Source organism: Mucilaginibacter terrae (assembly GCF_042679325.1).
In the GTDB taxonomy this organism is placed as follows: Bacteria; Bacteroidota; Bacteroidia; order Sphingobacteriales; family Sphingobacteriaceae; genus Mucilaginibacter; species Mucilaginibacter terrae.
In genome coordinates this window covers 1-57,033 of record NZ_JBHTMJ010000008.1, presented here as the reverse complement: position 1 = coordinate 57,033, position 57,033 = coordinate 1, and the positions used below count along the sequence as shown (strand labels likewise).

The window sequence follows — 57,033 nt, the reverse complement described above, 5'->3', positions numbered from 1 at the left end:
GAATTTGATAATTATAAACGCCGTACTACCAAAGAACGTGTTGACCTTTTGCAAACTGCCGGTAAGGAAGTAATTGTATCGATGCTGACCGTGCTGGATGATTTTGAACGTGCTGCTAAAGCCATGGAAACTTCTACCGATGTTAACGCGGTTAAAGAAGGTGTGGCGCTGGTACAATCGAAACTTAAAAGTATTTTAACTCAAAAAGGTTTAAAAGAAATGGAAACCAAAGGCACCACCTTTGATGCCGATATACACGAGGCTATCACCAGCATACCCGCACCTACCACTGACCTTAAAGGCAAAGTGGTTGACGAGTTGGAAAAAGGTTACTACCTGAACGATAAGGTGGTACGTTTTGCAAAAGTGATTGTTGGAGCTTAAATTTTGGTGATTAGTTGATTAGTAAGTTGTTGATTAGTTTTATAATGTTGATATATACTGCGGGAGAACCAGTTAACCAATCAACTACTTAAATTAATCAATTACTTGCACACAATACAAGAAAATGGCAAAAAGAGATTATTACGATATACTGGGTGTGTCGCGCGGTGCGAGTGAAGATGAGATCAAGAAAGCTTACCGCAAAATGGCGATCAAGTATCACCCGGATAAAAACCCTGGTGACGCGGCTGCTGAAGAAAGCTTTAAAGAAGCAGCTGAAGCCTACGAGGTTTTAAGTAAGCCCGATAAACGTCAGCGTTACGACCAGTTTGGTCATGCTGCTAACGCTTCTTCACCTAATGGTGGTGGCGGTTACGGCGGTCAGGGTATGAATATGGACGATATATTCAGCCAGTTTGGCGATATTTTCGGCGGTGCAGGCGGCGGTAGTCCGTTTGAAGGTTTCTTTGGCGGCGGCGGCGGCCGTCAGCAAGGTGGTGGCCGCAGGGTAGCCCGCGGCAGCAACCTGCGCATTAAAGTGCGTTTAACCTTAGAAGAAATTGCTAACGGTGTTGAAAAAAAGATCAAGGTAAATAAACAGGTATTATGCGGTACTTGCGATGGTACCGGTGCTAAAGATAAATCGTCTTTCAGTACTTGTAAAACCTGCGGTGGCTCGGGTGCGGTGCGCAGGGTAACCAATACTATACTGGGCCAGATGCAAACTACCAGCACCTGCCCTACCTGTAACGGTGAAGGCAGTACCATTACCGCTAAATGTACGGTTTGCCACGGCGATGGTGTAGTGCGTGGCGAAGAAACCATTAGCATTAATATACCAGCCGGTGTAAGTGAAGGTATGCAATTGAGCATGAGCGGAAAAGGTAACGCAGCCCCTCGTGGTGGCATGCCGGGCGACCTGATCATCCTGATTGAAGAGATACCACACGAAACCTTAAAGCGCGATGGTAACAATGTGATCTACGATATGCACGTAAACTTTGTGGATGCCGCTTTAGGTACCAGTATTGAAGTACCTACCATTGATGGCAAAGCCAAAATAAAAATTGAGCCGGGTACCCAGGGCGGTAAAATATTACGCCTGAAAGGTAAAGGTGTGCCAGAGGTTAATTCATATCATCGTGGTGACCAATTGGTTCACATTAATATCTGGACACCAAAAGCCTTGAGTCGCGAAGAACGCGACATGCTGGAGAAACTGCAAAGCTCTCCTAACTTTAAACCAAGTCCGGGTAAAAACGAAAAAAGTTTCTTTGAACGGATGAAGGAATACTTTGAATAAGTAAGTTGATTATATTGATTAGAGCCTGGAAGCGTGATGTTTTCAGGCTTTTTTGCGTTATTATATATACTTTTACAATCCCAAAAAAATCAGTTAAATGAAATTGCCTTCAAGCTCTGCCATTGTTATGCTTATATGCGGTATTATGTTATTTAATATCAGTATGGCAATTGCTGCATTAAACTTTTTTGGTTTTAATCAATACTACTTTTTAATTCAGCCGCTTTACACTTTTTCTACAGTATTATATTTCGTTGAGTTAGTACTAATGTCTTACTTGTTGTTGCTGACCAACGATCCGATCAGAGCATTCTCCTATTTTTTTTATACGATCATAGGTATAGTAAGCACTTTGGTTTTTACCCTTTTCCCTAATAAAACATCGCTGTTTCCTATTATGGGTGCTATAAATATGATTAGCCTGGTCAACATTGTTGTCCAGTCGTTTTTGATCAGGAACACGCATTTATCTACACCGTACATCATATTTACCTTTACTACAGCAATAATTGTGGGCTTTAAAATGATGATGCCTTATTTGGCGCATACATTATATCTACCCATAGCTGAAATTGGAAAGTACACCTCAGTTACAGACCTGATATCATCTGGCGTTATGCTATACCTGGTGATCAAAATTTATATGTTGTCTAAATATGAAGCGAAGGTGGGATAGTATGGGTATTGTGGTTTGTTCTGTAACGGATCGAAATAGCTTAAAACATTATGGTTGTTCCTTATTTTCACTTAAAATTATCATTAATTGAATCCTTAAGTCCTTTTATAATACTCTTCAGTACTTTATCTTGATCAGTTAGAGAAATATTCTCATTATAAAATTTATACACCTCGACGTCATTGACATCGGTGATAGAATATTCTTGTTCCTCAAAATCTATAGATAGGTTATGCGACACATTAAACACATTATCTGGATTTTTAAACAAAGATAAACTGATGGTAACGTATATTGATAAAATTTTAACTCCTGACGATATTTGCTCTCTAATATTTTCATAAATTTTTATTTCATTATGTTGCATAATATTATAGTATCCATGTCCTGACCAGATTGATGGCGTAGGCTCACAGTACATTGTTACAACATCAAAAAATTCAGTAAAAACTGTCAACTTGCTTACAAGCCTATCAAAAAATGGGAATATATTATTTAACAAAACGTGATTAATCTCCTCTGCGGTAACCTTCTTTTTAGGAACCACCTTGGACTTCAATTCCATTCTAAATAATGCGATTTCTTTATCAATATCTTCAGCCTCATCAATATCACCTCCATCAATTACTTTAATATAAAGCTGTAATGAACGCTCCACCCGCTCAATAATATATTCAACAAAAGGCCATAGCTCTCCTACATCTGCCCTGCTCAACAAAGCATAGTACTCTTCCTTGTTATCAGATTTAATAACCGCCACCGGATAGCCGCTTCGCATCAATATCAAGTTTATCAATATTCTCGACATGCGACCGTTTCCATCGTCAAACGGGTGAATAGCCACAAAACGATGATGAAATAAGGCAGCCGTAACTATAGGGTGAATCTCCGGGTTATTCGTGGCTTCATTATACCAATCCATTAGCTCCTGCATTTTAGCCGGTGTTTCTTCGGGCAATGCGTAGTAATGAATTGTACCTGTAATCGTTTGTACATGGTTTGGAGAGGTTTTATACTCACCTACGGTTATCATTTTGGTTGTTGGTGTACCATCAGCAGTTTGAGCGGGTGCTTTGTGTGGCTCTCCCAATATCACCTTATGCAATCCTCTAATGTCTGCCTCGTTTAATGGCCGTTCATCCTGAACCATAGTCAACAGAAAATCAATGGCTTGGTTGTGTCCCTGTATGTCTAAATGATCTTTTAGGGGTTTGCCTTTGGCGGTAATGCCATGCATTAACAGTGCCGTGGTTTCGCCATAACTTAGCTTATTACCTTCAATGGCATTCGAGTTATAGTTCCAGTCTAAACGTAGCTTTTGCATCACCCTGCCCTCAATATCTGGAGGTAAAGGGCGCATGTCGTCTATCTTTTTTTTCAGGGCATCAACCTGTTTAAAAGCATCTGCCTTGCTAAACTCCAGTTCCAGTTTCAGGTTCATGTTTTAAAGATATAAATTAACTTGCTGTTGTAATAAAATCGTCTTTTTATTATCTAAAAATAAAACACTAAATTATGGCACTTAAACTCCCCAACCTATGCTTAGTATCCGCAACATTGTAAAGCAATACGCCGGTCATACGGCGTTGAGCGATGTGAGCCTGGAAGTTAGCAGCGGACAGATATTTGGCCTCTTAGGTCCAAATGGTGCCGGCAAAACTTCGCTCATTCGTATCATCAACCAAATTACCGCCCCCGATTCGGGCGAGATCTATTTCGACGGTACCAAGCTCAACCAATCGCACATTGAGCGCATTGGCTATATGCCCGAAGAACGAGGTTTGTACAAAAAGATGGCTATTGGCGAACAGATCGTTTACCTGGCCCGTCTGAAAGGGCTAAGCCATGCCGAAGCTACCAAACGTATTAAATACTGGTTCGAAAAATTGCAGATTCAGGATTGGTGGGACAAAAAGGTTGAAGAACTCTCAAAAGGGATGCAGCAAAAAGCCCAATTTGTGGCCACTGTACTGCATGAACCTGATCTGATCATCCTTGATGAACCTTTCAGCGGTTTCGACCCTGTTAACGCTGAACTAATTAAAGACGAGATCCTGGAACTTAACCGCAAAGGTGCTACAATCCTGTTTTCTACCCACCGCATGGAGTCGGTTGAGGAATTGTGTAATTCTATCGCACTCATCCATAAATCGCATAAAATATTAGATGGCAGGGTGAAAGATATTCGCAATTCATACCGTGATCATACTTATTTAATAGAATACACCGGCGCCAAGCTTAACTTTAATGGCTCGCAGCCTTTTATCCTGCTTAATGAAACAGCCAGCGATGAGGGTTACACCATCCGCCTTAAATTAAATGAGGGAGGTACCACCAACGAGGTGCTGCAATACCTTATTCCGCAGGTAAGTATAAGTAACCTGCAAGAGGTTATTCCAAGCGTTAACGAAATTTTTATTCAGAAAGTAAATCAAATCGGCTAAACCATCATGAACAAAGTTTTACTTATTATACAAAGAGAGTACCTATCGCGGGTACGTAAAAAGGCATTTTTAGTTACCGTTTTCCTGGTGCCAACATTGCTGCTGGGCATGTACGCCGTCATGTACCTCATTTATAAAAACAGCAGCGAGCTTAACGCCACGCACGTAGTGAAAGTAATTGATGAAAGCGGAAAGTTTGCAGGTAAATTTCACGATAAAAAGAAAATTCATTTCCAAAGCCTTAACCAGCCATTACCTTTAGCTAAAAAAGACCTGAAAAAGCATGAAGATGATATTTTGCTATTTATCCCAAAAGTGTATTCATCGGCCAAATCTGTACAGGTATTTTCTGAAAAGAAACCTAACATTACGCTTTCTATGGAAATAGAACGGCAAATGAACGAGATAGCTACCAATAATAATATGGTAGCCCGTGGAATAGATACGGCGCAACTACGTAACATACGCAGCGACATATCGATCAGTTCTAAAGAAGTGACGGATAGTGGCGACAAGGAATCGAACGTGGGGGCATTATATGCCGTTGGCGTGGCCGGTGCAGTACTCATTTATTTGTCGTTGTTTATATACGGGGCACAAGTAATGCGTGGCGTAATTGAAGAAAAAACCAATCGTATTATCGAAGTAATTGTATCATCGGTTAAGCCTTTTCAACTAATGCTGGGCAAAATTATTGGTGTGGCACTGGTTAGTTTAACCCAATTTATGGCCTGGATCATACTATCGGTAGCGGTTAGTTTTATTGCCAACAAATACTTCAACGCCCCTCAAAGCCCCATTTTAGGTATGCTGGATGGTTTAAAGAATGTACCGTTCGCTTATATTATCAGCTGTTTCCTGTTCTACTTCTTAACCGGTTTTTTACTATACAGTGCATTATTTGCGGCGGTAGGTTCGGCAGTTGATAGTGAGAGCGAAACACAGCAGTTTATGTTTCCTATCACCATGCCATTACTATTTACATACTTGATTTCGGTAAGTTTTCTGGCTCAAAACCCAGATAGTTCACTGGCGTTCTGGTTATCGGTAGTTCCGTTTACGGCGCCTGTAGCTATGATGGTTCGTTTACCGTTCGATCCACCGGGCTGGCAACTGGCCATATCCATGTGTATGATGGTAATCGGCTTTATTTTTACTACCTGGGTAGCCTCGCGTATATACCGTGTGGGTATATTAATGTACGGCAAAAAAGCCAGCTATAGCGAGTTGGTTAAATGGTTTTTTTATAAAGAGTAAACACCGCTCCAGCCCCCTAAAGGGTGAGCATTAAAACAAATTATATTAAGCCTTCCCTAAAAAAGAAGGCTTAAAACATTTTAACCGTTTTGTGCCTTTAAGCAATATGTTATCAACCAGTACTACTCCCCTTTTAGGGGGCCGGGGGCCTGTAGCTCGTGTTGCCGTTATGGATCTTGGCACAAACACCTTCCATTTATTAATTGCCGAACCCGATAGCGAAAACTTTTTTAAAGAAATATTGCACGAGCACGTAGGCGTAAAATTGGGTGAAGGCGGCATTAATGAGGGAACTATTAAGCCTGACGCTTATAAAAGAGGCATGGATACGCTGGTTAACTTTAGCCAGTTTATAGATCAGCACCAGGTTACAAAGGTGAAAGCCATTGCTACATCGGCTATGCGCAGCGCATCCAACGGACAACAATTTATAAACGAGGTAAAACAACGTACTGGCATAACTATTGAAACTATCAGCGGCTCTATGGAAGCCGGATATATCTATAAAGGTGTAAAAGAATCGGGTTGCCTGCAACAAGCCAATAGCCTGATTATTGATATTGGCGGCGGTAGTGTGGAATTTATTTTAGGTAATCAAGAGCAGATCATATACAAGCGCAGCTTTGAGATTGGTGCCGCACGATTAATGCAAAAATTTCATCAAACAGATCCTATTACGGTTGATAAGGTAGCGGAACTTAAACTCCACCTTGAAGATAGCCTGAACCCGTTGTTTAAAGCTATTCAAAACCAGCCCATACAAAACATGATAGGCTCATCGGGTGCGTTTGAAACTTTTGCCGAACTGGTAGAATTAAATAAGGGTAATATGTTTAATTTAAAGCAAACCAAAACATACCAGTTTGATAAACAAGAACTAATGGATATTACCAACATGCTTATCCACTCCAACCATGAGGAAAGGGCTTTTACTAAAGGAATTATCCCGGTACGGGTAGATATGATCGTGGTGGCCTCGCTACTCACCCAATACCTGGTACATCAGCTTAAAATTAACAGCGTACTTATGTCATCCTATTCGTTAAAGGAAGGGGTGCTGGCGGACTTGTTAAGCCCCTCCCCAGCCCTCCCCGGGAGGGAGGGAGCTATATAAGAGTTCTGTCAAAGGCCTCCCTCCCTGGCAGGATTTAGGACAGGCTTTTTAACCTTAACAACTGCTGGTAAACCTTTTCAGTTGGTAACCCTACCACATTGGTATAAGAACCTTCAATACGTTGAATAGCGGTTATGCCTACCCACTCCTGGATGCCATAAGACCCGGCTTTGTCCATAGGCTGGTATTTTTCTACGTAAGTAGTAATTTCTTCGTCGGTTAGTTTTCGGAAGAATACTTCTGATACATCATGAAACAGGTTATATTCGTGTTTATACAAAATGCATACACCCGTAACCACCTTATGCACTCGCCCTGATAGACGCTTTAACATTTCAATAGCATGAGCCGAGTTTTCGGGTTTGCCTAAGATCAGCCCATCAATACAAACAATCGTATCGGCTGTTAATACAGCTTCGTCGGTCAGGCTGCCATCATAGGCTTTGGCTTTTTTTTCCGCAATATAAACGGCTACTTCCTCGGGCAATAGGTGTTCGGGGTATGATTCATCCACTTCTTTTAGCACTATGCTAAAATCAACATCCATCTGTCGCAAAAGTTCCTGCCTGCGCGGCGATTTGGAAGCAAGGATAATTTTGGGGAATTTTGAGTTCATGGTTCGTAGATGATAGTTCATGGTGTTAAAAAAACTGACTACTTAATTGGCAGTTCCCATGAACAATGAACCATCAACTATGAACCAAAAACTACCAGCTATAAGCTTCGGCACCCATCCATTTACCTTGTATCTTCAGGGTTTTTTCAATTACATCGCGGGCGCAGCCACGGCCACCCGGTAAGGGTGATATATATTCGCAAAGTTCTTTGATCTCTTCAGCAGCATCGGCAGGGCAAACCGGCATGCCTACCTGGCGCATTACTTCCAGATCGGGTATATCATCGCCCATGTACAATACATTCATGGGGCTAATGCCACGTTCGTTGATATATACTTTAAAAGTTTCGGTTTTAACACCCGAACCCAAAAATATATCTTTAATACCCAAACTGTTTAACCGGTGCATGGCAATTTTAGAACGACTGCCCGATATGGCACAAACATTATAGCCACACTTAACAGCCAGCTGTAAAGCATAACCATCTTTGATGTTGAATAACCGGGTTTGTTCGCCCGAATCGTTAACAAACACCGATCCGTCTGTCAATACACCATCCACATCAAAAATAAACGTGGTAATATCTTTAAATTTAGTTAGCAAGGTTTTATAATTATTTTATCAAATTAAACAATTTTAAGAAAATTATTCAACAAATCCTACTAATAACTATTGATTATCACGCCATTCGTACACCCAGGCCGATTGAATCTGTTCCAGGTGACCTTCATTGGCTTCTTCGCGTGTACCTTTAAAATCAGGAATGGATAAAACCCACTCTAACAGGTCGGTAAAGCGGATGCGGTAGATCTTTGATTCGTCAAAATCATCACCAAATTTTTCGTAAAGCCCCATCGCAATGTCTTCGTGGTCGTTCCAGTGAATGGGTAAGGAGAATTTATTGTCGCTCATGTTGTGTTGCGTGTTTTGTGTTTCGAATTACGTGTTCTTATCAATTGCATGAAAACGGGAATTTGATTTTACGAATGCTCTCGTTACTGGTAACCCCGCTCCCCGCAACTTTTAGTGCCCCATAAATTGCGACTGATCGGGTATGGTAACCTCAATGTCGCCGTCAATAATTACACACTGGCAGCCCAGGCGCGAGGTTATACGCGGGTTTACAGCCCGGTCTATAAAATCTTCTTCCTTTTCTGATATTTCCTGGATGTTATCCATTCCTTTGTTTACGTAAACATGGCAGGTACTGCAGCCGCAAACGCCGCCGCAGTTATGCTGCAATTCAATGCCGTTTTCCAGGCAAACATCCAGTACCGATTCGCCTTCAGCTATCGCCAGTTCTACCGGAGCGTGATCCGGTTCCTCAAAGGTTATTTTAACTTTAAAAATGTCCATTTTGGCAAAAGTAACAAAATTACTCAACCCTGTGTTTACCTTTGCCCCATTTTGATGATAGCCTGACTTAACAGCACGTAAATCTCTTTTAAATCCGGCTCGTTTTGCAACAAGTTCAAATGCGCAGCCATCGTTTTTTCATCACCACGTGTAGCCGGTCCGGTTTGCACATCGGCAGGCATTCGGTGTTCTACCTTTTGGGCGGTTTCGGCTATCAGCGGACGAAGTAGGTTGAAATCGAGGTTATGTTGGGCCAAAAGCTGCTGCGCAGCATGGTATAAGTAATTAGGGAAGTTACAGGCAAACACCCCCGAAAGATGCAATATTTTGCGTTGATCCGAATTAACTATGCTTACCTTATTGCTGATGGTTTGCGCCAGTTGTATCAATTCGATAGTTAGGTCTTCATACGCACCTTCTATACACAGCGGTACCTTTCTGAAATAAATTTCCTTATTTTTGCTGAAGGTTTGTAACGGATAGAAAACTCCTGCCTGATCAGTATATTTTAATAGTACCTGTAATGCTGCAGCACCCGAAGTATGCACTATAGGTTTTTGATGAACGGCTAATGCAGCTGCCATACTATCAATGGCATCATCATTTACGCTGATGATGAACAAATCCGTATCGGGCGTAATTTGCCACAAGTCAGCAGTAGGTTCGGCCTTAATATGATAAGCCAGCAAAGCGGCGTTTTGCGCACCGCGACTATAAACCTGAACAATTTGATGGCCTGCATTTTTAAGGGCTGCCCCTAAATGAGTAGCTACATTGCCCGAACCGATGAGTGTGATACGCATGTATAATTAAAACCTTAAAAATACGAGTTAGTTTGGTGATTAATTTATACTTTGATAAACTCGATCTACTATATCAAACATTCAAATCAATAGCTTCCTTTTCCGACCATTGTAAAGACTCGGGCAATTCGGCTTTACTAAACTCAATATGTAATACCCTCCTGCGTTTATTGCCCGTGCTGCGGTTTGAGGCATGTAATAGTAATGGCCGCATGATCATGACACCACCTTGCGGTACAACACATACATCTTCCTGTTCTACCCGCCAGTCAATGTTTTCGGCACGATACATACCTTTGACATTTGAGCCAGGTATAACCTTTAAGGCACCGTTCGTTTCATTCGTATCATCTAAATGAATACGGATGGTGAAATTATTTTGCAGGATATTGATTGGCGGTTGCACGGCAAACTGATTTTGTTTAACCGTCCACGGGCCAAAACCGGGCAGATCGATTTTCCGGTCGACCGATACAGTCAGATCCTGGTGATAAGCTACAAACCAGTTCGACTTTTCAGGTTTATCAAAGTAAATAGATTTTACTACGAAATATTTGTTACCAAGCAATTCAGTAACAATCAGCTTTAGTTTCTTCGTAAATATTAGCAGCTTTAGTTCAGGTAATTCTTAAAAAAACTGCCTTATGGCAAATAAGTCATCCGTTTTACGAAAGGTGGCTTTTGAGGTATCGGCTTTATTAATAGCATCAATTATGGCTTCCACCTCTGCCCCATCATAAATATGGCTGATAACGGTATAACCTTTATCAGCCATGTTTTGTAAATGGAGCGCCTTATTCACTAAACCAGGTTTTTGTTTTTTCCTTTAAGTACGGGTGCATTAACACGTTGTGTACTGATCTGCAATTCTTTATTCCGTCTAAATATCGACATTAGGAAACCGATCACCATAATAATGGTACCCGACCAAAAGAAGTTGATATAAGGGAAATTAATAGCACGCATTACAATATATGCCTTTTTACTTTCGGGCTGCTGATATACGGTGATCTCAAACTTGTTTTTATCGGGAATTATTTTGGAGAAACGCAGTTTTAAACCGGCATCGTTAACCTTGCGGGCAAAATCGAAACTGTTACCATCTTTGATCATAAACACGGGCTCAGCCTTATATTTAATATCGTGCGATACGATTTCAAGTTCGGCACCTACGGCCACATCATTTTTGTTTAATGGAATGTTCTGCAGCTTAGGCTCCTTGTTCAAGCCTCGTAAGATGATGTAGCCCTCACGATAACGGATGGTATCGCCTAAGCCAACCTCATATAAAATAGGTGGTTCGTAGTTCTTATCGTCACCGCTGCCCTCGTGATCATGACCTGCCTCGGTAGATCCAGCTTCCAGGTTTTCTTCTTCCTTTATAGGCGCAGCTGTAATGTGGGTATAAAGGTCATGCAACAAGTAATGTTTAGTATCGGGCGATGAAACCAGCCCCATTTTAGCATTGGCCTGCGAATTAGGCTTTAATACGAACTGCTCGGTAATTTTACCGGCAGCATCATATTTCTTGTAATCAACCTTAAAGTAATGGTTAGGTGCAACCAGCGAATCGCCTATGTAGGTCACCTTATAATCGCCCATTTGCACCGGCTGATTTTTATACAACATGATATTCTCGCGGGCATCAGCAGCTTTTTCAAACCCTTTAACCTCAATAATACCTTTATCGTTTTGCGATACTACTTTACTGGTACCGGCCGCAATTAAAGCGCCAACCAACAGCAGGGCAAAACCTATATGTGCTACCGCCGATCCGGCCAGTTTTAATTTACCTTTAAGCGCATCGGCTAATACTTTAGCATTAGCCAAAATACCGTAAATAGCACCGAACATAGCCAGCGTAAATACCAGTTTGAGTTTGTATAAACCGGTTGTATAAACCACAATGCCGGTAAGCAAAGCAGCAAATACCAGGTATAATACGGTGGTGATGAAAAAACGGGTAGTATCGGTTTTTTTATATTTTAAAAATTGGGTAAAACCTAAAAACAGGGTTACCACAAAGGCAAAACCAGCCTGGAAAATATTATACAGCGTAACCGGGTTGGTTGGTGGCGCCACATTGGTTTTAAACATGGCGTTCCAAACCGGCAAGGATGTAACCACCACTAACTGAAGGCACGATAAAGCCAGGAATGCCGACCCTACGAACATCCAGAATTCACGGGAATAGGTTTCTTCTTCTTTTTTATTAATCGGCAATTCTTTCCAGCGCCATACCAGTAAGCCTATGGTGATAGCTAAAAACACCAATACATCTATCACCAGGTGCCAAAACATACCCAAATCGGTGAAGGCATGCACCGATGTTTCGCCCAGGATACCGCTACGGGTCATGAAGGATGCGTAGAGCACCAGCACAAAGCTTAGCAGCGTTAGCAGCGTAGCAGTAAAGTAGGAATGACCGGAGTTCTTGTACACAATCATTACGTGTACTGCGGCAATCAGTACCAGCCAGGGAATAAGTGAGGCATTTTCTACTGGGTCCCAGTTCCAGAAACCACCGAAGTTTAACGACTCATAAGCCCAAAACGAACCCATGATAATACCGGTGCCCAATATCATTACGGCAAACAGCGCGTAAGGTATGGCCGCGGCTATCCATTCTTTATAACGGCGCTGCCACAAGCCGGCCACCGCGTAAGCAAACGGAATGATCATAGAGGCGAAGCCCAGGAATAAGGTTGGCGGGTGAATTACCATCCAGTAGTTTTGTAATAGTGGGTTAAGGCCGTTGCCGTCCTTCACATAATCCATATAATTAGCCTGCTGGAAAATAGGTCCCTCTATAGCATCGCGCAGAAAAATAAACGGTGAACTACCTAAACGAGCACTCAGAATATTCACTCCAATAAGCATAGAGCTTAATAATACCTGCGATAAACTGATGACCACCATTACCGGGCGTTCCCACGATTTGGCTTTCCAGATGAGTATATTGCCTAATACGGCCTGCCAGAAAGTCCATAACCAAAAACTACCCTCCTGCCCCTCCCAATAACTGGAAATAATATAATATACCGGCAATGTGCGCGATGAGTGTGCCCAGGCATAATGGTATTCAAACAGGTGATTGTAAATAATATAAAAAAGGCAGCAACCAATAGCAACAACCGAAAACGTATTTACAAAAAAGCTCAGCCTTCCTAAACGAAACCACGACTTATCGAGCTTATTGGTTTGGGTGGTAGCAAAGTAATAACTGATGGTAGAAAGCAACGCCGAACCAAAGGAAAGTATAACAAAAAACTGTCCCAGGTGCCCCGGCATAAGGTGCTCCCCTTTAAAAACTGTATCCATTAAAAGATTTATATGTTGGCCTGCTTGTTTGCAGTAACCTCGGTTGTTTCTAATTTATCCTGCGTGTATTTCGACGGGCATTTCATCAGTATTTTCGATGCATGAAACTCTTTGCCACGCATTTGGCCGGTTAACACAATTTGTTCCGACCGTTCAAAATCCTGCGGTTTAGTGCCGGTGAAAACCACTTTACATTCTTCGCCCTTGTTATCGAGCATGTAAAATGAAAAGTAATTGGCATCCTTGGTCGGCTCGTAGTAAAGCGCCTTCCCCTTGTTTAAATGACCAACTATGTGCAACTCGCTTTCGGTTTGCTCGGCATCGTTAAAAGAGCCGTAAGTACTTGTAGTTGAGTAGGTGCTGATAATAACCGCTATGGCAATAGCAATTACGATTATACCTAATATAGAGCTTTTTTTCATGAAGAAATTACCTGCTGTAAATCAATTTACAAAAATACAAAACGTAGAGCTAATACACTTTATTACAACAGATATATGTTATTTAGAATTGTTCTTAACGAAAGTGAAGGGATAAAGGTGAAAGGTTAAAGGATTAAGATAAAACACGTTTATACACTTTAAACAGTATGTAACCGATAAAAAGTTATATTTGATAGCACCATTTACAACCTGACTGCTTTGAAATATAGTTTACTTATAGTCTTTGTTACCACTTTATTTTCTGCCGCATGGGCCAAACCGCAAGCGGCCGAGGTTCCCGATACCGTGCGGACAGGTATTTACATCAATAGCGTACACGATATTAATTTTAAAGACAAGGAATATACGTTAAGTGTGTGGCTTTGGCTGAAATATAAAAACAAGGATTTCGACTTTGTAAAAAACCTGGAAGTACCGCAAGCCAAATCAGTAGACAAATCTTTTTCCACCATTGATACCAGCGATGGTAAAGTGTACCTGCTCATGAAGCTGCAATGTGTAATGAAAGATACCTGGGCAATTGATAACTTCCCTTTCGATAGGCAAAAGCTGCGGTTCTCCATAGAGAATTCGCAATTCGATTCCAAATCGTTAGTGTTTGTGGCCGATACGCTGGGCAAACATTTTGATCCGCGTTTTACCCTGCGGGGATGGCGTATTGATAGCCTGGATATTACTACCGGCATTAAAGCGTACGAAACTACTTTTGGCGATGAAAGCCTACAAAAACCTCACACCGAGTACAGCAACTTCAAATTTAAAATGGTAATCAACCGCGATGCCATAGGCTTGTTTTGGAAGATGTTCCTGGGCATGTATGTAGCGTTTTTAATAGCCTACATGTGTTTTTACATCCATACCGATAGTATAGACTCGAGGTTTGGTTTGAGCGTGGGTGCCCTGTTCGCGGTAATTGGTAACAAATACATCATCGATTCTTCCCTGCCCGAATCTACCTCCTTTACATTGGTTGACACGCTGCATGGCATTACATTATTATTTATTTTAACCATTATTGTTTCTACCTCTTATACCCTGCTATTAATTAAGCGCGAAAAATTAGACAAAGCCAAAAGGTTTGATTTTATAAGCGCGCAGGTGCTGCTGGCCTGCTACCTGTTACTGAATGCTTACTTTATTTATACGGCTAATCAGGCTTAAACTTTCGCAAGTGTTCACGATGATAGTGCAGTTTCATGCTCGCAAAACTTAAAAAAGCCTCATTCTTCCACGTTTAATTAGATTTTTTTCGTATTTAAACCTCGAATATTGTCTCAAAATCAACCCAAAAGTGTTCACAAGTAAACGCTTTTGAACGGTTATTAAACACTATTGTGAACGGTTTCAGAGCTTTTAGGCAGACTGAATCTGTGAGTATAGTGGCGCGTGATTTGGAGACTATGATATGAAATTTCTTTCCCAAATCATCCAATTAGCAGCTAACATTGACTTTTCATACAATAAACTTTTATCAATACTATTTTGTAAATTCGTTGTTATGAACCTTTTTAAAAAGGATTTTGAGAGCTACGCATCTAATTGCGTGAACGAAATTTCGATGCTGCAAAATGAATTTATGCAGCTTTACGACATCAATAGTTATGGCGAATGGTATTATGACCACGATATTGGCGCATTTCAGTTTAAAGCAGACCATGGTAAAAATCTCTATTTTAGATACATAGATGTAGGTTCTTTCTCAACTAATACCAATACATGGAACTGGTCTTGGGATAATAGCACCACTCCCCGATTAGTAAAAGCAGGTCTTGAAAAAGTAAGAATATTTGGCGCAACAAATGATTTTGGGCAACTGACCACAGGTTTGATTGAAGGAGACGAATACACCGGCTGGGAAATGACTTCTATATCAGCGAAGTTATTAAGTGCAATAGGAATGTATCGCATTCAGCGAGATCATCTTTTCATCTATTTTATATTTACCCATGAACTTACCCAGGAGCAATACGATGCACTTGAGAATAAGTCTGTTGAGTGTGATGTGCACGAAAAGGGTCAAATAGCGTTTGTTTGCAAGCACTTAATAAGCAAAGAATATCCTGGTTTCCATGAAGCGTTTGAATCCGGTCTCTGTATGGAGGAAAATGATGATTATCAGGCCTGGTGCGACGAATGTGAGAAAGTCAGAATAAACGAGGGTAAGTGGAATGAGGAATCTATGGCTTTTGCGGAAATTAAGATTGTTTGTGACCAATGTTACTTTGAGATCAAGTATAGACAAACTCTGTAGTACTTGGCACCCTTATATATAGTTTGTTGTCAGTATATAACCGTATCAATTAGCCAGCGTGTTACGCGGTTGCTACGTTGCAATCGCTAATAACATGATTTCATATAAAAAATGCCATTCCGTTTTTCGGAATGGCATTCAAATATCAAGTCGTAAATCTTTATTCTTGACTCTATACTCTAAAACCTACGGCCAGATACCTAAGTTTTGGTAGCTCACCGCTATTTTGTTGATAGCGCCTACAAAAGCAGCGGTACGCAGGGTATCAATACCAGGATTGTTCTTGTACGTTTCGCGGATCTCGTGGTAGGAACGGATCATGGTGTCTTCTAAACCAGAATTTACCAGTTCAAGCTCAGATGCGCCTTTAATAATAGTGGAGCGTTGCAGCGGACTTAAAGCCACACCGGTAATGCCTTCTACCATGTTTACCAAGTTCAGGTTAGAGTTTTCCTCAAAACGACGGTTCATACGGCCGAATGATACGTGCGACAGGTTTTTTAACCATTCGAAATAAGATACGGTTACGCCACCGGCGTTGGCATACATATCGGGGATAATCATACCACCGTTGGCGTAAAATGCAGATTCAGCTTCGGGCGTAGTTGGTCCGTTAGCACCTTCGGCAATAATTTTTGCCTGAATGCGGCCTACATTTTCAATAGTGATCTGGTTTTCCAGCGCGGCCGGTACCAGGATGTCGCATGGTTGCTCCAAACCTTCGCCCGAGTTGCTGAACTCTTTAGTAGCACCGGCATAACCTAATATAGAGCCGGTTGCTTTACGGTGCTGAAACACGGCATCAAAATCCAAACCGTCTTCGTTATAAATAGCACCTTCAAATTCGCATAAGCCAACAATGATAGCACCGAACTCTGATAAAAATTTAGCCGAATAGTAACCTACGTTACCTAAGCCCTGTACAATTACCTTTTTACCGCTCAGGCCCGGAGTTAAACCTACACGTTGCATATCCTCAGCCACGCCAACACACTCGCGTACGGCAATAGCCACACCACGTCCGGTAGCTTCTCTACGGCCGGCAATACCGTGCAAAGCAATTGGCTTACCGGTAACGCAACCTAAGGCATCACCCTGGCCAGGGTTCATGGTAGCATAAGTATCGGCAATCCAGCTCATTTCACGTTCGCCCGATCCATAATCAGGAGCAGGTACGTCTATGCTTGGGCCAATAAAGTTTTTTTTAATTAATTCTACCGTGTAACGACGGGTTATGTTCTCTAACTCTTGTACCGTATAGTTTTTAGGGTTAATTTTGATACCGCCTTTAGCACCACCAAACGGAACGTTTACAATAGCACATTTGTACGTCATTAATGCGGCTAAGGCCATCACCTCATCCTCGTTAACCATTTCGCTGTAACGAATACCACCTTTGGTGGGCGACTGGTGATGAGAATGTTCTACGCGCCAGGCATCTATCACTTCAAAGCCATTACCTTTACGTATAGGGAAACGGAAACGGTAAACACTGTTACACGATTTGATCTGATCTAACAAACCGGCATCGTGCTTGGTAAATTGTGCAGCAAAGTCAAAGTTGGTACATACATCGTTAAAGAAATGTGTGTCTTGATCAGCTATGATTATGTTATCCATAATTTATATATTGAGTAAATAATTGGTAAATGTGTACGCTTCAGCTATAGGCGTTCGGTTATTAAGTTGTTGTGTTTATTCGTTATTTTCGCTGCAACAGTTTGCTTTACGTAATTACTGCTAAAACAATGTTATCTAACGATAAATGTTTTAATCCTTGTACTTTTCCAGGCGGGTTAAGCGCCTGTCAATTGTAAATAAATAAATAACCAGGCCTATAAAAACAATAGCTATAGTACCTACCACCACGTAAATTTTACCGGAGCTGCGCATGGTATCGGCCATTTCCACATCCTGGGCAAAAACCGAAATGTAACCAATGAGGAATACCGCCAGGCAAATGAGTCTTTTTATCATCTGTTTACAGGGAATTATTTTTATTTTCTATTAAACGGATACGATAGCGTAAGGTTGCGATCCAAAGCGCAATTAACATCCAGCCAATAAAAGCAGGGTATAATACGGCTCGCATTTCGCTGGTCATATCGTATTTACCAAAGGCCGGATTGCCGCCGTTACCGGGGTGCAAGGAATCGGTCATGCGAGGTAAAATAAACAACAGCACAATCATGATAGGGAAAGCAAAAATATTGTATATGGCCGAGATACGTGCACGTTTTTGCTCTTCATCAATAGCGTTGCGCAATACCAGGTAGGCGCAGTATAACAAAAAAGCTATGGCTGCACTGTTTTGTTTTGGATCGTTGCTCCAGTATTGTCCCCAGGTATAACGTGCCCAAAGCATACCGCTTAGCAGGCCTAAAATGTAGAATATTATACCAGTGTTCACACATTCAATGGCAATGAGGTCATATTCTTCTTTATTGGTGCCTAAATACCTGATGCTATAAAATACCGATACACCAAATACCAGGAACATGGCCATCCACATGGGTACGTGGAAATAAACATTACGGATGGTTTCGTGTAAAATGGGAAGTTCGGGAACGGTGAACAAAAAACCTGCTATCATGGTGTATCCCACCAATAAAACTGCTAAAATTTTCCACCAGGCCTGATATATAAATCTCATACTTATTTTGACGCGCAAAGGTATAACAAATAAATTTTAAATACTATGCATACATAGCATTTGTAAAATTGGCTCTATACTAAAATACCCAATCATCCCGAACTTGTTTCGGGACTCCACAATATATTTAATTGCCATGCTAATATTTGTATTGCGTTTACTTAGCACATGAGATGCCGATATTCATCGGCATGAGGGTACCTTTTTAATAGTTAATTAAAACTCCCCTATTTCAAATAAGGCGGCGTATAACCTGCCGATGGCACATAATCAACAGGCAACAATTCGGCAATCTTATCTTTTGACCACGAACCCTCATAGAGCATACTTTGCGATGATACCACCGCTCCATTACCATCAAAAAGTGCATACGGTTTATACAAAGTAATAACGCTTGTTTCAAAGTTCTCCATATCCAACGGACGGTAAATATCTTTAAATTCCTGTGTTTCCCGCTTTTTGGTGTAAGTAACATACAAATAATCGGGAAAGGTAATGGCGTGTAAACCGGGTTTATCGGTTTGGCGTAAAACTATATCGGCAATAAGGGGCTGCCTGTACAAGTATTGTTTATAGCGCTGCATGTTGTAAAGCTCCATCCAATGTCTTGCCGAATCGCCGTTCATGCCGGTAAACTTATCCAGTTTTCGTTGTATTATTGCTTCATCAGGTCTTTCGGGGTTTAGTTTACGCTCCAGCCGCCTGATCATAAAACCTTCACTATCCATTTTACCATTTGCGAGGGAACGGAAAAAGTGCAGGTTTGAGCCGTAAAATATATCCTGACGGCGCATTTCCCACTTCTTTTTTTGGCTTTCGCTGCCGGGTAGTTCTTCGTACAATAACCTTCCCTGCCATGATATTAAATTATTCAGCTTATCACTTTTAAAGTCTTTCAGCAAAAATTTAATGCGGTACCCTAAAGCTTTATTGTCGATGTTTATAAAATCGTACGAATAGGCCTCCAACAGCTTTTTTGATTTGCGGTAGATTACCGTCAGATCGTGCGGGTTGGCTATCTTACATTGTTTGGCATAAGGCGAAGTACCGAAAAATTCTGTTAAAAACATTTCGTAATTGCGTTTCCAATCGGCCGGGGTCATTACAACCACATCTCTTAACTGTTGTACAGCGGGTTTTAATTCGGCATTAACTACTATAGGCTGGCTGCCCACCAAAACCTGCTGCATAAAATCTTCGTAACCTACCGAGGTAACTATTAGATCGTACTGCCCGGGCCGTACACCTTTCAGGCTATACGTACCATCTTCGGCGGTTGTAGTACCAAAGGTAGCGTTACTTAAAAACACACTCACTTTAGCCAGCGGGGCTTTAGAGTTGGCGTGTATAACCTTACCTGTTATGGTTCCTGTTTGGGCAAGTATTAGCCCCGGAACCACCATGCTCAGTAATAAAATTATAAATAAACGCATGTAAAAATTAACGGGCTTAGTTAATAAATCAGGGTTAATCAAATATAATCATATTGGTGCAATAAAATCAATCGCGCCATAAATAAGGGAACAGGATCAGTGAAACGGCGATAACGATAATGTTTATAGCAGCCAATACACCAAAATTACTGTAGGTTAAGCTGCGGTCTACGCCGTCCATAGCACTTTTGCTAATTTTTATCAAAAGCATTATAACCGGTATAATAACCGGAAAACTAAGTATGGCCATTAAAGTACCGTTATTGCCAGCCTTAGCCGCAATAGCCGATACCATAGTAAATACAGTAGAAAAAGTAACACTGCCGGTTAATACCACCAAAAAATACCATACGGCATCGCCCACGGTGTTGGTGAAAAACAAGGCATAAACTACCAGTGCCAATGTGCTCAGCAAACTCATGAGCAACGCATTATAAATTGTTTTAGAGAGTATGATGGCATGCGGGCTGGCAATGGTATAGTAGTACAACAAACGGCTACGGCTTTCCTGTAAAAAGCTTTTAGCTATGGCATTAACCGATGCAAACAAAATAATGATCCAAAAAAGCACATTCCATACCACGGTGTAACCCTGGCTGCCCGTAAAACCGGGTGTTAAGTTAAAGGAGATGTAACATACAAATACGGTTGATACGATATAGAGTAATACCCCGTTAAATGCATACTTTGAACGCCATTCCAGCAGTATTTCTTTTTTTAACAAGTACCCTGTTTGGCGCAATAATTCCATTAGTGCAAATATAGAATTATTAAGTTTGTGGATTTGTTACAAGTATGTTAAAAGGCAAGGTAATGGCTCCGTTTGGAAGATTAAAAAACATGGTTTCCCAGGGTCATATTTTAGTGTTTACTTAGCTAAAACAGCTGGGGTATTTAACAGGCGTTTCATTTTCTCGTGTAGCTGGTAAGGCTGAAAAGGTTTGGCCAACACATCGTTCATGCCCGACGACAGTGCTTGTTGCTGCTCATGCTCGAAAGTAGCCGCCGATAAGGAAATAATAGGAATACTCCTTTTAGGTTCGGCAAAATTTACCCGTATGTTTTTAGCGGCCTGGTAGCCATTCATTTCGGGCATGTGGGTGTCCATTAATATAATATCGTAATCCTTCGTCTGCAATTTATCAAGTACTTTCTGACCATTATCCACAATTTCCACTATAATGTTCCAGTCTTTAAGCATTTTCGATAACATAAACTGGTTTACCAGGTTATCTTCTGCTACCAGCACATGTATATTTGCAAACGGCTCCAATAAGCGTTGTGTACCGCCATCGGCCGGAGTTATTTCTTTAGGTTTTTCGGCAATGGTGTACCAATTAATAAAGTTAAAAACGCTGCCGGTACCTACCTGGCTGCTCACGGTAAGTTCGCCGCCTTTAAGTTCAATTAATTTTTTAACAATGGTTAAACCCAGGCCGGTACCACCAAATTTAGCTTCGGTATCGTTTTCGGCCTGTTCAAATGAATCAAATATCTTATTCAAACGATCTGGCGCTATTCCTATACCGCTGTCAAGTACACTAAATTTAATTTTTACGTTTTCATTAAGTTTTTGTAATACTGAGAGTTGTAATTTTACATAACCACGTTCGGTAAACTTAATAGCGTTGCTCAATAAGTTCATCAATATTTGGTTAACGCGCAATGAGTCGAATTGTAAAATTTCGGGAACATCGCCATCAATATCAAGTAGCAGCTCAATATCTTTTTCATCGGCTTTATACTTCAGCAAATCGAAAACAGATTTAACCACCCTGCGAATATCATGAGGTTTACGAATGATACTAAATTTACCTGCCTCTATTTTCGATATATCAAGCACATCATTAATTACACCTAATAACGATTGTGACGACACTTCCAACAAGTCAATCACGTTTTTCTGCTGTTCATCTAACGGGCTTTTACGCAACATGCTGGTTAAGCCTATTATCCCGTTTACAGGTGTGCGCAGTTCGTGGCTCATGTTTGCCAAAAAGTTTTCTTTTATTTTGCGCGAATAATCAGATGCTTCTTTTGATTTGATCAATTCTTGTTGATAACTTTTTTGCGGAGATACATCGCTGATATTTAAAAACAGCATTTTATTGTTGTAGGTAATACGGCATTCAACCCATATCATCCGTTTGTCAAAGGTTTCAAACTGGTACTCGGCTACAGCATAATTTAAATTACTATTTACAATATCCGAAAGTTTTTTTCGGAATTTATTTTGGTTTACCGGCGCGGCCAGTTCAACAATACTTTTTTGAATGAGCTCTACAGGCTGATGACCTAATATTTTATATACAGCCTGATTAATTGATTGTATCCGAAAAGCCTGGGCGTCGATCGTGGTAATAATATCCGCCGAATTTTTAACCATAATGGCAAAATTCTGCAATTCATCATTTTTGGCTTTTATATCTCTCTGGTGCTGAGCAAGCTGGATGAAGGAATCGACCTTGGCCGAGGTTATATATGGATCGAGCGGTTTGTACAGGTAATCAACGGCGCCAGTACCAAAGCCCTTAACTGCGTATTTGGCTTCTTTGGAAATTGCGGTAACAAAAATAATAAGAATATCTTTGGTTCGAGGGTTCGCCTTTAGCATTTCCACCAACTCAAAACCATCTATTTCCGGCATTTGTACATCAACCATTGCTATGCTAATGGGGTTTTCCCATGCTATGCGTAAAGCTTCATTAGGCGATGTGGTAGACAGGATATTAATATCATCGCGCTTAAGCAATGCTTCAAGCGCAATGATGTTTTCTTCCCTATCATCAACAACCAATATATTAACAATACTCATATTAAACGGTTAAAGTTATAAAAAGCAACAGCTAAATTTGCAATAATTCAAATATTTCATCAATATTTAATATATAATCGGCTGCATTTGCCTGTATTGCTGCATTAGGCATATCGGCCATTTCGGCATCGGCCGGGTTTTGTACGATAGTAAGCGAGCCCTTGTTACGTAGCTTTAATAAACCGTTGGCACCATCTTGGTTAGCACCAGATAGTAAAATAGCAGTACAGTTGTTTTTAAATACCTCTGCAGCACTTTCAAAAGTTACATCAATGGAGGGTTTGGAATACCATACCGAATCAGATACATCCAGGCTAAACTGCTTTTCGTTTTCTACCAGCGTGTGGTAATTAGCAGGGGCAATATAAATAGTATTATTTTCAATATGATCCTTATCTCCTACTTCGCGCAGGTACATACGACTGTTTTCGCCGAATAGTTTTTCTATTTCACTAAAATAATTCTTTTTCCGGTGAATAATAATAATTACGGTTTTACCTAAATTAGGCGGCAGGTATTTAACGGCGCGAAAAATTATCTTGAATGATCCGGCCGAACCACCAAGCAACAGCACCTTTGAATTACGCCAGCGCTCAATTATATCTTTGCTAAGTGCCAATTTTCTGATAAATGTTTTCTTTTGAATTGATTGTTTTAAAACGCTTTTTAAACGCGTCGGACCGTATAGCTTCCTTACTACCCAGGCATAAAAAACCAAGCGGGCAAAGACTGTGGTAAAACAAATCTAATATCTTTTCCTGCAAATGCGATTCAAAATAGATGAATACATTACGGCAGCTAATCATTTGAAATTCGTTAAAATCGTTATCAGAGATCAGGTTATGTACCGAAAACAAGGTATTCTGTTTCAGTTCGGTATGAATAGTTGCCGCGTCATACAAAATGGTAAAATGATCGGTAATGGTTCCAGGTAAGCCTGTGTATTGATAATTTTCGGCATACGATTTAATTTTACGCAAACTGTAAATACCTTTTTTGGCTTCTTTTAATACTTCGGTGTTAATATCGGTGCCGTATATAAAAGATTTTTTACGTAAACCGGCTTCCTGTAACAATATGGCCATGGAATACACTTCCTCACCCGATGAGCAACCCGCACTCCAGATTTTAATTTGCTGAAAAGTAGTTAAATACGGTAATACCTCACTGTTAATAGCCTTATAAAACAATGGATCACGAAACATTTCGGTAACGTTGACGGTAACTTCTTCTAAAAAATGCTGGAAAAATTCTGCGTCATTGATCAGTAAGTGTTTCAGATCATAGTATTCCAGCCTTTTTAGCTGCATGATACGCGCAAGCCTTCTTTTTAAAGATGCTTTAGAGTAACCCGAAAAATCAAATCCATGAATCTTTTTTATCAGGTTAATAAGGTCGTTTATTTCTGTTGGTGTTAGTCCTTTTTCTTCAATATCATTACTCATACACTTAACCCTCTAACCACAATTGCATCAGCGATATTAGCCTGTCCAGATCAATTGGCTTGGTAATGTAATCATTTGCGCCGGCTGCCAAACACTTCTCGCGATCTTCTTTCATGGCTTTAGCTGTTAACGCTATTACGGGTAACTTGTTCCATTTGTTTTGCTTTCTGATGTGGCGTGTGGCTTCATAACCATCCATTTTAGGCATCATAATGTCCATCAGTACAATATCAATACCTTCGGTATTTTCCAGCTTCTCTAAAGCTTCGTCTCCATCGTTGGCAATTTCCACTATAAAGTCATATTGTTGTAAGGCACTGCTTAGCGCAAATATATTACGCATATCATCATCAACAATTAGTACTTTTTTACCTTTCAGCATATCTTTACCCTTGGGTGATGTGTAGCTTTTGGCAGCTGCCGGTGCTGGTGCATTGCTTACCTTATGTAAAAACAGGTTCACCTCATCAATCAGCCTATCGGCCGATTTGTTGGTTTTAATTACCATGGCATTGGCATATTGCATTAAACGGTTAACCGATGTTTTATCAAGTTCCATAGCCGTATTCACAATAACCGGTAGCTCGGTAAACCGGTCGATAGCCTTAATATCATCCAGCAAGTCAAGCCCCGAAATATCGGGCAGGTTCAGGTCCAGAATAACACACTGGTATTCATTATGCTGCAACATGTTAAATGCCTGTTCGCCGGTAAAGGCCTGGTCTACGGCAATACCTTGTTTCTGCATCAGGTCTTTCAGCGCCTGGCTTTGAGCCTCATGGTCTTCCACCAGCAATATCTGTTTAAACTGCACACCGCTCTGGTTCATCATATCGTTAAACAACTTGTCCAGCGTTTCGGTGTTAATAGGCTTTTTCATAAAGCTTATTGCGCCCTCGCGCCTAACCTTGTTAGCGGCGGCTTCACCTGCCGACATTAAATGCACCGGTATATCGCGGGTATCTACATCGGTTTTAACTTCACGCAGTATTTGCCAACCATCTTTACCGGGCAACATAATATCAAGTATAACCGCGTCGGGCATTTTATCTTTAATAATTTGAACCGCGTGGGTGCCTTCATTTACCATAATAGCATCATAGCCGTGCTCTTTTGCATAGTCATGCAATATGTCGGCAAAGTTCTTATCGTCCTCAACAATAACAACCAATGGCTTACTGCGCCCTGTTGCCAAGGTTTGCAATTTGGCCGGCTGCAGAAAATCTTTTAGCGGTTTAAAGCTTTCTACAGTTGGCAGCATTTGCTCATCATCGGGTTTAGATGGAGCTTGTTTGGCTTGTAACGGTATAGTTAAGGTAAATTCGCTTCCCTCTCCCACACTGCTACTCAGCGTAATGGCACCACCCAATAAAAACGCTAATTCTCGGCTTATTGATAGCCCTAAACCTGTACCGCCGTATTTGCGGCTGGTTGACCCATCGGCCTGTTGAAAAGCCTCAAAAATAACCCGCTGTTTTTCGGGGGCTATACCAATGCCACTATCTTTAACGGTAAAGCTAATGGTGTTTTCTTGTTTACCAGGTGCCGCGTTAATGGAGATGTGGCCGTTTTCGGATGTAAATTTAAATGCGTTAGACAGCAGGTTTTTTATCACCTGTTCTACCCGTATCTTATCGGTAAATATAAACCCTGGCACGTTAACCGCGCTTTGGGTAAAGGTTATTTTTTTATTGCGTGCCACTTCGGCAAACAGCATGTCCATATCCTTCAGTATCTCCGATACGCGCACATTATCGTTCTGCATATCCATCTTGCCCGATTCAATTTTAGACAGGTCGAGGATATCGTTTATGAGCGTTAAGAGGTCGTTTCCGGCGTTGAAAATTACACTGGCATATTTGATCTGATCTTCGCTCAGGTTATCGGTTTTGTTATCTTTAAGGATACGGGCCAGTACCAGAATACTGTTTAGCGGGGTGCGTAACTCGTGGCTCATATTGGCCAAAAACTCCGATTTGTATTTACCGGTAGTTTCCAGCTCATTAACTTTAATATTAATAGCGGCACGGGCTTCTTCAATAGCTTGGTTCTTTTCTTCGAGCAGGCTGGCTTTTTCTTCCAATTCGGCATTAATGGTGCGCAGTTCTTCTTGTTGAACACGAAGTTCTTCTTCAGATGCCTGCAGCATTTCGGTTTTATTGAGCAACTCCTCGTTGGTTACCCGCATTTCTTCCTGCTGTGCTTCCAGCTCTTCGGCCTGTTGCTGAGTTTCCTCAAACAGGTCGTGCATAATGGTACGCGCCTGTGCGGTGTTTACGGCAATACCAATATCATCGGCAGCCGCTATAATATAATCGCGGTCGGTAGCTTTAAGTTCCAATTGAAAGGCAACCTCCATAACCCCCTTCAATTTTTTATCAAAGAAGAACGGCACGATCATTATCTCGGCCAGTTCCTGGCTAATTATGGAAGTTTGCAGCTGTAGCTTATCGTTCAGGTAACCTTTAATGGTAGCCGCTTTTTGGTCTTGAGCTACCTGCCCCAACCATCCTTCTGATAACTTAATCGTATTTTTAACCGCGCCCAGGTCATGAAAAGCGTAATAGGCATAAAGGTTAAGCTCCGCCTTTTCTTCGTTGAACAAGTAAAAAGTACCGCTTAGCGCATTGGTATATTTACACACCTCGGTCAATACGTTTTCGGCCAGTTCTTTTTCGTTCAGCTGACCCTGCATTTTTTCGTTTAAAGCGCCAACGCCGGTCAATAGCCAGTTCTTGTTCTCGTTTTCGGCTAATACATCCGCCAGTTCTACATTCGCCTCTTTAATTTCGGCCTCAATCTTTTTTTGCTGATCGAAAGTTTTTTGAATGTAAAAGAAGAGTATAACAATAATGATCAGAAATATTAATGAGCCTATACCTATGGTTAAAATTGTTTTAGTAGCGGCTTCAGCGGTTTTTTCCTTACCTACTTTTAGCAATTGGTTTTCGGTATTGGTAATAGCGGTGATCTTGTTACGGATCCTATCCATGATCGCCTTACCGTTGATTAGCATGTTATGCGCTACCATGTACTCCAGTCCTAATTCGTCCCGCTTATCAACATTGTTTTTAAGTAGTGCTAACTGGCTGCTGGTTAATGCCGCCAATTCTATAGCATTGTTTTGCTGAATAACATTGTCTTCAACCAGTGATTCCAGCTTGTTAAGATTTTGCGTAACCTTTGGAACGGCAGCATTGTAAGGTTCTAAAAATTTGGGCTTGGCAGTAGCCACATATCCACGCATACCTGTTTCGGCATCGGTTAAATGCTGTAAAACGTTACGTGCCGCTGTAATTACTTGCTGACTGTGGTCTACCTCTGCCTGGTTTTGCTGCAGCTGGTTAATGCTTCGGTACGAAAATATACCTACTATAAAAACCAGGACAATTGAAAAAGCAAACCCGGTTAAAACCTGTGTGCGAAAGTCTAATTTTAACATGTGAAGGTATAATATGGTGGCATTGGCCAATAATTATTGTGTTTTATATAGCGTCTCAAATCTATAATAAAATTTTATTAAACAAAAGCAAGAGGGTTATACTACCATTTTTTAAATACAACTAAAACAGCTAATAGTATTAATACAAAGCCCGCTAAATGGTTCCAGGCCAGCTTTTAGGTTTTAAATAAAATGGTAGTAAACACCATGAAGATGGTAATACTGAGGGCCTCTTGCAATACCTTTAACTGCACCAGGCTAAACGGGCCACCCTCGGCGTTAAAGCCGGCTTTGTTAGCAGGCACCTGAAATAAGTACTCAAAAAAAGCCAGGCCCCAGCTAATTAAATTATAGCCATAAGAGGCAAATTTTTGCCCCAATGGTACTCTTTAAACCTTAGATGCCCGTACCAGGCAAACGTCATAAATATGTTTGATATGGTGAGAAATACAACAGTTTTTAAGCCGCGCATAATAGTATTATTTCAATGATACAACCGGTTTATTACCTTCTGTGTATTTGGGATTAAACAGAACGCTTAAAACGGCACCGGCAAACAACGGGTACCACCCCCATTGAAACTTAATTAGTTTAGTTAAAAAACCGGCCATGCCTTTAAACGGTATAAAGCTAAAGGTAGTATGCACTTTCATTTGAGCGGCAATGTAAACCAGTGTTACCAAAACCAAACCAATAAAGCCGGCCATACGCGATACTTTGTACTGTTTTAGTACAATACCCGCTATGCCAACTACAGCTATAAGCAGCACCACCATGCCGTAAGGCTTGTTCAAAGCGTACAAATCCCAGGTTAAAATGCCAAACGGTCGTAATAACGGGCACCAGGTGGCGGCCATTAATATTACAAAACCGGCGAAAGAGAGAAAGGCTTTAGGTTGCATCTAAAGGTTAAAGGTTAAAGGTTAAAGGTTAAAGGTTAAAGGTTAAAGGTTAAAGTGGAATGAATAGTTGCTTTGCTTGTTTTAAATAATGCAAGTTTGTTGTATTGCTTTAAACTTTTCAACCAATCAACTACTCACCATTCAACTACTTACTACTTCTTATCCAACTCCATTTTATCGGCGAAGTGGGCGCAGTAATCGCGCAGGTCTTCTACAATGTTGGTTTCGCCTGTGGCGCGTAAAAAGCTATCGCCCATGGTTTGCAGGGTTTCAAAAAAGAAGCGCTTCATTTCATCAACCGGCATATCGTTGGTCCACAAATCAATACGCATGGTGTTTTTGTAATTATGATCCCATAGGGCCAGCATAAATGATTTTACCGGCACGGCGTCCTTATTATTAGAATCGGTTGATTCCCAGGTAATATTTTGTGGAATGTTGTTATCGTCTAAATCGACTATGAGTTTTATTTCGGCTCTTTTCATGTTAATTGTATTGAATTATCTTACCAGTAAATATATAACAGCAGTGAGTACAATAAAGCTTATCTCTATCATCCACAGCAGTTTCATTTGCGAAAAAAAGTTGCGGAATATCATATCCAAAAAGAAGCTCATTACTGCAAAAAGCAAAAATACGAGCGCGATAGTGCCCGACATTTCCGTGTAACGCTCTCCTGTTACAGCAACGGGCTTATAAATCCAGGTAATTATAGCTAATACTATAAAAAACGCGACAGCAAAGTTTAAAGGTGTTAATCGAAGTTTCATTATTTTTTACGGAATGATTTGCCACGGGTAGTTTTAGGTTTACCGTGTTTTTTAGAAAGTTGCTGTTTGTGGTTTAAAGATGCGGTACGCTCCTTGCGTTCTTTTTTCTCGTGAAAGGCCCCCTTAAAGGTAGGATCTTCCTTACGCATCTGCATATCAATTTCACGGGCCTGCTCCTGGTTTTCTTCATAAGGGGTTTCCTCAATAAAAACACCTTCGGGTATGGGCAGCAGTGTAACGGTTTGGCGTATGAGCTTTTGTATTTTGCCCATGTAATACACTTCGGCCGGGTTACAAAAGGTGATGGCTTCGCCGCTTTGCAGGGCACGGCCGGTACGGCCAATACGGTGTACGTAATCTTCGTAAACTACAGGCACATCAAAGTTTATAACGTGGCTCACATCGCTCACATCTATACCACGCGATGCCACATCGGTAGCCACCAGGATTTTAATCTCGTCGTTCTTAAACGCGTTAATAGCGTTTATACGTGTGTTTTGACCTTTGTTGGCATGCAGTACTTTCACCTGCTTATCGTCATACTTACGCAGCAAAAACTTAAAAACATCGTCGGCAGCTACACGGGTTTTGCAAAATATCAGTAGCTTTTTAATGTCCTCGTCGCGGTCTAAAAGCTTTTTAAGGACATTAATTTTAGTTTTTAAATTAGGAACATGGTACAGCACCTGGTTAACCGTTTGTGCCGGCGTGGCCTGTGGTGTAACCTCTATAATGGTTGGAAACTTTAAAAAGTTACCGGCCAGCTCGTGCACCTTATCGCTCATAGTGGCCGAAAACAGCATGTTTTGTCGCTTGCGCGGCACCACTTCAATAATACGGTTGATCTGCGTCATAAAGCCCATGTCCATCATCTTATCGGCTTCATCCAACACCAGCATCTGTAAAGTTTTAGTATTGATGTGACCGGCTATGTACAAGTCGAGGAAACGTCCCGGCGATGCCACAATAATATCGGTGCCTTTACTCAGCGCTTCTATTTGAGTTTTAGGGCCCAGTCCGCCATAAAGAATTACCGTGCGCAAGTCGGTATTTACGGCAAAGCTTTTAATGTTTTCTTCAATTTGCATTGCCAGCTCGCGGGTTGGCGCCAGTATGAGGGCCCGGGCGGTATCGCCCTGTGCATAGTTAAGCTTACGGAGTATTGGCAGCACGTAGGCGGCAGTTTTACCCGTGCCGGTTTGCGCTATACCCATTACATCCTGCCCGTTTATTATCGGCGGAATAGCTTTTTCTTGTATAGGCGTAGCTTCTGTATAACCGGCATCGGCTATAGCATTTAGTATTTGCCGGTTAAAATTAAATTCATCAAAAGATACACCCATAGCGGGCAAAGATACAGTTTAGTTTTTTAGTAGGGAAGCGGGTTGGCAGGTGAGACGCTCAGGGTGATGTAAGTTGTGCTTATAAAGTTATTTCAAAGCTTTTTATATATAACAGGCTTTAATTTTCATTGTTAACGAAACCCATCAAAGTAACATGCAAGCAATCGTGTACAAAAAAAGTTCAAAACATCTCTCATAATTGTTTGAGGATAATAAATTTACTATTTATGATAGCCTCTAAACTAATTTAGCCTAAATTGCTTTAGGCTTTTTAAAACATTTGAATTAAAATTGCATATCGAAATATGAAAGCATTTTATGGCGATTTAAGGCTCGGGATATTAGGAGGCGGACAATTAGGACGCATGCTTATACAACAGGCCATAAATTATAATGTAACAATAAAAGTACTTGACCCCGACCGCGAAGCACCCTGCCGCAAATTATGCGACGAATTTATAGTTGGCTCGCTTAACGATTATGAAACCGTTTACAACTTTGGCAAAAAGGTTGATCTCTTAACTATTGAAATTGAGAAAGTTAATGTTGATGCTTTAGAGCAATTAGAGAAAGAGGGTGTGGTGGTATATCCGCAGCCACGCGTCATCAGGCTTATACAAGACAAAGGTTTGCAAAAACAGTTCTTCAAAGAAAACGATATTCCAACGGCAGCGTTCCAAATCATTTCATCGGCAAATGAGTTGCAACAAACCAATATGCCCTATCCTTACATACAAAAATTACGCAGGGATGGCTACGATGGTAAGGGCGTATATAAAGTGGTTAATGAAAGCTACCTGCAAAAGGCCTTTACCGAACCCAGCCTTATTGAGCGTTGGGTGGACTTTGAAAAAGAGATAGCCGTAATTGTTGCCCGTAATGATAAAGGGGATATGGACACCTTCCCGATGGTAGAAATGGATTTTAATTCGGAAGCCAACCTGGTGGAATTTTTAATATCACCTTCTACCCTGCCGTTTGAGATACAACAGGAAGCCGCCGGTATTGCTAAAAAGATAGCCGAGAGTTTAAAAATTGTAGGCTTATTAGCGGTAGAAATGTTTTTAGATAAAAACGGAAAGATCCTGGTTAACGAACTGGCCCCTCGCCCGCATAACAGCGGCCACCAAACTATTGAAGGTAATGTGGTATCTCAATTTGAGCAGCATCTCCGGGCCATTTTTAATCAGCCGCTGGGTAATACCAACAGCCTGAGCAATGCCATTATGATCAATATATTGGGTGAGGCCGGCTATGAAGGTCCGGCGGTTTACCAGGGAATTGAAAAAGTGTTGAAAATTCCGGGTGTTTATATTCACCTTTATGGTAAGGCACTTACTAAGCCTTTCCGCAAAATGGGACATGTAACCATTGTAGATGCCGACCGTGAAAAAGCTATTGAAAGGGCGCGTTATGTACAGGAAACATTAAAAGTAATTAGTTAACAGTTCTTTGGTTAGTGGTTAACAGTTAGTAGTGACCATATTTTTTTCAATAAAGCAATGAACTATTAATTAACAACCATTAACTACTACTAATTATGAACCAAATTAAAATAGGCATAATTATGGGCAGCAAATCTGATTTGCCCGTTATGCAGGATGCCGCCGATGTATTAACGGAATTAGGCGTTGATTATGAAATTACCGTAGTATCGGCCCATCGTACGCCCGATAGATTGTTCGACTATGCTAAATCGGCAGCGGGTCGTGGTTTAAAAGTAGTTATTGCCGGAGCCGGTGGTGCCGCCCATTTGCCTGGCATGGTGGCATCGTTAACGCATTTACCGGTTATCGGTGTTCCTATCAAATCAAGCAACTCTATTGATGGCTGGGATTCGGTTCTGTCTATTTTACAAATGCCGAATGGTATTCCGGTAGCCACGGTAGCGTTAAACGCAGCTAAAAATGCAGGTTTACTGGCCGCGCAAATTCTATCAACTGCCGATGACCAATTAACGCAAGCACTCATCAATTACAAAACCGAACTGGCAAAAAAGGTGTTAGATTCTGCCGAAAGCATGAAAAATGAGGGTTATCCTTTAGGATATGATGGGTAGTAGCTATCCGGGGTTTTATTAAACTTAAATTTCAACAAATATAGATGTGTATAATAGCTCAGAAAGTACTGCTCCGTTACGCGCATTCCTATTTTTTGGGATGGTATTATCTTAGCGATGGAGTTGTCCAGTCCACCCAGGTAGCTTCATCGTAAGCAAAGCCGCCATCGGTATTCATCATATACGTATTTTCAGTGCCTTTGCCTATCAAAAATTTCTGAATATAAGCGGTGAGTTCAGGTAATTGTGCGTTAGGAAAAGAACAGTGATTATGACCACCTATTTGCGAATATCCCATTCTGTTGGGCACCCCAAGGGCCTGCCAAACCTTGTGCGCAGCATTAGCCGTATTCCAGGAACTAACGGGGCTTAACCAATCGACAGATGTGTTTTCAATAACTAATACAGCCCTCGGTGCACACAACGCCAATATACTATGCTGATCAAATGGTAGCTTATCGGCACGTTGCTAAACTGGGAAAAATTAGCTCTGAACCATACATTCTCCGTAACAATTTGCGATAAGGTTTGAACATTTTTTCCCGCAGCTTTTTGAGCATTTGAAATACGCCAGCTTGCTGCACCACCCGCTCCGGGTTCTTGAGGAATAGTCAATTTAATTCTTTCATCGAACGCGCCAACAACCAAGGCGCCTTTTCCATTTCTGGAACAACCGGTAACACCCAGCCTATACGCGTCGATACCTGCGGCTGAAGTTTTTTCAAGCGCGTCAATTAAACGGCTAACCCCCCATGCCCAGGCCATGGTAGCCGATGCAGAGTGATCATTGCCAAACATATCGTAAAACAGCCCTTTTCCACGCGAACCCCCGTTAGTTTGCTGGGCAACAGTGTTATTAGGAAAATTGATAACCGCAACACCCATATTAAGAAGTGCTGTATTATTAAGGTTCGATGCGCCAATACCTATCATAGCCGGATAAGGCTTGCTACCGGTGGTTGGATAAGTAATAGTGCAGTTAAATGAGATTGTTTTGCCGTTATAGGTAACGTTTACCGTAACAACATTGGCGATGAACGTGCCTATTGTAGCAGTAGCAGGTGTATTGGGCTTATAACCGTATTCAAACTCCTGTGCTAACGTGGCTATTTCGGCTCTGCGGGCTTTCCATTGCTTTTTGGTTGCCACGCGTTTATTATTTAAAAATTTGAACGGATCAGGGAGTTTAGGATTAACGGGCAAATAGGAATAAGACGGGATTCCCGTAACAGAATCACGTTGACCGTTAAACGCACTATTTCCATTGCTCACTGCAATGCATGAGGCAATCATAGCAATAGCCGCTAATAATAAAAGCAGTGATAATATATTTTTCATGACAGCTATTTTGGTTTACAATTGGTTTCATTTAATAAAAGATCTTAATGGCCTTAAAGTTTAAGTGAGTACCATAACTTCAATCCTTACTTAAAACTAATATAATCAAATATCAGATAATTACAATCGATTGCAATTAAAGCACAATTATTTAAATATTATAATTCAATAAATATATTACCAGGTAGTGATATGAAAATCGAACTTAGTATTCGATATATCATGATCAATAGGCATATATTTTGACCAAGTTAACTGCTGCGTTATTATTGCAGTTGGTTAACACACCTTAACACTTGACTTGATGAAGTTTAATTGAGCGTTGGATTCTCTGGAAAGTTAGCAATGTGCGCATAGCGTTGGCCTAAACCTATAACTGCTTGACGCCAAAGGTTTTGCTCATCGTGGGTAAAGGCTATCTCAGGATTAAATGTATTGGCTACGATCCATGTATCTTCCCCTATTTCAACATCCAGCTGACCTGGTGTCCAACCCGAGTATCCTGCAAAAAACTTAATCTCATTTTCGGTGATCTGAAATGTGGCTATCAGTTCCTTTATGGCCTCAAAGCTGCCACCCCAGTAAATGCCATCCCATACTTCAACGCCACCAGCAATTTTTTCGGGACAACGGTGTATAAAGTGCAGGGTATTAGTGGCCACTGGTCCGCCTTTATAAATCGGCATTTCCGAGTAAGCTAAGTCGGGCAATACATCGCTCAGTTTATAGTCACTCAAATGGTTAAGCACGTAGCCGAGTGTGCCCTCTTCCGAATGTTCTGCCAATAATATCACCGAACGCTTAAAATTAGGATCGTTCATAAAAGGTTCGGAGATAAGTAAACGACCGGAAGCAGGGGTAATTGAGCTTAGCATAAATAATTTATTTATTTGATAACAGGAAGAGTTGAATTATGTTCATTTTAAGTAATTGACCGTTAAATGATAGCAGCAATTAGTAAGTTTGCACAAATGGATCCAAAAGATATACAAAACATGAGGCAAGATTATCATGCCAATTCTTTAATAGAAGCGCAGATAAGCCCCAACCCCATAAAACAGTTTGAAACCTGGTTTAATGATGCTATAAAAGCCGAAGTACACGAGCCCAATGCCATGACCTTAGCTACATCAACTATTAACGGACGACCATCGGCCCGTATTGTGTTACTAAAAGGAGTTGATAATAACGGCTTTGCTTTTTACACCAATTACCTAAGTCGTAAAGGTAAAGAAATTGCTAAAAACCCGCATGCGGCAATGGTGTTTTTTTGGGGTAGTATGGAACGCCAGGTCCGTATAGAAGGAACACTCGAAAAGCTGAGCAAGGAACGGTCTGAGCAGTACTTTCATTCGCGACCATTCGGTAGCCAGGTAGGTGCTTTGGTTTCGCCTCAAAGCCAGGAAATTGAAAATCGTGATGCGCTGGAAGCCAAAATGCAGCAACTGGAAGCCGAATTTGAGGGTAAAGAGATACCTAAACCAGCTTATTGGGGTGGTTACATGTTAAAGCCCGAACGTATTGAATTTTGGCAAGGCCGCTCCAACCGATTACACGACCGCATTTTGTATAAAAAAGTTGATAAAAGCACCTGGAAAATGGTAAGACTTGCCCCATGATATTTGAAGATATTAAACAACTGCTTACAGAGCGATTGGGTGCCGATGTGATGGTTGGCGAAGAAAATGCTGGCTTACAACCAGCGCTGCTTATAGCCCCCAACCGCATTGCCGATGTTTGCCTGGAACTACGAAATAACCCGGCAACTTATTTCGATTTTTTGTCATGCCTGACGGGTGTGGATTATGGCATTACCGCTAATAAATTCGGAGTGGTTTATCACCTCGCCTCTATCCCCTATCAAACGCAGCTTACTTTAAAAATTAGTAAAGAGCATGGAAGGGATATGGAAGATTTACCTGTATTTCCAAGTATTTCATCTGTTTACCGCACGGCCGACTGGCATGAACGCGAAACTTTTGACCTGCTGGGGATCTTTTTTGAAGGTCACCCCGATTTGAGGCGTATTTTATTGCCAGATGATTGGGAAGGATACCCTATGCGCAAAGATTATAAAGCAGCGGAATATTATAAGGGTATTAAGATTGATTAGCCCCCCAACCCCCTGAAGGGGGAGCATTAAGACGAAATAATGACTAATATAGCATTACAAAAATATCATCAAAAGATAGCGGAAGCTGCTACGCAGGATATGGTGTTGAACATGGGTCCGCAGCATCCCTCTACCCATGGGGTATTACGGCTGGAGTTGATTACCGATGGCGAGATTGTTAAAGAGGTGATACCGCATGCGGGCTACCTGCACCGCTGCTTTGAAAAGCATGCCGAATCGCTCACCTATCAGCAAACCATTCCCTTTACCGACCGTATGGACTACCTGGCTTCTATGAACAACAGCCATGTGTGGGTAATGGGTGTAGAACGTATGATGGGTATAGATAAAGAAATACCTAAACGTGTGGAATACATCCGTGTGCTGGTTTGTGAATTGAACCGTATTGCCTCACACCTTATTTCTATTGGTACTTACGGCATTGATATAGGAGCCTTCACGCCTTTTTTGTGGTGTTTTCGCGATCGTGAGCATATTATGGGTATGCTGGAGTGGGCATCGGGTTCGCGCATGCTGTATAACTATATTTGGATAGGCGGCTTGTTTTTTGACCTACCTGTAGGTTTTGAAGAACGCTGCCGCGAGTTTATAGACTACTTTAGGCCGAAAATGGTGGAGCTGAATAGCCTGCTAACCGATAACCAGATCTTTATTAGCCGTACCGCTAATGTGGGCATTTTGCCTTTAGATGTAGCCATTAACTATGGCTGCTCAGGACCTATGTTGCGCGCATCGGGTTTAAAGTGGGATTTGAGACGTATCGATCATTACTCGGTTTACCCCGAAATTGATTTTGAAATACCAGTAGGACAAGGATTAATGGGCACCAAAGGCGATTGCTGGGACAGAAACAAGGTTAGGGTTGATGAAATTGCTGAATCGCTCAAAATAATTGAGCAATGTTTAAATCGTTTACAAAAGGAGTTAAAACGCACACCCGATTTTGACCCGAGGGCTAAGCTTCCACGCAAAATAATACCCAAGGCACAAGATTACTATATGCGCGGCGAAGGCTCAAAGGGCGAATTAGGCTTTTACTTTATAACCGATGGTAAATCGGAAATACCTTTCCGTGTTAAGGCGCGGGGCCCGAGCTTTAATAATTTGCACGTGCTTTCCGAAATATCAAAAGGCGTAATGATAGCCGACCTGATAGCCATTGTAGGCTCTATAGACTTTGTTTTAGGCGAGGTTGACCGTTAGTAAACTTCAGTTTACTATCAAACAACAAACCCCTGATGATAATCATCAGAGGTTTGTTGTTATATGATATTTGATTAAGCTTACTATCAATTGTAAACCTTCACCATGAACACATAGTTCTCCAGTTTTTTTATTTGCTGCTGGCGGCTTAAACCCATTAATGAATTCTTACTTTTTAAGCTGATGGTATTGGCAGAGGTATCGGCCGATACACTTTGCACGGCTTTAAATAGATAAAACGATTTAACAGCAAATGCAGCGCTTTCGGTTTGTGATTGCTTGCCACTGATAATCCCAATGATGTTTCCCTTATTATCTAACAGCGGTCCGCCACTGTTACCAGGATACACTGGCAGTGAAACCTGGTATGCAGTTGTATCACCGTTATAGCCGGTTGAAGAGCTCAGATAACCTTTTCCATAATAGAAATCATCGCGCGGGTAGCCTAAGGTATATACATCCTCTCCTACGTCACTCTTTGATTTTTTAAAAGTGTAAGGTATATTGTCTAAACCAGCAAAGGTGCTGTCGTCTATTTTCAGTATAGCAATGTCATAAGCTGGTTCGGTATAAATGAGCCTGGCATGGTACGAGTCGCCACTTGCATTTTGTACATATAAAGAATCGGCATTTTTGATTACATGGTAGTTGGTAACAATATAACCGCTTGAAGTAAGGGCAAAGCCCGATCCACCGAATTTACTTGGTGAAATTACCCTTTTACCTGCTTTAATGTCATGTAATAAAGCTTTATTAGAACGCTCCAGGCTTTCGGTGGTACGCTTAACGCTTTGTATCTCGCGCCGAAGTGCTGTAAAATTTGAAGTAGAACGGTTAAAATTACCGCTTAAATATAGGGTACCCAAAATAGCAAATATGGCAATTGATGCCGCCACCGATATTTTAGAATGGTGGTTACGCCACATTTTTACTACCCAGTTAGGATGAATCATCACCTCTTCGGTAAGGGCGTGTACATCTATCTCCTGATGGATAGCGTTTAGTCGTTTTTCCAGCTCTACACGCTGGCCATACTGTTTTATCAAACCGGTAAAATGTGCATGGTCGCTTACTTTACTTTCTACAGCGGCGTTTTCACGCCGCAGGGCTTCAAAACGCTCTCTTTCCTCGTCGCTAAGTTCGCCGTTAAGGTAACGCTCAATTAATTCGGTTAGTTGTAACTCACTCATCTTTTTCGCTTGGGTTAACATTGCTGAAAAACAGCTTTTTAAGCCTTTGCAGGCATTTATATTTCTGAGTTTTAGCGTTATCGGCATTGGTATATCCAAACCGCTCACATATATCCTGCATAGAGTGGTTATGGATATAAAAATCCTCAATAATAGTTTTACACGGCTCACCTAATAATTTCAAGGCACCTTCCATTTTGGTAAACTGCAACTCACGGCCTTCGTGCATGTCGCTTTCTTCCTCCATGGGCATGTGGTCTTCAAAATCTTTTATATCTCCGCCATAGCGGCTCATTTGGGTTAACCGTTTGAGCCATAACTTACGGCAAACCGAGTATAAAAATGTTTTGAGCTTACTACTTAGCTCAAATTTTCCACTTTTGATCTTATTATAAAGAACAATGATCGCTTCCTGGTATATATCCTTGGCATCATCGGCAGTACCATTATTATTTACAATAAGCTGCAACACCATCGGAAAATAGGCCACATACACTCTTTTAAGTATGTTTTCCGAATCATTAAGGATCCCAAAAACCACTTCACTATCTGTTGGTGCTGAACTGTTTAACGCTTTACTCACTATTTAATACCGTTTATGCGAAATTGTAACCCATTATTCATAAAAAAATTTGAAGCAAATAAAGTTATGGGTTGCCTTTTAACTCATTAACACAAAAACAAATTCACAAACAAAATAAAAAATTTGTTAAAAAACATTGTCACTCTAATTAGTAGTTGCAGTATTTACATTGCACCAAAGCTTACCTCTAACAGTAAATTAAATTCGGTTGCTATAAGCAGTACCCATACCAATAATGCTATCACTGTTGACACCCTTCCTTAAACGCTGGATAGCACCAATACTGATAGTATCATAAAATAATTTTTTAATTATATCTTTCTTATGATTAAACCATCTTAAAAATAGCTTTAGTATTATTTACCGCATCGGGCATGTTGGTAGCCCAGTAATGGTGGCATAAATAAACCTGCCTACCATTCGGTAACTACCAATTCGTCCTCATCGGGTACAATCAACTACATACACCGCTTATACCTAACAAATAAACAAGCAAACACTACTACCTGAAAGATACTGCACAGGCAACTGCTAATACGGTAGGTAAAAGAGTTACCCTAAAACCTTTGTTGAAAAATCGATAACTTAAAAGCAGTAATATCATAGATTTTTCAGTGGTAAATAACTTTTTTAAAAATATTTTTAATTTTAGGGTTACCTTTTAAGGTTACCAGTATTAATAAGAAAACTATTAATCACTTATTAAAAGAAATTAACATGAAAAACGCATTTAAATTTGGCTTTTTAGCTTTAGCTATCTCTGTATCTGTTGTAGCCTGCAAAGGTTCTGGTTCTGGTTCTTCTGCCGATTCAGCTACTGATTCAGTTGCTGTTGACACTACAATGAAAGTTGATAGCGCTGCTATGGATACTACAATGAAAGTTGACAGTGCTGCTATGGATACTACTACAAAAATGTAATATCTGCTTCAAGCAAATAAAAAAGCCTTCCCGGTTTCCGGGAAGGCTTTTTTATTAAGGCCCTATTTTTTAACCGTATCTTTCTTAGCCGTATCCGTTGCAGCCGCAACCGGTGCCGCCTCAACCGGAGCCGCGTTCATCGTTGTACGGGCACTTGGCTTTCCTTTAGGCATTTTTGCACCACCCGATGCTGTATAATCCAGCAAAGTGGCGCCGCCTGTTGTAGTAACTGTTTTTGAAGTATCTTTATTAGAAACCTCGTACAGATTAGGATTTTTTACCGAGTCAACGGCATCTTTACTCGAGCTGCCACTGTTGCAGGCTTCCATTACAGAAACACTGCCGGCAAGCATCATAATTAGAATTAATTTTTTCATTAATACGCTTATTGGTGATTGTTTTACAGCTACAAAAGCTATTTGTTGTTTTTTGTGCCAATATACAAATAAGCCTTTGTTAGTAGCTTATATATCACAAAAAAGCATGCTGAATAATGCTCAGCATGCTTTCAAAATATTGTTTTACTGCAACTTTAAGACTCCAGTCTTTCAGCATCACGCAAGGCCTTAACCTGGTCATGTACCGTTTTTAAGGTGACTTGCTGTTCAATTAATATTTCTTTAATATAGGCCGGTAAGTGCTCTTCTTCCAAAGCCGATTTATAGGCTTTTTGAGTAGCGTCTTCGCCAAACTCACATTCTTCTAACACACTTTTGGAGCTATGACCCGTGAAAAAGGCTTTTACATTGATCCAGGCACGGTGCAGATCGCCACTACTCGAGGTGGTGTTTTCAATGTCTTTAGCATAAGTTTGTACTTCTGTAGCCAAAGCCAGTTTAAATTGGTGGCTATTGCCTATAAAATTGGTAAAAAGCGACTTTAAATCAGTATTTTCTGTTTCGATAGTAGCACGCTCATAACCAGCTATGCGGTCGTTATGAATTTTTATCAGGTCGTTTAGTACCTCTACTGCTTTTTCTGAATGTTCCATAGATATGTATTGTTTTTCATAAAAACGGCTTAAAACAAAATTTGTTTAGCTTTTATATTTAATACTAAAAATCAATACTTTAAGACCGGCCTCTGAACATAGATAAGATCCATAAGATCAAACCAATTACGATTACAACCGCAATAATGCCAACAACAGCACCAGCTTTAAAAATCCCCGCAATAGCATCGCAACTGCTTAGTGTCATTACCAGTGCACTAAGCATCAATAAATTTAATTTTTTCATGGGTAAAATGTTTTATGTAAATAGATGTTTGTTAAATAGCAAACCATTGGTAATTGTTTTGCCGTAATAATAATTATGTGTAATATTTACCTAATATGAAAAAAAGCCCTGCCATTATATAATGGTCAGAGGCTTTAAATGTAACTTATTTTTTTGCGGGATTGGCCGTTACTTTTTAAACGCACTTTTCAACTGGCTTGCAGCATAATCCATAGCATCTTTAGCATCCGGCACTATGGCACCCATACCAAAAAACTCATGTGTTACACCATTGTATAGTTTGTGGTTAACTATTACACCGGCGGCTTTAAGCTTAGTGGCCAGCATTTCACCATCGCTTTGCAACGGATCCAATTCGGCATTAATAATAGTGAACGGTGGCAAACCCTTTAAATTGGCGGCCAGCAAATTTAAACGCGGGTCTTTTACTTCAGCCAAATTATTAGTATAAATTTTAGCGAACCACATCATCATGGCCTTATCTAAAGGTTTAGCGTCAATATACTTGTTGTATGATGGACTAAACATATCAGCACTGGCAATTGGATAAACGCTTAAAACGTGTTTGGGCGCCATTATGCCTTTATCGCGTGCCATAATAGCCATGTTTGCGGCCAAATTACCACCGGCACTTTCTCCAGCTACGGCTATCATTTTAGGATCGCCTTTAATGGATGCTGCATTTTTCACCACCCACTGGTATGCTTCAAACGAATCGTTATGCGCGGTCGGGAATTTCATTTCCGGGGCCATTCGGTAAGCTACCGATACTACCACGGCACCCACTTGGTCGGCCAGGCTTTTCGCCGATGCATCGTACACATCCAGATCGGCAATTACAAAACCACCACCATGATAATATACAATTACCGGAAAAGGACCTTCGCTGCCTTGCGGGGTATAAATACGCAGACGAATATGTCCACCGGTAACCGGTATATCTTTACCCATAGTATCAACCTTTAATACCGGCACAGCAATATTATTTTCTTTCATAATTGCCATTACGGCATCGTTAGGAGTATGGTTTTTACGCGCTTCTGCTGCATTTAGCTGCGGTATAGGCTTATCATGGTAGCTGGCCAGTTTTTCGAGTACGGCCTGCATTTGCGGCTTAATGCTGGGTGCCCAAACCGGCTTTGGCCCGGTTGGTTTAAGGCTATTTGGCGTACCGCCGGTAAGGGTATCGGTAGTTTGGGTTACCGCTGCAGTGCTATCGGTTGTGGTAGTGCTGCCACCGCCTGGTTTACAAGCAGTAAAAGAGGCCGCTGTTATAATCAGCATAGCCATGCCCTGTTTTAAGTGTTTTTTGTTAAATGGGTTATTTGAAGATATCATAGTATAAAAGCTGTTTGTATATTACACCTACTAACCGCCTTTACCTTATTTTGTTGAATTAGTTTTTAAGCATCATTACTATTATTAGTGATATTGTTATACAGCCAGGGTTTAAAAAACTTTTAAGCTTGGTTTTTAGTGTTCATATCAAGTTAATTTTTTTTGCATTAATGTCGGGCTTTTTGCCACGGCCTATGATCCAGCAGGTAAACCTAATAAGGAATACACCTGTTCATTACAAGTTACAAACTTAATTTGGGGTACTTTTTTATACCTCCAATGGTGGGTAATTATAACTTAACTATACACCACTGTTTAATTAACCGCTCACTATCATTCCAAATAATAATGTCTGATCTGGTTCAGCCGGTCATCCAGTTCGTAGATCCAGGGTGTGGCCGTAGGTATATCCAATTTTGCAACCTCTTCGTCGGTTAAATTATCGATGTATTGTACCAGGGCACGTAAACTATTACCATGAGCACAAATAATTACTTTCTGATTTTTGCGCAGGGCGGGCACAATACACTCATGCCAAAAGGGTAAAGCGCGGATCATGGTTTCGCTCAGGTTTTCGGTAAGCGGCAGTTCACGGTAGGTCAGATCGTCATAACGCAGGTAATGCCCGGGGAAACGTTTGTCGTCCTCGGTTATAGCCGGCGGATGTTCTTTAGGGTCGCGGCGCCACTTATGTACCTGCTCCTCGCCATATTGGTTAATCGTCTCCTGCTTGTTTAAACCTTGCAAAGCACCGTAAAAACGTTCGTTCAGCCGCCATGATTTTTGAACCGGTATCCATAGCATATCCAGTTCTTCCAGTACTATATGCAGCGTTTTTATGGAGCGTTTAAGCACGGATGTAAAGCCAACATCGAAGGTAAAACCATGATTTTTAAGCAGTTCACCGGCATGTTTGGCTTGCCTAACCCCCTCTGCAGAGAGGTCGACATCTGTCCAGCCGGTAAAACGATTTTCCTTATTCCAAATACTTTCGCCATGCCTGAGTAGTACCAGTTGCTGTGCCATATTGCAAATTACGCGTTAAGTATTTAGCAGTTTGTCATTTATTTGTAGATTGATATTGAATAGTTTATCTTGCATGCACTAACCAATTATAAATTATAATAAAATATGATTCCAACTACACCTGTGGTGGTTAAGGATGGCATTGCCAATCCGGCACCGCTTGGCCTGTGTGCCTTTGGCATGACCACCGTTCTGCTCAACATTCACAACGCCGGTTTTACCGAAATTAGCTCCATGATATTAGCTATGGGTATATTTTACGGCGGTACCGCCCAGGTAATAGCCGGGGTAATTGAAGCTAAAAAAAACAACACTTTTGGCTTAACCGCCTTTACCTCTTACGGCTTTTTCTGGCTATCGCTGGTTGCCTTAATTGTAATGCCTAAATTAGGATGGATGGAACCGGCAAGTAACGGATCTATGATCGCCTACCTGAGCATCTGGGGATTTTTCACTTTTTGCCTTTTTTTTGGAACCCTACGTTTAAACCGTGCTTTGCAATTCGTATTCGGCTCATTAACCATCCTGTTTGCTTTATTAGTGTGGGGTGATGCAAGCGGCGATGCCGGTATTAAACACCTTGCTGGCTACGAGGGTATCATTTGTGGTGCATCGGCCATATATACTGGCATAGCGGGTGTTTTAAACGAAGTTTACGGTAAAACTGTACTACCTATTGGGGCTGTAGAAGTGAAGTAAGCTGTAAAATTATTAAGTTTGCGGCGTGAAAGATTATAAAAAATACTATTCCATAGGTGCAACGCCCGAAGAAATATATACGGCTTTAACCAACCCGTTAACATTACAGTTATGGACGGGCGAACCCGCCGAAATGTCGACCGAAGTCGGTAGCGAATTTAGTTTGTGGGAAGGTAGCATCACCGGTAAAAACCTGGAGTTTGACCCAAGTAAAAAAATTGTGCAGCAATGGTATTTCGATGGGCAAGATGAGCCATCTATTGTTACTATTAAGCTACATGCCGACCATGATCACACCTCGTGCGAGTTACGACATACTAACATACCCGACGAAGCTTATGAGGATATTGTAAATGGATGGAACGATGAATATTTTGGTGGCATTGCCGACTTTTACGAAGGATTTTAATAACCCGTTAATAAAACAATGCTGAAGAAGATTTAATCCTCTTCCAGCATTTTTTTGATCTCATTTAATTTACCTGCCTCCTCTTCGGGTAATTCAGGATATTTAAGTTTCATGTTTTTAAGGGTTTCTACTATCACATTTGATATAGCGATGCGCGAGAACCATTTCTTATCGGCCGGAATAATATACCATGGGGCTTCTGATGTTGATGTGGCGGCAATAGCATCTTCATAAGCCTCCATATAATTTTTCCATAGTTTGCGTTCCTCTAAATCTGCCGCCGAAAACTTCCAGTTTTTACTGGTATCTTCTATCCTTTTTAAAAAGCGATCTTTTTGCTCATCTTTAGAAAGATGTAAAAAGAATTTGATGATAACCGTGCCGCTGTTAGTTAAATGCTCTTCAAACTTGCGGATGGCTTCATAACGTTTGTTCCAAAAATCCTTATCCAAGTCTTCGGGGCTTTTTATACCGGGTATATTCTCATTCATCACATACTCCGGGTGTACTTTGGTTACCAGTACGTTTTCGTAGTGCGAGCGGTTGTGTACGCCTATGCGACCTCGTTCGGGCAGTGCTTTATTATGCCTCCATAAAAAATCGTGGTCATATTCTTCTGCACTGGGTTGTTTAAAACTATAAACCTGGCACCCCTGGGGGTTAACACCAGACATGGTGTGTTTAATGGCGCTATCTTTACCGGCCGCATCCATTGCCTGAAACAGGATAAGCAAGCTGCCCTGGTTGGCCGCGTAAAGCTGGTTTTGCAGATCGGCGGTTTGGGCTACCAGATCAGCCAGCACAGCCTCGGCATCGTCTTTTTTGTAACCGGCGGTAAAAGAAGTATCATAATCCTTTAATGAAACTTTCTTATTACCAGTAATTTTAAATTTGTTCGTTATATTTTGCATAGATAAAATAGATTTGCAGGAAGTTAACTTAAAATTTACCTGAAAAATATCCGTTATGGTTATTTGCTGGTGAGCTAAAAGCTAACTATATAACTTACAAATACAACCAATGTTTAAACGTGTCCGCAATCCTATTCTGCGTTACCTTCTTATTTTTATATATTTTGTTATTATTTTCTTTTGCTCCATTGAACTTAATTTTTTAAACCTGTTTGGCTATCAACCTGATATGCAGGATATTAAAAGCCCTGTTTTATCAGTTTCATCAGAAGTTTACACCGCCGACGGTAAATTACTGGCTAAATTTTATAAAGAAAACAGGTCGCCAATAGAGTATAAAAATTTATCGCCTAATTTAATAAACGCCCTGGTTGCTACCGAAGATGTGCGCTTTTTTAAGCATCATGGGGTAGATTACTACGGTTTTCTTTCCAGTTTAATATCAACCGCCAAAGGTGACAGGCGCGGTGCCAGTACCATTACACAACAATTAGCTAAAAATTTATTTAAAACCCGTAAACGCAAATCGCAGGGCTTAATAAGCTATGTACCGGTGGTACGTACGGTGGTTTTCAAATTCAAAGAATGGCTTACTGCTTTTAAAATTGAACATGTTTACACCAAACAGCAAATACTGGTAATGTATTTTAATACGGTGCCTTTTGGTAATAACTCGTTCGGTATAAAAACCGCTGCATTAAAATATTTTAATAAAAACCCCGAAGCGCTTAACGTAACCGAAGCCGCTACGCTTATCGGGATGTTAAAGGCTACTTCTACTTATAATCCCATCCGTTACCCGGCTAAAGCCATAGAACGCCGCAATATAGTGCTGGGGCAAATGGAAAAATATGGTTTCTTAAAAAAAGCAGCCTATGTTACCGGCATTAAACAACCGGTTGGCTTAAATTTAAGCTATATAGAAGAAGAAGGCCAGGGTGACTCGTACCTGCGCCGTGCGGTAGAAAAATGGCTGGACAAATGGTTGAAAGCCAATGATTACGATCTTTATGAAGACGGTTTGAAAATCTATACATCCATAGACTCCAAATTACAACAATATGCAGAAGAAGCCGTTTCCGAAAAAATGAAAATGCTGCAAAAGCGGTTCAACAATGTTTGGAAAGGCAAAAATCCCTGGCGCGATTCGAAAGGTAATGAAATTGTAGACTTCATTTTAAAGAACGAACAGCGCCTGCCGATATACAAATTGCTGGAAAATAAATACAAAGGCGATACGGCACAGATACAGGCATATTTTGAAAAGCAAAAGCGTATGAAGGTTTTTACCTGGAAAGGCGATCAGGATACTACTTTTTCCACAATCGATTCTATAAAATACTATGCTAAACTCCTGAACACAGGTATGATGACCATAGAGCCATCATCAGGGAAGATCAAGGTATGGGTTGGCGGTATTGACAACAAGTATTTCAAGTACGATCACGTGAACCAGGCTAAACGCCAGGCGGGGTCAACCTTTAAGCCTTTTGCTTACCTCACCGCGCTCGATAACGGTTACTCGCCTTGCGATAAATTTACCGATAAGCCGGTTTCCATAACTTACAATGAAGACGGTAAACAGGAAGTTTGGTCGCCTAACAACGCCGACTTCAATTTTACATACCGCGAAATGTCGTTACGCTGGGCTATGGGTAAATCCGTAAACTCCATTACCGCTCAAATAACCGAAAAGGTTGGCTGGGACAAAGTGGTGGAATATGCCCACAAATGCGGCATCGAAAGTCCCTTAAAAGCAGTTCCATCGGTATCATTGGGGTCAAATGACGTATCGGTTTATGAAATGGTACGTGCCTATAGTACCTTTTTAAATAAAGGCGAAAAGATAGACCCTTTGCTGGTGACTAAAATTACCGACCATAATGGTAGCATGCTGGCAGAATTTGAATTAAAATCAACCCGGGTAATCAGCGAAGAAACTGCCTGGTTAATGCTTTATATGTTCAGGGGCGGGATGGAAGAACCGGGCGGCACATCGCAGGCTTTATGGGAGTACCCTATCCTGTGGGAGAAAAACAGCAACCAGATAGGCGGTAAAACAGGAACCTCGTCTGACTATGTAGACGGTTGGTACATGGGCATCACTAAAGACCTCATAACAGGTATATGGGTTGGTGCCGATGACCGAAGCGTGCATTTCAACACCTCGGCAACCGGCGAAGGTTCGCATACGGCACTGCCTATTTTTGGCTTATTTATGGAGAAGGTTTATTCTGATCCTAAATCCGGTTATACCTATGGCCCTTTCCCTAAGCCCTGGGTTAAAATTACTAAACCTTACATGTGCGCATCGCCGCGCATAGTAGCAGACACCACATCGGTAACAGACAGTTTACTGGCACCTGCAGATAGTGGATTGATATTACCGACACCAGACACTACTTCTAATAATAATTAACAACTTATTGCAAATTGTAAACGTAAATTAATAATTTTAACCTCAACGTTTTATATATTTATATGAGTAAATTTTACTTGGTTATAAGTAAACTCCACAAAACTTTCATCCTGTTGGCTATCGTTATTAGTGCATGTTTACTAAGCGAAACCACACAGGCCCAGTATTTTGGTCAGAACAAGGTGCGGTATAAAAACCTAAAATTCAAGGTTTACAAAACCCCACATTTCGAGATCTATTATTACATGAAGAACGACAGTTTGCTTAAGCGTTTTGCGCAGGAAAGCGAGCTTTGGTACACACTGCACCAACAGGTTTTTCGTGATACGTTTAAACGGCCTAACCCCATCATATTATATGCCGATCATCCCGATTTTCAGCAAACTACCGCTATTGATGGAGAGATAAGTGTAGGTACAGGTGGTGTTACCGAAGGTTTAAAGAACCGCGTGGTAATGCCCATTATGGAAACCAACCAAACTACCCGGCATGTTTTGGGCCATGAGTTGGTGCATGCTTTTCAGTACCATATTTTGTTAGAAAGCGATACAACCAGCCTGGGTAATTTAAATAACCTGCCTTTATGGATGATAGAGGGTATGGCCGAATACCTCTCCCTGGGTAAAAAAGATGCCTATACGGCCATGTGGATGCGTGATGCCTACTTAAATAAGGACATTCCCAGCATTCGCGATTTAACCGAAAGCGGCAAATATTTCCCTTACCGTTACGGCGAAGCATTTTGGTCGTACCTGGGCTCTACCTATGGCGATACCATTATAGTACCCTTCTTTAAAAATACCGCCCGCTTTGGTTTAGAATATGGCATCAGGCGCACGTTTGGTTACGACGATAAGACCTTATCCAATCTCTGGAAAAATTCCATTGTAAATATGTACAAGCCTTACCTAAAAGATACTTCGCAAGTTCCTACAGGTAAGCGCATTATCGATAATAAAAATTCGGGCGAAATGAATGTGGCACCCGCGGTTAGCCCAGATGGTAAGTATATTGCTTTCCTGTCCGAAAAAGACCTTTTTTCCATCGATCTCTTTTTAGCCGATGCGCAAACCGGAAAGGTGGTACGGCGGCTCACGAGCAAGACCTCTAATACGCACATTGACGAGTTCAACTTTATTGAATCGGCCGGTGCATGGTCGCCCGATGGAAAGAAGTTCGCATTCAGTATTTTTAGTGGCGGGCGTAACCGCATGCTGGTGGTGTCTATCCCCAGCGGTAAAGTGCTGCAAAATATTGCTATGGGCAAAGCCGAACAATTTGGTAACTTAACATGGTCGCCCGATGGTAATAACGTTGCTTTCCAGGCGCTCTCTAACGGTAACAGTGATTTGTACATGTACAACTTTACTACCAAAAAAGTTACCCAGCTTACCGATGACAAGTATTCCGACTACCAGCCCAGCTTTTCACGAGACGGTAAGAAGATTATTTTTTCGAGCGACCGTTCAACTTATGATGTAGCTACTACACATACCATCACCTTCAATTTGGCCGAACTGGATTTAGCTACCGGTAAGGTAACGGATATAAAAGTTTTTGACGGGGCCAATAATATGAACCCGCAATATTCGGCCGATGGTACGCAGATCTATTTTCTGTCCAACAGCGATGGTTTCCGTAACCTCTACCGTTATACCAAAACTACCGGCTCTGTTGAACGCATGACCGAGTTGTTTACCGGAATATCGGGTATTACAGAGTTTTCGCCTGCTTTAAGCGTTTCCGCTAAAGACGATGTGGTTTACTCCTACTACCGTTCGCAAAAGTATGCTTTGTATAATGCCAAAGCATCCGAGTTTAAACCGCAAATGGTTAATGGTGCCGAAACTAATTTTGATGCGGCCATGCTGCCACCGCCTAAAGCTGTGGGTGTAGATCTCATCAATTCTAACCTTAACAACTTCCTGTCGTATCAGCGCATTCCGGTAGATTCAATTCAAAATATCCCTTATCGTCCGCAATTTAAGCTGGATTACCTGGCCAGCAGCGGTGTTGGAGTGGGCGTTGGTATTGGTGCAGGCAGCTATGGTGCGGGCCTTTCAAGCGGTGTGCAAGGCGTATTCAGTGATATTTTAGGACGTAACCAAATCTATGCCGGTGCTTCGGTAAATGGCGAGATTTATGATTTTGGTGCGCAGGTTTTTTATATTAAACAACAAGGGCGCTGGAATTTTGGTGGAGGCTTATCGCACATTCCTTACCAATTGGCTACTTACAACGTGGTGCCGAGCACTTATAATACCGGCAACCAAAGTATCCCGGCAATTGAAGAACGATATGATATCATCCGTATTTTTCAGGATCAGCTATCGGTATTTACTGCTTACCCGTTTTCAAAAGTAACCCGGGCAGAGTTTGGCGGTGGTATATCACATAATTCTTATTTGGTTACCCGTTACAGCACATATTATGATACTGTAGGACGGTATATTGACTTTCAACGAAACCGGGTATCTAACAATGACTACAATAATGATCCGTATAATAATGTAGGAATTCTGAGGCCAATTACTTTGCTACAAGTAAGTGCCGCCTTAGTAGGTGATAATTCTTATTTTGGAATAGCATCGCCATTGAGCGGTTTTCGTTACCGCTTACAGGCTGAGTACGACTTTGGTTCCTACCGTTTCTTTTCACCAACAATCGACGTGCGTAAATACTTACGTGTTAAGCCTGTTACCATTGCCGCCAGGTTTAATACCTTCGGGCGCTTTGGTGAAGACACAGGGCTATATCCGTATTACATAGGTTACCCTTTCCTCATCAGAGGTTACGAAAGTCAGAGTTTTTATGGAAGTGGCAACCAGGTTTCTACCAATGGTTTTACGATTGATCAGCTATCGGGCTCGCGGGTTGCCGTAGCTAATTTTGAGATTAGACTGCCTTTTACCGGCCCCGAAAAACTTTCGGCCATTAAATCAAAATTCTTTTTTAGCGAGTTAAACTTGTTTTTTGATGCGGGTTTGGCCTGGAATAAGGGCGACCAGATAAAATTTCAAAAAAGCCCCGATTTTATTGGCTTTCAGCAACCAAGGGACAATAATGGCAACCCGGCAGTTGATGAAAACGGAACTCCGATTTTGGTAGCTGCATACAACCCAAAACAACGTGTGCCAGCTTTAAGTGCTGGTATATCTTTAAGGGTAAACGTTTTCGGTGCATTAATTTTAGAACCCTATTACGCATTTCCGTTTAACCGTACCGATGTTAAAAAGCCGGTATTTGGTTTAAACTTTACACCAGGGTGGTAGAGCTATCCTAACAAAAAAAGCGACTAATGGTCGCTTTTTTTGTTAGTTGCAAACACAGCTCCCATTTAGTAGTTATATTTGAACTTATGAAAAGTATAATAACAGTACTTTGCCTGCTTTTTTTCATGAATATGGTTTATGCTCAAAATGCCCCACCACGAGGTTCTTCTTACCAGGATTCGGTACGATCTAAAAGTACTGCAGGTAAAATAAATATGGTTGAGGGTACCCCCATGAATTCGGCTATGGATTTTGTAGAAAATTTAACACAATCTAAAAGTCATATACTTTTTTTAACAGCATTGCGGGCTTCCAGTTTGGTGGGTACATTAAAAAGCCGTGGACCACTTACCTTATTTGCACCCAATGATAGTGCCTTTAAAGCGAAATTTGGTGTACGCCTGGATACCTTAATTAAACCTGCGCATAAGTATGAGCTCATTAATATTTTGAGTTACCATATAGTTTCTGGTGAATACAATGCAAAAAGAATTGCTAAGGAAATAAAGGATGGTAAGGGTGAAGCCGTTTTGCTTACCCTGTCGGGAAGTAAGTTATTAGCACGTATTGATAGTAACCGTAATATTGTTTTGATTGACGAAAAAGGTGGACAAAGCGTTATTAGTAAGTTTAATATTGAACAAAGCAACGGTGTTATGCATTTAGCTACACAGGTTTTGATACCAAAAAACAAGGCATTGTAAATAAAATAACCATCAAAACTATACGGGTTATATTTCCGTTTGTATAATTATGAATAAGTTAATGATCATATTATTAGCCACTGCTTTAACCGGGGTATTTGGCTGTGAAAATAGTAACGGACAAAATAAAACAGCTACCGGACCCAAGGGTAAACCTGCTGTAGAGTGGAAAAAGGTATTAACACCTAATCAGTACCATATTATGGTAGAAAAAGGTACCGAGCCCCCTTTTCATAATGCTTATTACAATAACCATGAAAAAGGTGTTTATGTAAGTGCTGCAACCGGTGAAGTATTGTTTACCTCCGATGATAAATTTGAAAGCGGAACAGGTTGGCCGAGCTTCACCAAACCAGTTAGCAATAACAAAGTTACCGTAATAACCGATGCCGATGGAGAACGAATGGAAGTGGTGGAAAAAAGTACCGGTTTGCATTTGGGCCATGTTTTTGATGACGGACCCGAAGATAGGGGCGGTAAACGCTTTTGCATGAATTCGGGTGCGCTAAAATTCATTAAAAAGCAATAGTACGTTTGGCAGTGCCCAATGATGGACGCAAATAAGGCCTCACACGTATATTGCTTTCCAATTTTAAGCCAATGGTCAGATCTATCCAGTCTGGGTTTACAGATCTGATCATTTTTTCTTTTTGGGCACGGGTAAAAGTGCTCATCAATTTAAAACGGTCCATAGCTTGCTCCTCGGTATTCATTTCCTCAAAATATACTAAACGGTTTAGCTGCTGTGCCTTTTCAAAGAACAAAGTAGGCATATCGCAGTAAAACTGAATGGTTTTCATCATATCAGTACAAAGGCCAACATGCAGGTTTGTACGGTTTCTGTCGGTTATTATATAAATAAAGTGTTTCATCTGATAATAAATTTTGCTGAATGAAAATTTGTTACTAATTTTATGAGCATAAACTTACTAACAAATTTAGTAATTCCAAAATTTATGTCAATTATTTCAACAAATATTAAATTCCTCAGAAAAAAGAAAGGTCTTACACAACAGCAGTTTGCCGATGAAATAGGCATTAAACGCTCTTTAGTAGGTGCATACGAGGAAGACCGTGCCGACCCAAAGTACGAATTGCTAAAGAAAATAGCATTGTATTTTGAGATCAGTATAGATGATATTATTAACGAAACTATCAACGAAAAATGGGCGCCGAAGCCTAAGGGTAACCCGGCCAACCTGCGTATACTGAGTATTTCTGTTGATAAGGAAGATAATGAAAATATAGAAATGGTGCCGGTGAAAGCCAGTGCCGGTTACCTGAATGGTTACGCCGACCCGGAATATGTAGCACAGCTGCCTAAATTTTACTTGCCTATGTTTAAACAAGGCACTTACCGGGCTTTTGAAATTAAAGGCGATTCCATGTTGCCCTTAGTTTCTGGAACGGTGATTATTGGTGAGTATGTAGAAAACTGGGGAGATGTTAAAACGGGTGATACCTATGTAGTGCTTTCAAAAAACGAGGGCATAGTGTATAAGCGTATAGGTAACAAATACCGGGACAATAAAAAACTCAAACTATTATCGGATAACCCTGTGTACGACCCTTACGAGGTTAGCGGTGAAGATATTTTAGAAATTTGGAAAGCCAAAGCTTACTTATCTACCCACCTGCCTATGCCTACCCCCGAGCCGAGCATAGAAAATTTAACCAGTATGATGTCGGAAATGCAAAAATCCATTTCGAAGCTGCAAAGCAACAATTAAGTTACATGTTTGTTATTAAACCATTACCCAATATCTTTATCAAAAACTAAACAAAACTTAAAAACATGAAAAAGATTTTAATGGTGTGCTGTTTCGTATTAGGAATAAGCGCGGTTAGCTTTGCCCAAGGTGGTGGTGGCGGCGGCAGAATGGGCGGCAACCCTGCCGATCAGGTAAAAAGAATGCAAACCGCATTAAAGCTTACCGATGATCAGGCTGCTAAAGCATTAGTAATTTATCAGGCTCAAGCTAAATCAATGGACAGTGCCAGAACCGCTGCCGGCGATGATAGACAGGCTTGGATGCAAGCTATGCGCCCAATGCGTGAAGCTACCAATACAAAGATCAAAGCTTTACTTACAGCTGAGCAAGTTACTGCATTTGACAAAATGCAAGCTGAAGCGAGAAACCGTCAAGGTGGTGGCGGCGGTCAAGGTGGTGGTAACCCTCCCCCTCCAAACAAAAAATAATTTTTTAAGAAGCGGCGATGAGCCGCTTTTTTTATTTTAGCAGAAAATTACATCAATTGACCCCGCAACAATTTTTACAACAAAAATTACAGAGCAGGCAATACGCAGGTTCTTACCGGAAATTGCAGGTTCAAAATAATTTGATAGATTTTTGCTCAAATGATTACCTGGGCTTTGCCCGTTCTTTGGAGTTATCAGAAATGATAAATGCAGAGTTACAGAATTATCCAACCATTTTAAACGGTTCTACAGGCTCACGTTTGTTAGCGGGTAATACAATTTATGCCGAAGACCTTGAAAAATTAATAGCCGGGTTTCATGATGCGCAAGCATGTTTATTATTTAACTCGGGTTACGATGCCAATTTAGGCTTATTATCCAGCCTGCCGCAGCGTGGCGATACAGTTATACACGATGAACTGGCTCATGCTTCCATTATTGACGGCATTCGTTTAAGCCATGCCAAACGGCATAGTTTTCTACATAATAATTTGCACAATTTAGAGCAAAAGCTTAAAGCCGCACATGGCAACTGCTACGTGGTGGTTGAAAGTGTGTATTCTATGGACGGAGATTTTGCACCACTTACAGCAATTGCACAATTGGTAAAGCAATATAATGCCGTTTTAATAGTAGATGAAGCACATGCGTTAGGGGTATTTAATAAGGGCCTGGTAAACCAGTTGCAATTACAAAGCGCTGTTTTCGCCAGAATTATAACTTTTGGGAAGGCCTTAGGATGCCATGGTGCCGTAGTTGTGGGCAGCAATGATTTGCGGCAATACCTTATTAACTTTGCCCGATCGTTTATTTATACCACGGCAGCCCCTATTCACCAACTGGCAAGTATAAAAATGGGCTATCATTTATTAGCGCAATCGCAATTGATAATTGATGAACTTCAAATCAAAATTGAATTATATAAAAGTTTGATGGGGGATGTACCTCAATCATCCAAAAGTTCGGGTGCTGTGCAAACTTTAATAATTGGTGGCAACCAGCCTACAAAACATCTCGCAAGCAACCTTCAGCAAGCAGGGTTTGATGTAAGGCCTATTTTGAGTCCTACTGTGGCTGAAGGTACCGAAAGATTAAGAATTTGCCTGCATGCTCATAATAGCACGGAAGAAATAACACAATTAACTAATGTGATAAAAATCAATTTACATGTTAAATAAAGCTCCCTTATTTGTAACGGGCATTGGTACTGATGTCGGCAAAACTGTGGTGTCGGCCATTTTGGTTGAAAAGTTGAAAGCCGATTATTGGAAACCTATACAATCGGGCGATTTAAATAATAGTGATACGATGAAAGTACGTTCGCTTATTTCTAATAAGGAGTCTCAATTTCACCCGGAAGCTTACCGGTTAACACAACCCTTCTCACCACATAAGTCGGCAGCTTTAGACGGCATAACCATTAACCTAAACAACATCACTTTACCTCAAACCAACAACCAACTTATTATAGAAGGTGCTGGTGGCCTAATGGTTCCGTTAAATGACACTCATTTTATAATTGATTTAATAAAAAAGTTTGATGCCGAAGTAGTTTTAGTGGTTAAACATTATTTGGGCAGTATTAACCATACGCTTTTGTCGTTGGAATTGTTGAAACAAAAAAAGATCAAAGTCAGAACTTTGATCTTTAATGGAAATAGGGATGAGTGGTCGGAGAATGTAATTAAAACATTCTTATCTGTTGATTCTCAAAATATTCCCCAAAGCATAGCACCAGCAGATCAAACCTTTACTTTACACCAAGCCTCTCAAATTGAGTTGTAGTAAGTGATCAATTTAGCCAGATCTTCATCGTTTTTGAAATCAGTCTTGTTAACTTTAAGGTAATCTTCAATTTTCTTTTGCTTATCACTTAAAGCGGCTATAAAAGATTTTTTGTCGGGTTTAATCCGTCTTAAAGTAGAGTTAGAAATTAAATAATACTTTTCATTAACGTCAATTTTTTTTACCGGAACCGCAGCATTATATTCACTAACAGAAATTACAACCTTGGTAACACGTTTAATTAATTGAGTATTTCCTTTAAAAAGAACTTGGCAGAAAGCATTATCAGGTAAACCTTTAATCCCCCTTACAAAATAAACAATTTTTGTGTTATTATCATTTACAATACGCAAGGTAAATTCTGAAACTGGTTTCAAGAAATATAAAGCCTCTTTATCTTTTCCCTGAAAATAAACATCATCTTCAATTTGATTAAACTTAAGACGCAAATTACTATATAATGTACCATCCTCGAGTTTAACATTTCCTAGTAACCATTCTGTATTATAATAAGGTTCTCCTTCTATATTATCATAATTTTTTGAAACTATAGGTCTTCCATTAATATCCATTAAAAATTGTGATTTAGCACTTAAAGTACAAACCAAAATCAAAACAAGAAGTGTAAATTTAAATGCTTTCATAAATAAAAATTTAACTGTAAAAAAGCTGTATCTAAAGGATGAGGTTTGAAAACCACTTAAAAGAAAACATTCTCTACATGTATCTCGATAAATTAAAGAAAAAGAGGCTGATCAAGATTTGGTGTGACCCCAAAAAGTTAGACAGTTTACAAAATTAAGTTTTTTGTATCAGAGCTCGGTATACCACC

The 57,033-nt window shown here is 40.8% G+C and carries 62 protein-coding genes and 1 pseudogene (1 of these 63 only partly in view); 24 read left to right on the top strand and 39 right to left on the bottom strand.

The genetic code is table 11. The features are described 5' to 3' along the window. From ACFQ3S_RS07285 to ACFQ3S_RS07275, 3 genes are all read left to right on the top strand, one after another. Positions 1-384: the 3' portion of a nucleotide exchange factor GrpE gene (locus ACFQ3S_RS07285; RefSeq protein WP_377162808.1), read on the top strand. 237 nt of this gene lie to the left of the window's left edge; the window shows 384 of its 621 coding nt (coding positions 238-621); its start codon lies beyond the left edge, outside the window; the stop codon is at positions 382-384. A 124-nt stretch (positions 385-508) separates the two neighbouring features. Then, a complete protein-coding gene (gene dnaJ / locus ACFQ3S_RS07280; protein ID WP_377162806.1) occupies positions 509-1,687 on the top strand; it encodes a molecular chaperone DnaJ in 1,179 nt (392 codons plus the stop codon). Positions 1,688-1,850: 163 nt separating this feature from the next. Next, positions 1,851-2,363, top strand: a complete 513-nt coding sequence (locus ACFQ3S_RS07275) for a hypothetical protein (RefSeq protein WP_377162804.1) — start codon at positions 1,851-1,853, stop codon at positions 2,361-2,363. 67 nt (positions 2,364-2,430) lie between these two features. Here the strand turns inward: ACFQ3S_RS07275 and ACFQ3S_RS07270 are convergent, their stop codons facing one another. Beyond that, positions 2,431-3,804, bottom strand: coding sequence for a Fic family protein (locus ACFQ3S_RS07270; protein ID WP_377162802.1), 1,374 nt, complete (start codon positions 3,802-3,804; stop codon positions 2,431-2,433). A 97-nt stretch (positions 3,805-3,901) separates the two neighbouring features. Between ACFQ3S_RS07270 and ACFQ3S_RS07265 the strand changes: the two genes are divergently transcribed. From ACFQ3S_RS07265 to ACFQ3S_RS07255, 3 genes are all read left to right on the top strand, one after another. Further along, a complete protein-coding gene (locus ACFQ3S_RS07265) occupies positions 3,902-4,807 on the top strand; it encodes an ABC transporter ATP-binding protein (RefSeq protein ID WP_377162800.1) in 906 nt (301 codons plus the stop codon). Between the two features lie 6 nt (positions 4,808-4,813). After that, positions 4,814-6,064, top strand: a complete 1,251-nt coding sequence (locus ACFQ3S_RS07260; protein ID WP_377162798.1) for an ABC transporter permease — start codon at positions 4,814-4,816, stop codon at positions 6,062-6,064. A gap of 106 nt (positions 6,065-6,170) precedes the next feature. Further along, the gene (locus tag ACFQ3S_RS07255) at positions 6,171-7,178 is read left to right on the top strand and encodes a Ppx/GppA phosphatase family protein (RefSeq protein WP_377162796.1); all 1,008 of its coding nucleotides are present in this window, start codon (positions 6,171-6,173) and stop codon (positions 7,176-7,178) included. Positions 7,179-7,212: 34 nt separating this feature from the next. Here ACFQ3S_RS07255 and ACFQ3S_RS07250 read toward each other — a convergent pair whose 3' ends face one another. From ACFQ3S_RS07250 to ACFQ3S_RS07210, 9 genes are all read right to left on the bottom strand, one after another. Continuing rightward, positions 7,213-7,815 carry a Maf family nucleotide pyrophosphatase gene (locus ACFQ3S_RS07250; protein WP_377162794.1) on the bottom strand — a complete coding sequence of 201 codons (603 nt, stop codon included), beginning with the start codon at positions 7,813-7,815 and terminating at the stop codon, positions 7,213-7,215. 70 nt (positions 7,816-7,885) lie between these two features. Further along, positions 7,886-8,398 carry a KdsC family phosphatase gene (locus ACFQ3S_RS07245; protein ID WP_377162792.1) on the bottom strand — a complete coding sequence of 171 codons (513 nt, stop codon included), beginning with the start codon at positions 8,396-8,398 and terminating at the stop codon, positions 7,886-7,888. 66 nt (positions 8,399-8,464) lie between these two features. Further along, the gene (iscX, locus tag ACFQ3S_RS07240; RefSeq protein ID WP_377162790.1) at positions 8,465-8,707 is read right to left on the bottom strand and encodes a Fe-S cluster assembly protein IscX; all 243 of its coding nucleotides are present in this window, start codon (positions 8,705-8,707) and stop codon (positions 8,465-8,467) included. Positions 8,708-8,818: 111 nt separating this feature from the next. After that, positions 8,819-9,151, bottom strand: coding sequence for a 2Fe-2S iron-sulfur cluster-binding protein (locus ACFQ3S_RS07235; protein ID WP_377162788.1), 333 nt, complete (start codon positions 9,149-9,151; stop codon positions 8,819-8,821). Positions 9,152-9,186: 35 nt separating this feature from the next. After that, complete coding sequence (locus ACFQ3S_RS07230) at positions 9,187-9,954, bottom strand: Rossmann-like and DUF2520 domain-containing protein (protein WP_377162786.1); 768 nt, start codon at positions 9,952-9,954, stop codon at positions 9,187-9,189. 73 nt (positions 9,955-10,027) lie between these two features. Next, positions 10,028-10,522 carry a phytanoyl-CoA dioxygenase family protein gene (locus ACFQ3S_RS07225; RefSeq protein ID WP_377162784.1) on the bottom strand — a complete coding sequence of 165 codons (495 nt, stop codon included), beginning with the start codon at positions 10,520-10,522 and terminating at the stop codon, positions 10,028-10,030. 60 nt (positions 10,523-10,582) lie between these two features. Beyond that, entirely contained in the window at positions 10,583-10,729 is a 147-nt protein-coding gene (locus ACFQ3S_RS07220; protein ID WP_377162782.1) for a hypothetical protein, read from the bottom strand. A gap of 26 nt (positions 10,730-10,755) precedes the next feature. After that, the gene (ccsA, locus tag ACFQ3S_RS07215; RefSeq protein WP_377162780.1) at positions 10,756-13,275 is read right to left on the bottom strand and encodes a cytochrome c biogenesis protein CcsA; all 2,520 of its coding nucleotides are present in this window, start codon (positions 13,273-13,275) and stop codon (positions 10,756-10,758) included. An 8-nt stretch (positions 13,276-13,283) separates the two neighbouring features. After that, a complete protein-coding gene (locus ACFQ3S_RS07210) occupies positions 13,284-13,697 on the bottom strand; it encodes a cytochrome c maturation protein CcmE domain-containing protein (RefSeq protein ID WP_377162777.1) in 414 nt (137 codons plus the stop codon). 219 nt (positions 13,698-13,916) lie between these two features. On the opposite strand from ACFQ3S_RS07210, the gene ACFQ3S_RS07205 reads away from it, so the two are divergent. Together ACFQ3S_RS07205 and ACFQ3S_RS07200 are read left to right on the top strand one after the other, a co-directional pair. After that, positions 13,917-14,879 carry a hypothetical protein gene (locus ACFQ3S_RS07205; protein WP_377162775.1) on the top strand — a complete coding sequence of 321 codons (963 nt, stop codon included), beginning with the start codon at positions 13,917-13,919 and terminating at the stop codon, positions 14,877-14,879. A gap of 244 nt (positions 14,880-15,123) precedes the next feature. Further along, positions 15,124-15,969, top strand: a complete 846-nt coding sequence (locus ACFQ3S_RS07200; RefSeq protein WP_377162773.1) for a DUF6882 domain-containing protein — start codon at positions 15,124-15,126, stop codon at positions 15,967-15,969. Between the two features lie 186 nt (positions 15,970-16,155). Here the strand turns inward: ACFQ3S_RS07200 and ACFQ3S_RS07195 are convergent, their stop codons facing one another. The 15 genes from ACFQ3S_RS07195 to ACFQ3S_RS07125 form a co-directional block, all read right to left on the bottom strand. Then, positions 16,156-17,589, bottom strand: coding sequence for a Glu/Leu/Phe/Val family dehydrogenase (locus ACFQ3S_RS07195; protein ID WP_377162771.1), 1,434 nt, complete (start codon positions 17,587-17,589; stop codon positions 16,156-16,158). Between the two features lie 150 nt (positions 17,590-17,739). Further along, positions 17,740-17,946, bottom strand: coding sequence for a CcmD family protein (locus tag ACFQ3S_RS07190; RefSeq protein ID WP_377162769.1), 207 nt, complete (start codon positions 17,944-17,946; stop codon positions 17,740-17,742). Between the two features lie 4 nt (positions 17,947-17,950). Continuing rightward, positions 17,951-18,622: a cytochrome c biogenesis protein CcsA gene (ccsA, locus tag ACFQ3S_RS07185; RefSeq protein WP_377162767.1), complete on the bottom strand. Its 672-nt coding sequence runs from the start codon at positions 18,620-18,622 to the stop codon at positions 17,951-17,953. A 227-nt stretch (positions 18,623-18,849) separates the two neighbouring features. After that, positions 18,850-20,055, bottom strand: a complete 1,206-nt coding sequence (locus ACFQ3S_RS07180) for a carboxypeptidase-like regulatory domain-containing protein (RefSeq protein WP_377162765.1) — start codon at positions 20,053-20,055, stop codon at positions 18,850-18,852. Between the two features lie 67 nt (positions 20,056-20,122). Beyond that, entirely contained in the window at positions 20,123-20,806 is a 684-nt protein-coding gene (locus ACFQ3S_RS07175) for a heme exporter protein CcmB (RefSeq protein WP_377162763.1), read from the bottom strand. Positions 20,807-20,923: 117 nt separating this feature from the next. Next, on the bottom strand, positions 20,924-22,870 hold the full coding sequence (locus ACFQ3S_RS07170) for a response regulator (protein ID WP_377162761.1): 1,947 nt from the start codon (positions 22,868-22,870) through the stop codon (positions 20,924-20,926). A 31-nt stretch (positions 22,871-22,901) separates the two neighbouring features. Continuing rightward, the gene (locus ACFQ3S_RS07165) at positions 22,902-23,489 is read right to left on the bottom strand and encodes a chemotaxis protein CheB (protein ID WP_377162759.1); all 588 of its coding nucleotides are present in this window, start codon (positions 23,487-23,489) and stop codon (positions 22,902-22,904) included. Beyond that, positions 23,479-24,315 carry a CheR family methyltransferase gene (locus ACFQ3S_RS07160; protein WP_377162757.1) on the bottom strand — a complete coding sequence of 279 codons (837 nt, stop codon included), beginning with the start codon at positions 24,313-24,315 and terminating at the stop codon, positions 23,479-23,481. Before ACFQ3S_RS07160 ends, ACFQ3S_RS07165 begins: the two co-directional genes overlap by 11 nt. A gap of 4 nt (positions 24,316-24,319) precedes the next feature. Continuing rightward, the gene (locus tag ACFQ3S_RS07155; RefSeq protein ID WP_377162755.1) at positions 24,320-27,757 is read right to left on the bottom strand and encodes a response regulator; all 3,438 of its coding nucleotides are present in this window, start codon (positions 27,755-27,757) and stop codon (positions 24,320-24,322) included. A gap of 176 nt (positions 27,758-27,933) precedes the next feature. After that, positions 27,934-28,137 carry a DMT family protein gene (locus ACFQ3S_RS07150; RefSeq protein ID WP_377162753.1) on the bottom strand — a complete coding sequence of 68 codons (204 nt, stop codon included), beginning with the start codon at positions 28,135-28,137 and terminating at the stop codon, positions 27,934-27,936. Then, on the bottom strand, positions 28,101-28,181 hold the full coding sequence (locus tag ACFQ3S_RS07145; protein ID WP_377163125.1) for a hypothetical protein: 81 nt from the start codon (positions 28,179-28,181) through the stop codon (positions 28,101-28,103). The genes ACFQ3S_RS07150 and ACFQ3S_RS07145 overlap by 37 nt, the downstream gene beginning before the upstream one ends. A 55-nt stretch (positions 28,182-28,236) precedes the next feature. Then, positions 28,237-28,659 (bottom strand): hypothetical protein, encoded by a 423-nt coding sequence (locus tag ACFQ3S_RS07140; RefSeq protein ID WP_377162751.1) that lies wholly within the window; start codon positions 28,657-28,659, stop codon positions 28,237-28,239. Between the two features lie 152 nt (positions 28,660-28,811). Continuing rightward, positions 28,812-29,144 (bottom strand): gliding motility protein GldC, encoded by a 333-nt coding sequence (gene gldC / locus ACFQ3S_RS07135; protein ID WP_377162749.1) that lies wholly within the window; start codon positions 29,142-29,144, stop codon positions 28,812-28,814. Positions 29,145-29,159: 15 nt separating this feature from the next. Further along, positions 29,160-29,429, bottom strand: a complete 270-nt coding sequence (locus ACFQ3S_RS07130) for a hypothetical protein (RefSeq protein WP_377162747.1) — start codon at positions 29,427-29,429, stop codon at positions 29,160-29,162. Then, positions 29,429-30,772: a DEAD/DEAH box helicase gene (locus tag ACFQ3S_RS07125; protein WP_377162745.1), complete on the bottom strand. Its 1,344-nt coding sequence runs from the start codon at positions 30,770-30,772 to the stop codon at positions 29,429-29,431. The genes ACFQ3S_RS07130 and ACFQ3S_RS07125 overlap by 1 nt, the downstream gene beginning before the upstream one ends. 305 nt (positions 30,773-31,077) lie before the next feature. On the opposite strand from ACFQ3S_RS07125, the gene ACFQ3S_RS07120 reads away from it, so the two are divergent. Together ACFQ3S_RS07120 and purE are read left to right on the top strand one after the other, a co-directional pair. After that, entirely contained in the window at positions 31,078-32,217 is a 1,140-nt protein-coding gene (locus ACFQ3S_RS07120; RefSeq protein ID WP_377162743.1) for a 5-(carboxyamino)imidazole ribonucleotide synthase, read from the top strand. A 95-nt stretch (positions 32,218-32,312) separates the two neighbouring features. Then, positions 32,313-32,831 carry a 5-(carboxyamino)imidazole ribonucleotide mutase gene (gene purE, locus ACFQ3S_RS07115; RefSeq protein ID WP_377162741.1) on the top strand — a complete coding sequence of 173 codons (519 nt, stop codon included), beginning with the start codon at positions 32,313-32,315 and terminating at the stop codon, positions 32,829-32,831. A gap of 106 nt (positions 32,832-32,937) precedes the next feature. On the opposite strand, the gene ACFQ3S_RS07110 is transcribed toward purE, so the two are convergent. The 4 genes and pseudogenes from ACFQ3S_RS07110 to ACFQ3S_RS07095 form a co-directional block, all read right to left on the bottom strand. Beyond that, complete coding sequence (locus ACFQ3S_RS07110; protein WP_377163133.1) at positions 32,938-33,129, bottom strand: hypothetical protein; 192 nt, start codon at positions 33,127-33,129, stop codon at positions 32,938-32,940. 72 nt (positions 33,130-33,201) lie between these two features. After that, positions 33,202-33,255 (bottom strand): annotated as a pseudogene (locus ACFQ3S_RS07105) (hypothetical protein); the annotation flags it as partial. Beyond that, positions 33,231-34,169, bottom strand: a complete 939-nt coding sequence (locus tag ACFQ3S_RS07100; protein ID WP_377162739.1) for a glucuronyl esterase domain-containing protein — start codon at positions 34,167-34,169, stop codon at positions 33,231-33,233. The gene ACFQ3S_RS07100 and the pseudogene ACFQ3S_RS07105, both read right to left, overlap by 25 nt. Before the next feature lie 311 nt (positions 34,170-34,480). Next, a complete protein-coding gene (locus ACFQ3S_RS07095; protein ID WP_377162737.1) occupies positions 34,481-35,044 on the bottom strand; it encodes a YqgE/AlgH family protein in 564 nt (187 codons plus the stop codon). A 66-nt stretch (positions 35,045-35,110) separates the two neighbouring features. Here ACFQ3S_RS07095 and pdxH point away from each other — a divergent pair, with 66 nt between their 5' ends. From pdxH to ACFQ3S_RS07080, 3 genes are read left to right on the top strand one after another with little or no spacing between them, the layout of a single operon-like run. After that, positions 35,111-35,788, top strand: coding sequence for a pyridoxamine 5'-phosphate oxidase (gene pdxH, locus ACFQ3S_RS07090; RefSeq protein ID WP_377162735.1), 678 nt, complete (start codon positions 35,111-35,113; stop codon positions 35,786-35,788). Then, positions 35,785-36,282 (top strand): NADH-quinone oxidoreductase subunit C, encoded by a 498-nt coding sequence (locus ACFQ3S_RS07085; RefSeq protein WP_377162733.1) that lies wholly within the window; start codon positions 35,785-35,787, stop codon positions 36,280-36,282. The genes pdxH and ACFQ3S_RS07085 overlap by 4 nt, the downstream gene beginning before the upstream one ends. A gap of 39 nt (positions 36,283-36,321) precedes the next feature. Then, positions 36,322-37,506, top strand: a complete 1,185-nt coding sequence (locus tag ACFQ3S_RS07080) for an NADH-quinone oxidoreductase subunit D (protein WP_377162731.1) — start codon at positions 36,322-36,324, stop codon at positions 37,504-37,506. An 86-nt stretch (positions 37,507-37,592) separates the two neighbouring features. Here ACFQ3S_RS07080 and ACFQ3S_RS07075 read toward each other — a convergent pair whose 3' ends face one another. After that, positions 37,593-38,696, bottom strand: a complete 1,104-nt coding sequence (locus ACFQ3S_RS07075; protein ID WP_377162729.1) for a trypsin-like peptidase domain-containing protein — start codon at positions 38,694-38,696, stop codon at positions 37,593-37,595. Beyond that, positions 38,689-39,279: an RNA polymerase sigma factor gene (locus ACFQ3S_RS07070; RefSeq protein ID WP_377162727.1), complete on the bottom strand. Its 591-nt coding sequence runs from the start codon at positions 39,277-39,279 to the stop codon at positions 38,689-38,691. Before ACFQ3S_RS07070 ends, ACFQ3S_RS07075 begins: the two co-directional genes overlap by 8 nt. A 717-nt stretch (positions 39,280-39,996) precedes the next feature. Here ACFQ3S_RS07070 and ACFQ3S_RS07065 point away from each other — a divergent pair. Then, on the top strand, positions 39,997-40,200 hold the full coding sequence (locus ACFQ3S_RS07065) for a hypothetical protein (protein WP_377162725.1): 204 nt from the start codon (positions 39,997-39,999) through the stop codon (positions 40,198-40,200). A 62-nt stretch (positions 40,201-40,262) separates the two neighbouring features. Here ACFQ3S_RS07065 and ACFQ3S_RS07060 read toward each other — a convergent pair whose 3' ends face one another. The 5 genes from ACFQ3S_RS07060 to gpmA form a co-directional block, all read right to left on the bottom strand. After that, positions 40,263-40,577, bottom strand: coding sequence for a hypothetical protein (locus ACFQ3S_RS07060; protein ID WP_377162723.1), 315 nt, complete (start codon positions 40,575-40,577; stop codon positions 40,263-40,265). A gap of 155 nt (positions 40,578-40,732) precedes the next feature. Then, on the bottom strand, positions 40,733-41,191 hold the full coding sequence (locus ACFQ3S_RS07055) for a PA2169 family four-helix-bundle protein (protein WP_377162721.1): 459 nt from the start codon (positions 41,189-41,191) through the stop codon (positions 40,733-40,735). Between the two features lie 79 nt (positions 41,192-41,270). After that, on the bottom strand, positions 41,271-41,438 hold the full coding sequence (locus ACFQ3S_RS07050; RefSeq protein ID WP_377162719.1) for a hypothetical protein: 168 nt from the start codon (positions 41,436-41,438) through the stop codon (positions 41,271-41,273). A 168-nt stretch (positions 41,439-41,606) separates the two neighbouring features. Next, positions 41,607-42,776 carry an alpha/beta hydrolase gene (locus ACFQ3S_RS07045; protein WP_377162717.1) on the bottom strand — a complete coding sequence of 390 codons (1,170 nt, stop codon included), beginning with the start codon at positions 42,774-42,776 and terminating at the stop codon, positions 41,607-41,609. A 333-nt stretch (positions 42,777-43,109) separates the two neighbouring features. Then, a complete protein-coding gene (gene gpmA / locus ACFQ3S_RS07040) occupies positions 43,110-43,802 on the bottom strand; it encodes a 2,3-diphosphoglycerate-dependent phosphoglycerate mutase (protein WP_377162715.1) in 693 nt (230 codons plus the stop codon). A gap of 105 nt (positions 43,803-43,907) precedes the next feature. Here gpmA and ACFQ3S_RS07035 point away from each other — a divergent pair, with 105 nt between their 5' ends. Continuing rightward, the gene (locus tag ACFQ3S_RS07035; RefSeq protein ID WP_377162713.1) at positions 43,908-44,501 is read left to right on the top strand and encodes an acetate uptake transporter; all 594 of its coding nucleotides are present in this window, start codon (positions 43,908-43,910) and stop codon (positions 44,499-44,501) included. Positions 44,502-44,526: 25 nt separating this feature from the next. Next, entirely contained in the window at positions 44,527-44,910 is a 384-nt protein-coding gene (locus ACFQ3S_RS07030; RefSeq protein WP_377162711.1) for an SRPBCC domain-containing protein, read from the top strand. A 32-nt stretch (positions 44,911-44,942) separates the two neighbouring features. On the opposite strand, the gene ACFQ3S_RS07025 is transcribed toward ACFQ3S_RS07030, so the two are convergent. Further along, positions 44,943-45,821, bottom strand: a complete 879-nt coding sequence (locus tag ACFQ3S_RS07025) for a polyphosphate kinase 2 family protein (RefSeq protein WP_377162709.1) — start codon at positions 45,819-45,821, stop codon at positions 44,943-44,945. Positions 45,822-45,930: 109 nt separating this feature from the next. Here ACFQ3S_RS07025 and ACFQ3S_RS07020 point away from each other — a divergent pair, with 109 nt between their 5' ends. From ACFQ3S_RS07020 to msrB, 4 genes are all read left to right on the top strand, one after another. Continuing rightward, on the top strand, positions 45,931-48,240 hold the full coding sequence (locus ACFQ3S_RS07020; RefSeq protein ID WP_377162707.1) for a transglycosylase domain-containing protein: 2,310 nt from the start codon (positions 45,931-45,933) through the stop codon (positions 48,238-48,240). A 62-nt stretch (positions 48,241-48,302) separates the two neighbouring features. Beyond that, entirely contained in the window at positions 48,303-51,512 is a 3,210-nt protein-coding gene (locus tag ACFQ3S_RS07015; protein ID WP_377162705.1) for a DPP IV N-terminal domain-containing protein, read from the top strand. An 86-nt stretch (positions 51,513-51,598) separates the two neighbouring features. Further along, on the top strand, positions 51,599-52,216 hold the full coding sequence (locus ACFQ3S_RS07010) for a fasciclin domain-containing protein (RefSeq protein WP_377162703.1): 618 nt from the start codon (positions 51,599-51,601) through the stop codon (positions 52,214-52,216). A gap of 61 nt (positions 52,217-52,277) precedes the next feature. Next, the gene (gene msrB, locus ACFQ3S_RS07005) at positions 52,278-52,745 is read left to right on the top strand and encodes a peptide-methionine (R)-S-oxide reductase MsrB (protein WP_377162701.1); all 468 of its coding nucleotides are present in this window, start codon (positions 52,278-52,280) and stop codon (positions 52,743-52,745) included. On the opposite strand, the gene ACFQ3S_RS07000 is transcribed toward msrB, so the two are convergent. After that, on the bottom strand, positions 52,732-53,019 hold the full coding sequence (locus tag ACFQ3S_RS07000; protein WP_377162699.1) for a GIY-YIG nuclease family protein: 288 nt from the start codon (positions 53,017-53,019) through the stop codon (positions 52,732-52,734). The genes msrB and ACFQ3S_RS07000 overlap by 14 nt on opposite strands. A 153-nt stretch (positions 53,020-53,172) precedes the next feature. Here ACFQ3S_RS07000 and ACFQ3S_RS06995 point away from each other — a divergent pair, with 153 nt between their 5' ends. The 4 genes from ACFQ3S_RS06995 to bioD all read left to right on the top strand — a co-directional run bounded on the left by ACFQ3S_RS06995 (position 53,173) and on the right by bioD (position 56,201). Next, the gene (locus ACFQ3S_RS06995) at positions 53,173-53,946 is read left to right on the top strand and encodes a helix-turn-helix domain-containing protein (protein WP_377162697.1); all 774 of its coding nucleotides are present in this window, start codon (positions 53,173-53,175) and stop codon (positions 53,944-53,946) included. A gap of 65 nt (positions 53,947-54,011) precedes the next feature. Beyond that, positions 54,012-54,416 carry a hypothetical protein gene (locus ACFQ3S_RS06990; RefSeq protein ID WP_377162695.1) on the top strand — a complete coding sequence of 135 codons (405 nt, stop codon included), beginning with the start codon at positions 54,012-54,014 and terminating at the stop codon, positions 54,414-54,416. A 56-nt stretch (positions 54,417-54,472) separates the two neighbouring features. Continuing rightward, complete coding sequence (locus tag ACFQ3S_RS06985) at positions 54,473-55,594, top strand: aminotransferase class I/II-fold pyridoxal phosphate-dependent enzyme (protein WP_377162693.1); 1,122 nt, start codon at positions 54,473-54,475, stop codon at positions 55,592-55,594. Continuing rightward, positions 55,584-56,201, top strand: a complete 618-nt coding sequence (bioD, locus tag ACFQ3S_RS06980) for a dethiobiotin synthase (protein ID WP_377162691.1) — start codon at positions 55,584-55,586, stop codon at positions 56,199-56,201. Before ACFQ3S_RS06985 ends, bioD begins: the two co-directional genes overlap by 11 nt. Here bioD and ACFQ3S_RS06975 read toward each other — a convergent pair. Further along, entirely contained in the window at positions 56,186-56,845 is a 660-nt protein-coding gene (locus ACFQ3S_RS06975; protein ID WP_377162689.1) for a hypothetical protein, read from the bottom strand. The genes bioD and ACFQ3S_RS06975 overlap by 16 nt on opposite strands. Positions 56,846-57,033 lie beyond the last annotated feature (188 nt).

Coding starts and splice junctions, on each gene's coding strand:
- ACFQ3S_RS07120 (WP_377162743.1), top strand. CDS start 31,078: ATGAAAGCATTTTATGGCGATTTAAGGCTCGGGATATTAGGAGGCGGA.
- msrB (WP_377162701.1), top strand. CDS start 52,278: ATGATCATATTATTAGCCACTGCTTTAACCGGGGTATTTGGCTGTGAA.
- ACFQ3S_RS07000 (WP_377162699.1), bottom strand. CDS start 53,019: ATGATGAAAACCATTCAGTTTTACTGCGATATGCCTACTTTGTTCTTT.
- gldC (WP_377162749.1), bottom strand. CDS start 29,144: ATGAAAAGAGCCGAAATAAAACTCATAGTCGATTTAGACGATAACAAC.
- ACFQ3S_RS07195 (WP_377162771.1), bottom strand. CDS start 17,589: ATGGATAACATAATCATAGCTGATCAAGACACACATTTCTTTAACGAT.
- ACFQ3S_RS06990 (WP_377162695.1), top strand. CDS start 54,012: ATGAAAAAGATTTTAATGGTGTGCTGTTTCGTATTAGGAATAAGCGCG.
- ACFQ3S_RS07025 (WP_377162709.1), bottom strand. CDS start 45,821: ATGCAAAATATAACGAACAAATTTAAAATTACTGGTAATAAGAAAGTT.
- ACFQ3S_RS07255 (WP_377162796.1), top strand. CDS start 6,171: ATGTTATCAACCAGTACTACTCCCCTTTTAGGGGGCCGGGGGCCTGTA.
- ACFQ3S_RS07250 (WP_377162794.1), bottom strand. CDS start 7,815: ATGAACTATCATCTACGAACCATGAACTCAAAATTCCCCAAAATTATC.
- ACFQ3S_RS07055 (WP_377162721.1), bottom strand. CDS start 41,191: ATGGAACATTCAGAAAAAGCAGTAGAGGTACTAAACGACCTGATAAAA.
- ACFQ3S_RS07020 (WP_377162707.1), top strand. CDS start 45,931: ATGTTTAAACGTGTCCGCAATCCTATTCTGCGTTACCTTCTTATTTTT.
- ACFQ3S_RS07230 (WP_377162786.1), bottom strand. CDS start 9,954: ATGCGTATCACACTCATCGGTTCGGGCAATGTAGCTACTCATTTAGGG.
- ACFQ3S_RS07190 (WP_377162769.1), bottom strand. CDS start 17,946: ATGATAAAAAGACTCATTTGCCTGGCGGTATTCCTCATTGGTTACATT.
- ACFQ3S_RS07155 (WP_377162755.1), bottom strand. CDS start 27,757: ATGTTAAAATTAGACTTTCGCACACAGGTTTTAACCGGGTTTGCTTTT.
- ACFQ3S_RS07160 (WP_377162757.1), bottom strand. CDS start 24,315: ATGAGTAATGATATTGAAGAAAAAGGACTAACACCAACAGAAATAAAC.
- ACFQ3S_RS07110 (WP_377163133.1), bottom strand. CDS start 33,129: ATGGGATATTCGCAAATAGGTGGTCATAATCACTGTTCTTTTCCTAAC.
- ACFQ3S_RS07065 (WP_377162725.1), top strand. CDS start 39,997: ATGAAAAACGCATTTAAATTTGGCTTTTTAGCTTTAGCTATCTCTGTA.
- ACFQ3S_RS07210 (WP_377162777.1), bottom strand. CDS start 13,697: ATGAAAAAAAGCTCTATATTAGGTATAATCGTAATTGCTATTGCCATA.
- ACFQ3S_RS07235 (WP_377162788.1), bottom strand. CDS start 9,151: ATGGACATTTTTAAAGTTAAAATAACCTTTGAGGAACCGGATCACGCT.
- ACFQ3S_RS07050 (WP_377162719.1), bottom strand. CDS start 41,438: ATGAAAAAATTAAATTTATTGATGCTTAGTGCACTGGTAATGACACTA.
- ACFQ3S_RS07015 (WP_377162705.1), top strand. CDS start 48,303: ATGAGTAAATTTTACTTGGTTATAAGTAAACTCCACAAAACTTTCATC.
- ACFQ3S_RS07170 (WP_377162761.1), bottom strand. CDS start 22,870: ATGAGTATTGTTAATATATTGGTTGTTGATGATAGGGAAGAAAACATC.
- ACFQ3S_RS07045 (WP_377162717.1), bottom strand. CDS start 42,776: ATGATATCTTCAAATAACCCATTTAACAAAAAACACTTAAAACAGGGC.
- ACFQ3S_RS07265 (WP_377162800.1), top strand. CDS start 3,902: ATGCTTAGTATCCGCAACATTGTAAAGCAATACGCCGGTCATACGGCG.
- iscX (WP_377162790.1), bottom strand. CDS start 8,707: ATGAGCGACAATAAATTCTCCTTACCCATTCACTGGAACGACCACGAA.
- ACFQ3S_RS06975 (WP_377162689.1), bottom strand. CDS start 56,845: ATGAAAGCATTTAAATTTACACTTCTTGTTTTGATTTTGGTTTGTACT.
- ACFQ3S_RS07095 (WP_377162737.1), bottom strand. CDS start 35,044: ATGCTAAGCTCAATTACCCCTGCTTCCGGTCGTTTACTTATCTCCGAA.
- ACFQ3S_RS07145 (WP_377163125.1), bottom strand. CDS start 28,181: ATGACGTTTGCCTGGTACGGGCATCTAAGGTTTAAAGAGTACCATTGG.
- ACFQ3S_RS07100 (WP_377162739.1), bottom strand. CDS start 34,169: ATGAAAAATATATTATCACTGCTTTTATTATTAGCGGCTATTGCTATG.
- ACFQ3S_RS06995 (WP_377162697.1), top strand. CDS start 53,173: ATGTCAATTATTTCAACAAATATTAAATTCCTCAGAAAAAAGAAAGGT.
- ccsA (WP_377162780.1), bottom strand. CDS start 13,275: ATGGATACAGTTTTTAAAGGGGAGCACCTTATGCCGGGGCACCTGGGA.
- dnaJ (WP_377162806.1), top strand. CDS start 509: ATGGCAAAAAGAGATTATTACGATATACTGGGTGTGTCGCGCGGTGCG.
- ACFQ3S_RS07080 (WP_377162731.1), top strand. CDS start 36,322: ATGACTAATATAGCATTACAAAAATATCATCAAAAGATAGCGGAAGCT.
- gpmA (WP_377162715.1), bottom strand. CDS start 43,802: ATGGCACAGCAACTGGTACTACTCAGGCATGGCGAAAGTATTTGGAAT.
- ACFQ3S_RS07200 (WP_377162773.1), top strand. CDS start 15,124: ATGAAATTTCTTTCCCAAATCATCCAATTAGCAGCTAACATTGACTTT.
- ACFQ3S_RS07085 (WP_377162733.1), top strand. CDS start 35,785: ATGATATTTGAAGATATTAAACAACTGCTTACAGAGCGATTGGGTGCC.
- bioD (WP_377162691.1), top strand. CDS start 55,584: ATGTTAAATAAAGCTCCCTTATTTGTAACGGGCATTGGTACTGATGTC.
- ACFQ3S_RS07125 (WP_377162745.1), bottom strand. CDS start 30,772: ATGGGTGTATCTTTTGATGAATTTAATTTTAACCGGCAAATACTAAAT.
- ACFQ3S_RS07220 (WP_377162782.1), bottom strand. CDS start 10,729: ATGGCTGATAAAGGTTATACCGTTATCAGCCATATTTATGATGGGGCA.
- ACFQ3S_RS07010 (WP_377162703.1), top strand. CDS start 51,599: ATGAAAAGTATAATAACAGTACTTTGCCTGCTTTTTTTCATGAATATG.
- ccsA (WP_377162767.1), bottom strand. CDS start 18,622: ATGAGATTTATATATCAGGCCTGGTGGAAAATTTTAGCAGTTTTATTG.
- ACFQ3S_RS07180 (WP_377162765.1), bottom strand. CDS start 20,055: ATGCGTTTATTTATAATTTTATTACTGAGCATGGTGGTTCCGGGGCTA.
- ACFQ3S_RS07275 (WP_377162804.1), top strand. CDS start 1,851: ATGGCAATTGCTGCATTAAACTTTTTTGGTTTTAATCAATACTACTTT.
- ACFQ3S_RS07060 (WP_377162723.1), bottom strand. CDS start 40,577: ATGAAAAAATTAATTCTAATTATGATGCTTGCCGGCAGTGTTTCTGTA.
- pdxH (WP_377162735.1), top strand. CDS start 35,111: ATGATAGCAGCAATTAGTAAGTTTGCACAAATGGATCCAAAAGATATA.
- ACFQ3S_RS07140 (WP_377162751.1), bottom strand. CDS start 28,659: ATGCAACCTAAAGCCTTTCTCTCTTTCGCCGGTTTTGTAATATTAATG.
- ACFQ3S_RS07035 (WP_377162713.1), top strand. CDS start 43,908: ATGATTCCAACTACACCTGTGGTGGTTAAGGATGGCATTGCCAATCCG.
- ACFQ3S_RS07130 (WP_377162747.1), bottom strand. CDS start 29,429: ATGAAACTTCGATTAACACCTTTAAACTTTGCTGTCGCGTTTTTTATA.
- ACFQ3S_RS07075 (WP_377162729.1), bottom strand. CDS start 38,696: ATGAGTGAGTTACAACTAACCGAATTAATTGAGCGTTACCTTAACGGC.
- ACFQ3S_RS07270 (WP_377162802.1), bottom strand. CDS start 3,804: ATGAACCTGAAACTGGAACTGGAGTTTAGCAAGGCAGATGCTTTTAAA.
- ACFQ3S_RS07260 (WP_377162798.1), top strand. CDS start 4,814: ATGAACAAAGTTTTACTTATTATACAAAGAGAGTACCTATCGCGGGTA.
- purE (WP_377162741.1), top strand. CDS start 32,313: ATGAACCAAATTAAAATAGGCATAATTATGGGCAGCAAATCTGATTTG.
- ACFQ3S_RS07175 (WP_377162763.1), bottom strand. CDS start 20,806: ATGGAATTATTGCGCCAAACAGGGTACTTGTTAAAAAAAGAAATACTG.